Origin of the sequence: Methanobacterium sp. (genome assembly GCA_030017655.1) — an archaeon.
Classification (GTDB): Archaea; Methanobacteriota; Methanobacteria; order Methanobacteriales; family Methanobacteriaceae; genus Methanobacterium_D.
Window position 1 is genome coordinate 1 of sequence record JASEIM010000013.1, and the last position, 57,086, is coordinate 57,086.

Annotated in this window: 65 protein-coding genes, 3 tRNA genes and 1 other RNA gene; 41 read left to right on the forward strand and 28 right to left on the reverse strand. The window is 34.2% G+C overall.

Annotated elements, in window-relative coordinates; genetic code table 11:
• From QMD61_06895 to QMD61_06905, 3 genes are all read right to left on the reverse strand, one after another.
• Window positions 1–430, reverse strand: a 430-nt coding sequence (locus QMD61_06895; protein MDI6724359.1) for an ion channel, incomplete at its 3' end; no start/stop codon positions are given.
• Window positions 431–470: 40 nt separating this feature from the next.
• Window positions 471–803, reverse strand: a complete 333-nt coding sequence (locus QMD61_06900; GenBank protein ID MDI6724360.1) for a hypothetical protein — start codon at window positions 801–803, stop codon at window positions 471–473.
• Window positions 804–982: 179 nt separating this feature from the next.
• Complete coding sequence (locus QMD61_06905; GenBank protein ID MDI6724361.1) at window positions 983–3,745, reverse strand: cation-transporting P-type ATPase; 2,763 nt, start codon at window positions 3,743–3,745, stop codon at window positions 983–985.
• A 126-nt stretch (window positions 3,746–3,871) separates the two neighbouring features.
• Here QMD61_06905 and QMD61_06910 point away from each other — a divergent pair, with 126 nt between their 5' ends.
• From QMD61_06910 to QMD61_06920, 3 genes are read left to right on the forward strand one after another with little or no spacing between them, the layout of a single operon-like run.
• Complete coding sequence (locus tag QMD61_06910; protein ID MDI6724362.1) at window positions 3,872–5,257, forward strand: NAD(P)/FAD-dependent oxidoreductase; 1,386 nt, start codon at window positions 3,872–3,874, stop codon at window positions 5,255–5,257.
• A 14-nt stretch (window positions 5,258–5,271) separates the two neighbouring features.
• Window positions 5,272–5,604 (forward strand): hypothetical protein, encoded by a 333-nt coding sequence (locus tag QMD61_06915; GenBank protein ID MDI6724363.1) that lies wholly within the window; start codon window positions 5,272–5,274, stop codon window positions 5,602–5,604.
• A 1-nt stretch (window position 5,605) separates the two neighbouring features.
• Complete coding sequence (locus QMD61_06920) at window positions 5,606–6,037, forward strand: hypothetical protein (protein ID MDI6724364.1); 432 nt, start codon at window positions 5,606–5,608, stop codon at window positions 6,035–6,037.
• A 98-nt stretch (window positions 6,038–6,135) separates the two neighbouring features.
• Here QMD61_06920 and QMD61_06925 read toward each other — a convergent pair whose 3' ends face one another.
• On the reverse strand, window positions 6,136–6,558 hold the full coding sequence (locus QMD61_06925) for a heavy metal-binding domain-containing protein (GenBank protein ID MDI6724365.1): 423 nt from the start codon (window positions 6,556–6,558) through the stop codon (window positions 6,136–6,138).
• A gap of 36 nt (window positions 6,559–6,594) precedes the next feature.
• Window positions 6,595–7,782, reverse strand: a complete 1,188-nt coding sequence (locus QMD61_06930; GenBank protein MDI6724366.1) for a redox-regulated ATPase YchF — start codon at window positions 7,780–7,782, stop codon at window positions 6,595–6,597.
• Between the two features lie 203 nt (window positions 7,783–7,985).
• On the opposite strand from QMD61_06930, the gene cbiE reads away from it, so the two are divergent.
• Window positions 7,986–8,606, forward strand: coding sequence for a precorrin-6y C5,15-methyltransferase (decarboxylating) subunit CbiE (gene cbiE, locus QMD61_06935; GenBank protein MDI6724367.1), 621 nt, complete (start codon window positions 7,986–7,988; stop codon window positions 8,604–8,606).
• A 79-nt stretch (window positions 8,607–8,685) separates the two neighbouring features.
• Here cbiE and QMD61_06940 read toward each other — a convergent pair whose 3' ends face one another.
• The 11 genes from QMD61_06940 to QMD61_06990 form a co-directional block, all read right to left on the reverse strand.
• Window positions 8,686–9,894, reverse strand: a complete 1,209-nt coding sequence (locus QMD61_06940; protein MDI6724368.1) for a chitobiase/beta-hexosaminidase C-terminal domain-containing protein — start codon at window positions 9,892–9,894, stop codon at window positions 8,686–8,688.
• Between the two features lie 371 nt (window positions 9,895–10,265).
• Window positions 10,266–10,637, reverse strand: a complete 372-nt coding sequence (locus QMD61_06945; GenBank protein MDI6724369.1) for a cupin domain-containing protein — start codon at window positions 10,635–10,637, stop codon at window positions 10,266–10,268.
• Window positions 10,638–10,804: 167 nt separating this feature from the next.
• Entirely contained in the window at window positions 10,805–11,398 is a 594-nt protein-coding gene (locus QMD61_06950; GenBank protein ID MDI6724370.1) for a class I SAM-dependent methyltransferase, read from the reverse strand.
• A 218-nt stretch (window positions 11,399–11,616) separates the two neighbouring features.
• On the reverse strand, window positions 11,617–11,922 hold the full coding sequence (locus QMD61_06955) for a hypothetical protein (protein MDI6724371.1): 306 nt from the start codon (window positions 11,920–11,922) through the stop codon (window positions 11,617–11,619).
• Window positions 11,923–11,979: 57 nt separating this feature from the next.
• Window positions 11,980–12,291, reverse strand: a complete 312-nt coding sequence (locus QMD61_06960; GenBank protein MDI6724372.1) for a carboxymuconolactone decarboxylase family protein — start codon at window positions 12,289–12,291, stop codon at window positions 11,980–11,982.
• A 38-nt stretch (window positions 12,292–12,329) separates the two neighbouring features.
• The gene (gene rsmA / locus QMD61_06965) at window positions 12,330–13,160 is read right to left on the reverse strand and encodes a 16S rRNA (adenine(1518)-N(6)/adenine(1519)-N(6))-dimethyltransferase RsmA (protein MDI6724373.1); all 831 of its coding nucleotides are present in this window, start codon (window positions 13,158–13,160) and stop codon (window positions 12,330–12,332) included.
• 85 nt (window positions 13,161–13,245) lie between these two features.
• Window positions 13,246–13,824, reverse strand: coding sequence for a DUF655 domain-containing protein (locus QMD61_06970; protein MDI6724374.1), 579 nt, complete (start codon window positions 13,822–13,824; stop codon window positions 13,246–13,248).
• A 124-nt stretch (window positions 13,825–13,948) separates the two neighbouring features.
• A complete protein-coding gene (locus QMD61_06975; GenBank protein ID MDI6724375.1) occupies window positions 13,949–14,278 on the reverse strand; it encodes an RNA polymerase Rpb4 family protein in 330 nt (109 codons plus the stop codon).
• Between the two features lie 5 nt (window positions 14,279–14,283).
• On the reverse strand, window positions 14,284–14,577 hold the full coding sequence (locus QMD61_06980; GenBank protein ID MDI6724376.1) for a 50S ribosomal protein L21e: 294 nt from the start codon (window positions 14,575–14,577) through the stop codon (window positions 14,284–14,286).
• Window positions 14,578–14,864: 287 nt separating this feature from the next.
• The gene (locus tag QMD61_06985; GenBank protein ID MDI6724377.1) at window positions 14,865–16,091 is read right to left on the reverse strand and encodes a tRNA pseudouridine(54/55) synthase Pus10; all 1,227 of its coding nucleotides are present in this window, start codon (window positions 16,089–16,091) and stop codon (window positions 14,865–14,867) included.
• Between the two features lie 68 nt (window positions 16,092–16,159).
• Complete coding sequence (locus QMD61_06990) at window positions 16,160–17,491, reverse strand: signal recognition particle protein Srp54 (protein ID MDI6724378.1); 1,332 nt, start codon at window positions 17,489–17,491, stop codon at window positions 16,160–16,162.
• Window positions 17,492–17,663: 172 nt separating this feature from the next.
• On the opposite strand from QMD61_06990, the gene hpt reads away from it, so the two are divergent.
• From hpt to QMD61_07100, 22 genes are all read left to right on the forward strand, one after another.
• Complete coding sequence (gene hpt, locus QMD61_06995; GenBank protein MDI6724379.1) at window positions 17,664–18,230, forward strand: hypoxanthine/guanine phosphoribosyltransferase; 567 nt, start codon at window positions 17,664–17,666, stop codon at window positions 18,228–18,230.
• Between the two features lie 24 nt (window positions 18,231–18,254).
• Window positions 18,255–19,259 (forward strand): diphthamide biosynthesis enzyme Dph2, encoded by a 1,005-nt coding sequence (gene dph2, locus QMD61_07000; GenBank protein MDI6724380.1) that lies wholly within the window; start codon window positions 18,255–18,257, stop codon window positions 19,257–19,259.
• A gap of 97 nt (window positions 19,260–19,356) precedes the next feature.
• Window positions 19,357–19,926: an exosome complex RNA-binding protein Csl4 gene (locus QMD61_07005; GenBank protein ID MDI6724381.1), complete on the forward strand. Its 570-nt coding sequence runs from the start codon at window positions 19,357–19,359 to the stop codon at window positions 19,924–19,926.
• An 818-nt stretch (window positions 19,927–20,744) separates the two neighbouring features.
• Window positions 20,745–23,276 (forward strand): hypothetical protein, encoded by a 2,532-nt coding sequence (locus QMD61_07010; protein MDI6724382.1) that lies wholly within the window; start codon window positions 20,745–20,747, stop codon window positions 23,274–23,276.
• A gap of 155 nt (window positions 23,277–23,431) precedes the next feature.
• Window positions 23,432–23,782: a VOC family protein gene (locus QMD61_07015; protein MDI6724383.1), complete on the forward strand. Its 351-nt coding sequence runs from the start codon at window positions 23,432–23,434 to the stop codon at window positions 23,780–23,782.
• Between the two features lie 484 nt (window positions 23,783–24,266).
• Window positions 24,267–24,530 carry a DNA-directed RNA polymerase subunit L gene (locus QMD61_07020; protein MDI6724384.1) on the forward strand — a complete coding sequence of 88 codons (264 nt, stop codon included), beginning with the start codon at window positions 24,267–24,269 and terminating at the stop codon, window positions 24,528–24,530.
• Window positions 24,531–24,558: 28 nt separating this feature from the next.
• Window positions 24,559–25,155: a DUF99 family protein gene (locus QMD61_07025; GenBank protein MDI6724385.1), complete on the forward strand. Its 597-nt coding sequence runs from the start codon at window positions 24,559–24,561 to the stop codon at window positions 25,153–25,155.
• 29 nt (window positions 25,156–25,184) lie between these two features.
• Window positions 25,185–25,613 (forward strand): NUDIX hydrolase, encoded by a 429-nt coding sequence (locus tag QMD61_07030; GenBank protein ID MDI6724386.1) that lies wholly within the window; start codon window positions 25,185–25,187, stop codon window positions 25,611–25,613.
• Window positions 25,614–25,760: 147 nt separating this feature from the next.
• Window positions 25,761–26,075 (forward strand): transcription factor S, encoded by a 315-nt coding sequence (locus tag QMD61_07035; GenBank protein MDI6724387.1) that lies wholly within the window; start codon window positions 25,761–25,763, stop codon window positions 26,073–26,075.
• 31 nt (window positions 26,076–26,106) lie between these two features.
• Window positions 26,107–26,622 (forward strand): hypothetical protein, encoded by a 516-nt coding sequence (locus QMD61_07040; protein MDI6724388.1) that lies wholly within the window; start codon window positions 26,107–26,109, stop codon window positions 26,620–26,622.
• Between the two features lie 68 nt (window positions 26,623–26,690).
• Window positions 26,691–27,425 carry a proliferating cell nuclear antigen (pcna) gene (pcn, locus tag QMD61_07045; protein MDI6724389.1) on the forward strand — a complete coding sequence of 245 codons (735 nt, stop codon included), beginning with the start codon at window positions 26,691–26,693 and terminating at the stop codon, window positions 27,423–27,425.
• Between the two features lie 71 nt (window positions 27,426–27,496).
• Entirely contained in the window at window positions 27,497–28,309 is an 813-nt protein-coding gene (locus QMD61_07050) for a hypothetical protein (GenBank protein ID MDI6724390.1), read from the forward strand.
• Between the two features lie 383 nt (window positions 28,310–28,692).
• On the forward strand, window positions 28,693–28,971 hold the full coding sequence (locus tag QMD61_07055) for a 50S ribosomal protein L44e (protein ID MDI6724391.1): 279 nt from the start codon (window positions 28,693–28,695) through the stop codon (window positions 28,969–28,971).
• A 9-nt stretch (window positions 28,972–28,980) separates the two neighbouring features.
• A complete protein-coding gene (locus QMD61_07060; GenBank protein ID MDI6724392.1) occupies window positions 28,981–29,166 on the forward strand; it encodes a 30S ribosomal protein S27e in 186 nt (61 codons plus the stop codon).
• A 26-nt stretch (window positions 29,167–29,192) separates the two neighbouring features.
• Window positions 29,193–29,978, forward strand: a complete 786-nt coding sequence (locus tag QMD61_07065; GenBank protein ID MDI6724393.1) for a translation initiation factor IF-2 subunit alpha — start codon at window positions 29,193–29,195, stop codon at window positions 29,976–29,978.
• Between the two features lie 19 nt (window positions 29,979–29,997).
• Window positions 29,998–30,174, forward strand: coding sequence for an RNA-protein complex protein Nop10 (locus tag QMD61_07070; protein ID MDI6724394.1), 177 nt, complete (start codon window positions 29,998–30,000; stop codon window positions 30,172–30,174).
• Between the two features lie 4 nt (window positions 30,175–30,178).
• Window positions 30,179–30,946 carry a proteasome assembly chaperone family protein gene (locus QMD61_07075; GenBank protein MDI6724395.1) on the forward strand — a complete coding sequence of 256 codons (768 nt, stop codon included), beginning with the start codon at window positions 30,179–30,181 and terminating at the stop codon, window positions 30,944–30,946.
• A 50-nt stretch (window positions 30,947–30,996) separates the two neighbouring features.
• Window positions 30,997–32,199 (forward strand): TIGR00375 family protein, encoded by a 1,203-nt coding sequence (locus QMD61_07080; GenBank protein MDI6724396.1) that lies wholly within the window; start codon window positions 30,997–30,999, stop codon window positions 32,197–32,199.
• 10 nt (window positions 32,200–32,209) lie between these two features.
• Window positions 32,210–33,064 carry a MoxR family ATPase gene (locus QMD61_07085; protein MDI6724397.1) on the forward strand — a complete coding sequence of 285 codons (855 nt, stop codon included), beginning with the start codon at window positions 32,210–32,212 and terminating at the stop codon, window positions 33,062–33,064.
• An 11-nt stretch (window positions 33,065–33,075) separates the two neighbouring features.
• On the forward strand, window positions 33,076–34,221 hold the full coding sequence (locus tag QMD61_07090; GenBank protein ID MDI6724398.1) for a VWA domain-containing protein: 1,146 nt from the start codon (window positions 33,076–33,078) through the stop codon (window positions 34,219–34,221).
• A gap of 25 nt (window positions 34,222–34,246) precedes the next feature.
• On the forward strand, window positions 34,247–34,510 hold the full coding sequence (locus QMD61_07095) for a hypothetical protein (protein MDI6724399.1): 264 nt from the start codon (window positions 34,247–34,249) through the stop codon (window positions 34,508–34,510).
• Window positions 34,511–34,792: 282 nt separating this feature from the next.
• On the forward strand, window positions 34,793–35,890 hold the full coding sequence (locus QMD61_07100; GenBank protein ID MDI6724400.1) for a hypothetical protein: 1,098 nt from the start codon (window positions 34,793–34,795) through the stop codon (window positions 35,888–35,890).
• A gap of 143 nt (window positions 35,891–36,033) precedes the next feature.
• Here the strand turns inward: QMD61_07100 and QMD61_07105 are convergent.
• From QMD61_07105 to QMD61_07120, 4 genes are all read right to left on the reverse strand, one after another.
• A tRNA-Arg gene (locus tag QMD61_07105) sits at window positions 36,034–36,108 on the reverse strand.
• Between the two features lie 229 nt (window positions 36,109–36,337).
• A tRNA-Arg gene (locus QMD61_07110) sits at window positions 36,338–36,411 on the reverse strand.
• 101 nt (window positions 36,412–36,512) lie between these two features.
• Entirely contained in the window at window positions 36,513–37,232 is a 720-nt protein-coding gene (locus QMD61_07115; GenBank protein MDI6724401.1) for a proteasome assembly chaperone family protein, read from the reverse strand.
• Window positions 37,233–37,670 carry a PepSY domain-containing protein gene (locus tag QMD61_07120; protein MDI6724402.1) on the reverse strand — a complete coding sequence of 146 codons (438 nt, stop codon included), beginning with the start codon at window positions 37,668–37,670 and terminating at the stop codon, window positions 37,233–37,235.
• Between the two features lie 330 nt (window positions 37,671–38,000).
• On the opposite strand from QMD61_07120, the gene frhA reads away from it, so the two are divergent.
• The 6 genes from frhA to QMD61_07150 all read left to right on the forward strand — a co-directional run bounded on the left by frhA (window position 38,001) and on the right by QMD61_07150 (window position 42,718).
• Complete coding sequence (frhA, locus tag QMD61_07125; GenBank protein MDI6724403.1) at window positions 38,001–39,224, forward strand: coenzyme F420 hydrogenase subunit alpha; 1,224 nt, start codon at window positions 38,001–38,003, stop codon at window positions 39,222–39,224.
• Between the two features lie 13 nt (window positions 39,225–39,237).
• Entirely contained in the window at window positions 39,238–39,708 is a 471-nt protein-coding gene (frhD, locus tag QMD61_07130) for a coenzyme F420-reducing hydrogenase, FrhD protein (GenBank protein ID MDI6724404.1), read from the forward strand.
• A 3-nt stretch (window positions 39,709–39,711) separates the two neighbouring features.
• Window positions 39,712–40,521 carry a coenzyme F420 hydrogenase subunit gamma gene (gene frhG, locus QMD61_07135; protein MDI6724405.1) on the forward strand — a complete coding sequence of 270 codons (810 nt, stop codon included), beginning with the start codon at window positions 39,712–39,714 and terminating at the stop codon, window positions 40,519–40,521.
• A gap of 11 nt (window positions 40,522–40,532) precedes the next feature.
• Entirely contained in the window at window positions 40,533–41,417 is an 885-nt protein-coding gene (gene frhB / locus QMD61_07140; GenBank protein ID MDI6724406.1) for a coenzyme F420 hydrogenase subunit beta, read from the forward strand.
• A gap of 94 nt (window positions 41,418–41,511) precedes the next feature.
• Window positions 41,512–41,886 carry a tetratricopeptide repeat protein gene (locus tag QMD61_07145; protein MDI6724407.1) on the forward strand — a complete coding sequence of 125 codons (375 nt, stop codon included), beginning with the start codon at window positions 41,512–41,514 and terminating at the stop codon, window positions 41,884–41,886.
• 40 nt (window positions 41,887–41,926) lie between these two features.
• A complete protein-coding gene (locus QMD61_07150; GenBank protein ID MDI6724408.1) occupies window positions 41,927–42,718 on the forward strand; it encodes a hypothetical protein in 792 nt (263 codons plus the stop codon).
• Here the strand turns inward: QMD61_07150 and map are convergent, their stop codons facing one another.
• Window positions 42,719–43,618, reverse strand: coding sequence for a type II methionyl aminopeptidase (gene map, locus QMD61_07155; protein ID MDI6724409.1), 900 nt, complete (start codon window positions 43,616–43,618; stop codon window positions 42,719–42,721).
• A gap of 299 nt (window positions 43,619–43,917) precedes the next feature.
• Between map and QMD61_07160 the strand changes: the two genes are divergently transcribed.
• The 6 genes from QMD61_07160 to rnpB all read left to right on the forward strand — a co-directional run bounded on the left by QMD61_07160 (window position 43,918) and on the right by rnpB (window position 46,568).
• A complete protein-coding gene (locus tag QMD61_07160; protein ID MDI6724410.1) occupies window positions 43,918–44,247 on the forward strand; it encodes a hypothetical protein in 330 nt (109 codons plus the stop codon).
• A 226-nt stretch (window positions 44,248–44,473) separates the two neighbouring features.
• On the forward strand, window positions 44,474–44,896 hold the full coding sequence (locus QMD61_07165; GenBank protein MDI6724411.1) for a hypothetical protein: 423 nt from the start codon (window positions 44,474–44,476) through the stop codon (window positions 44,894–44,896).
• Window positions 44,897–44,911: 15 nt separating this feature from the next.
• A complete protein-coding gene (locus QMD61_07170; protein ID MDI6724412.1) occupies window positions 44,912–45,457 on the forward strand; it encodes a hypothetical protein in 546 nt (181 codons plus the stop codon).
• 42 nt (window positions 45,458–45,499) lie between these two features.
• Window positions 45,500–45,829, forward strand: coding sequence for a DUF1622 domain-containing protein (locus tag QMD61_07175; protein ID MDI6724413.1), 330 nt, complete (start codon window positions 45,500–45,502; stop codon window positions 45,827–45,829).
• Window positions 45,830–45,979: 150 nt separating this feature from the next.
• Window positions 45,980–46,054 (forward strand) — tRNA-Met (locus QMD61_07180).
• 214 nt (window positions 46,055–46,268) lie between these two features.
• Window positions 46,269–46,568, forward strand: an RNA gene (gene rnpB / locus QMD61_07185) — RNase P RNA component.
• 114 nt (window positions 46,569–46,682) lie between these two features.
• Here the strand turns inward: rnpB and QMD61_07190 are convergent.
• Both QMD61_07190 and QMD61_07195 read right to left on the reverse strand, forming a co-directional pair.
• Window positions 46,683–46,958: a carboxymuconolactone decarboxylase family protein gene (locus QMD61_07190; protein MDI6724414.1), complete on the reverse strand. Its 276-nt coding sequence runs from the start codon at window positions 46,956–46,958 to the stop codon at window positions 46,683–46,685.
• A gap of 693 nt (window positions 46,959–47,651) precedes the next feature.
• Complete coding sequence (locus QMD61_07195) at window positions 47,652–48,992, reverse strand: PQQ-dependent sugar dehydrogenase (protein ID MDI6724415.1); 1,341 nt, start codon at window positions 48,990–48,992, stop codon at window positions 47,652–47,654.
• Between the two features lie 584 nt (window positions 48,993–49,576).
• Between QMD61_07195 and QMD61_07200 the strand changes: the two genes are divergently transcribed.
• A complete protein-coding gene (locus tag QMD61_07200) occupies window positions 49,577–50,551 on the forward strand; it encodes a TIGR03557 family F420-dependent LLM class oxidoreductase (GenBank protein ID MDI6724416.1) in 975 nt (324 codons plus the stop codon).
• Window positions 50,552–50,581: 30 nt separating this feature from the next.
• Here the strand turns inward: QMD61_07200 and QMD61_07205 are convergent, their stop codons facing one another.
• The 4 genes from QMD61_07205 to grpE all read right to left on the reverse strand — a co-directional run bounded on the left by QMD61_07205 (window position 50,582) and on the right by grpE (window position 55,027).
• Window positions 50,582–51,208: a VTT domain-containing protein gene (locus tag QMD61_07205; GenBank protein MDI6724417.1), complete on the reverse strand. Its 627-nt coding sequence runs from the start codon at window positions 51,206–51,208 to the stop codon at window positions 50,582–50,584.
• Window positions 51,209–51,335: 127 nt separating this feature from the next.
• Complete coding sequence (gene dnaJ / locus QMD61_07210) at window positions 51,336–52,478, reverse strand: molecular chaperone DnaJ (GenBank protein ID MDI6724418.1); 1,143 nt, start codon at window positions 52,476–52,478, stop codon at window positions 51,336–51,338.
• 110 nt (window positions 52,479–52,588) lie between these two features.
• Window positions 52,589–54,466, reverse strand: coding sequence for a molecular chaperone DnaK (dnaK, locus tag QMD61_07215; GenBank protein MDI6724419.1), 1,878 nt, complete (start codon window positions 54,464–54,466; stop codon window positions 52,589–52,591).
• Window positions 54,467–54,511: 45 nt separating this feature from the next.
• Entirely contained in the window at window positions 54,512–55,027 is a 516-nt protein-coding gene (gene grpE / locus QMD61_07220; GenBank protein ID MDI6724420.1) for a nucleotide exchange factor GrpE, read from the reverse strand.
• 151 nt (window positions 55,028–55,178) lie between these two features.
• Here grpE and QMD61_07225 point away from each other — a divergent pair, with 151 nt between their 5' ends.
• Window positions 55,179–55,607, forward strand: a complete 429-nt coding sequence (locus tag QMD61_07225; protein ID MDI6724421.1) for an ArsR family transcriptional regulator — start codon at window positions 55,179–55,181, stop codon at window positions 55,605–55,607.
• 298 nt (window positions 55,608–55,905) lie between these two features.
• Window positions 55,906–56,217 carry a hypothetical protein gene (locus QMD61_07230; protein MDI6724422.1) on the forward strand — a complete coding sequence of 104 codons (312 nt, stop codon included), beginning with the start codon at window positions 55,906–55,908 and terminating at the stop codon, window positions 56,215–56,217.
• 83 nt (window positions 56,218–56,300) lie between these two features.
• On the opposite strand, the gene QMD61_07235 is transcribed toward QMD61_07230, so the two are convergent.
• Window positions 56,301–57,086, reverse strand: a 786-nt coding sequence (locus QMD61_07235) for a carbamoyltransferase HypF (GenBank protein ID MDI6724423.1), incomplete at its 5' end; no start/stop codon positions are given.

Genomic DNA, 57,086 nt, shown 5'->3' on the forward strand with positions numbered 1-57,086 from the left:
CAATCACAAAAATCTCATTTCCCTTCCCAATTTCTTTTATACATTCCTCTGTGCTTTCAGTCCAGCCACATATCACCACATGTTCTGTTTTTTTCACATTAATCAACCCCATTAATCGCATTTGCTGTCTTTGTACTAAAAATTCAACTATTGACTCAATAGCAATTGCAAAACTACCAATACCTAAAATTATCAATGAAATTGTAAAAAACATTCCAATATTTGTTTCAGGACTGTAATCACCATACCCTACTGTTCCAATAGTAACAAATGTCCAGTAAAATGATACAATCCATGGCTGCCCTTCAATTAGATGAAATCCAATGGTTCCATAAGCAATAACTCCAAAAATTAAAATAAAAATACGTGTCATTCGTTCATGGATTATTTTAGGTAAGCGTTCTCTTAATAATCTGAATATTACAAACATAAAAATTACCCTTTAAAATATTTAAAAAAAAGGAAATGGATTATTTCCTTAAAAATAGGTACCATACAGCGATAATTGCTATTATTATAACAATTATAATTATAGCTATCCACCATGAACCACCATCGCCACTGGCATCATCATCATCGCCATCACTCAGCTTTTTAACGGTTTTACTGATACCGCTTGAACTTCCACCGCGGCTGCCGCCTTTAACTGCAGGAGTTAAGGCATTTAAATGCGTAGCAGCTAAACTACTCTCCAAAACAGCATCAGATGGTGAAACCTGATATTCCTGTGCAGAAATACAATTTGGAACTCCAAGAAGTCCAATAACTAAAAAAGTCATTATAATTACTGTTTTAAGCTTCATACTTTACCTCCCTAAATTCTCTAATTAAATATTATCAATCGTTATAAAAATATTTGCATTTAACAAGTATATTAAAAACCTTAAATCATAGCTTCAAAACATCAAATTGGGTGTAAACACTCTTTACTTTTGTAAAAGAGAATTAAAACTAAATTATAGAAAAATTTTTAATAAAAGCTTTAACCACGAGTTCTTACAATGTATTTTCTTAATTCATCTGCAAAAAACATTATAGGAGCAAATGTGATTAAATAAAGCCATTCATTTAGTCCGAGGGCAGTTGTATTGAATATATCTTGGAGATAGGGAATATATATTATGGAGAAAATTACAATGGCCATAAAAGCAATTCCTATAGGTATCCACCTATTTTTAAAAAGCCCTATTTTAAAAACAGATGTTCTTGAGCTTTGACACCCTAAAAGGTTACCCATCTGCGCTGTTACGATACCTGCAAACACCATGGTAGTTGCTTTTATATAAAGTGGATCTGAAAAGGATAGTTCTTGCCCAAATTGCCATCCACCATTATATAAAACCCAAAAGTATCCTGACATTACTAAAGTTGTTTTGATTAACCCAAGGTAGATATATCCTCTAAATAGTACTTCACGATTTAATAGGCGTTCTTTACGAGAACGGGGAGGTATATCCATTACATCGGCTTCTGAAGGCCCAACACCAAGAGCAAGTGCAGGAACAGTATCAGTCCCTAGGTCAATCGCAAGTATCTGCATCACTGTAATCGGAAGAGGAATCCCAAATAATACCGTAAGGACAAATGGGATAATTTCTGCGGTTTCGTGAGAAAAAATGTATATAATAAACTTTCTGATATTTTCAAAAATGTTTCTACCTTGTTTAATGGCAGCTACAATTGAAGCGAAGTTATCATCAGTTAAAACCATATCAGAAGCTTCTTTTGCAACATCTGTACCTGTTATTCCCATAGCAATTCCAATATCTGCTTTTCTAAGTGCTGGAGCATCATTAACACCATCCCCTGTCATTGCCACTATTTCATCTTCATCTTCAAGTATGCTGGCAATTCTAAGTTTATGTTCTGGAATGGCTCTTGCAAATATCACATCGCATCCAGACTTGAGCAATTGCCCAACTTCATCATCAGACATTTCAGTTAGTTCTTTACCTTTAACAATCTCACATGGCCCGCTAATAATCCCTATTTCTTCAGCTATAGCTCTTGCTGTAAGGCCATAGTCTCCTGTTATCATTATAATTCGAATTCCGGCCTTATGGCACTGTTCTACGGCATCATGAACCTCTGGACGAGGAGGATCCTGCATGGCCATCATGCCCAAAAAAATCATGTCTTTTTCAACAGTTTCCGGTGTGTAATCAGTGAAATCATCTGGTAAATTTCTATATGCCATTGCAAGAATTCTAAGCCCCTGACTTGCAAGTTCATCATGCTTTTTAATTATTTTCTCTTTCTCTTCATCTCTAAATGGCCTGATTTTTCCATTTTGGGAGATATGGCTACTAAGTGAAATAATTTTTTTTGGAGCTCCTTTAATATAAGCTACTTTTTTATCTTCTTTCTGGTGAATTGAGCTCATAGATTTCCTTTTAGAATCAAATGGAAGCTCAATTATCCTGGGAATTCTTTGAATTTCCTCTTCTAAATTAAAACCGCTTTTTGCTGCTGCAACAAGTAATGATGCTTCTGTTGGGTCTCCTAATATTTTCCATATCCCTCCTTCTTTTTTTGGAGGTATGAGTTTGGCATCATTACAAAATGCTGAGGTTCTCATAAGCAATTTAAGCTCTTTCATCTCATCATAGCCAATTTCATGGCCTTTATGTAAAAATTCACCTTCAGGCGTATACCCTGCTCCTGTAACTTCAATTATTTCGCAGGGAATCCATATTTTACGCACAGTCATCTCATTTTTAGTAAGTGTACCTGTTTTATCGGTGCAGATTATGGTTGTTGAGCCTAAGGTTTCAACGCCGGATAGTTTTTTTATGAGGGCATTTTTTGAAACCATTTTTTTAGCTGAAGCAGCAAGTGCAAGGGTAACAGTAGGTAATAGTCCCTCCGGCACGTTTGCAACGGTTAATCCTATGGCAAAAATGAATGCCAATTCAAGAGGAAAATCTATTACAAAAACATTAACCATAAACAATGTAAATCCCATTAAAATAGCTATAGCTGCAATCATTCTAGCTAATTTACTAATTTCTTTTTGTAAAGGACTTTGTACTTCTTTTACGGACTGAGTAAGCGTTGCAATCTTGTTAAACTCAGTTTTAGTTCCAGTTGCAAAAACTACAGCTTTCCCAGAACCAGCAGCAACACTGGTACCAGCAAAAACAAGATTATGCATCTCGACAAAGGAATGATTCTCACCACTCATACCTTCAGATTCTTTACGCACTGGCCTAGATTCTCCAGTAAGTGTTGAATTATCAACTTTGAGCTGAAATGCTTCCACAAGCCGTGAATCAGCAGAAATATTGTCTCCTTCCTCAAGTACAATAATATCGCCAGGAACGAGTGACGAAGCAAGGATTTTACTTTCTTTTCCTTCTCTTATCACCTTTGCAGTAGATGGAAGAATTTTTTTCAGGGCTTCAGTCGCTTTTTCTGCTTCATATTCCTGCCAAAAACTGAAAAGAGCATTAATAACAATTACACCAATAATAGCAAATCCTAATTGGAATATTCCAGCAATAAAAGCTAAAACGCTTGCAGCCCATAAAAGAAGGGCAAGTATATTATAAAAATTTTCTAAAAATTTAAAAATTAATGGTTTTTGTTTGAATTCTTCTATCTGATTAGGTCCATATATTTCAAGTCTTTTTTCAGCTTCAGCTTCACTTATTCCCTCTTTGGAAGTACCAAGATTAGAATAAACTTCTTCAGGAGATAATTTAAAAATATCTAACTCTTCGGAGGATGGGCTGTTTTGATCCATGCTTACACTTGAGTTTGATTTTAGGAGAAAAATTTAATTTTACACTTGAAATTGACCTCTTGTAATAATTAAAAGGCTTACGTTATTTTTTATAGTCTTTAAGATATAAATAATAACGGGATTAGCATGGAATGCGATGTCGTAATAATTGGTGCAGGCCCGGCAGGTCTATTAGCCGCATCCAGATTAGCGGATAAACTTAAAGTAATAATAATTGATAAGGGAAAAGGAATAGAAGAAAGGAAATGCATTTCTCTTGGAAAAGGGACCTGTATGCAATGTTCACCATGTAATATAACGGGAGGTCTTGGAGGCGCTGGCGGGCTTTCAGATGGTAAACTGAATTTAAGACCAGACATTGGAGGCAACCTTGAAGAATTTGTAAGCAGCGATGAAGCATGGGATATAATAAAGGAAATAGATGAATTTTTTTTAAAGCACGGGGCACCTGATGAAATTTATGCACCTTCTGAGGATGATATATCTGGAATTTTAAGGAAATCCGCAGCTGCAGGAATTAAATTCATTCCAATAGTTCAAAGACACATCGGGTCTGATAAAACGCCTCAGGTTATTAATTCCATAAGAAAAGAAATTGAAGAAATGGGGGCAAAATTCTTACTTGAAACAGAAGTCCTGAATATAATTGCTGATAAAAATGTAAAAGGAGTTTCAATCAGAGAAAAAGATGGAAATGAGTTTGAAATAAAATGTAATTACATAGTAGCTGCCCCTGGACGTGTTGGGGCCTACTGGCTTTCAGATCAGCTTAAAAAACTTAAAATTTCTATAAGATATAATCCTGTGGATATTGGAGTTAGAATTGAAGTTCCCCACATAGTAATGGATTCAATAACCAGTATAAACTGGGATCCAAAATTCCATATAACAACAAAAACTTATGATGACTTTGTAAGAACATTCTGCACATGTCCTAAAGGTTTTATTGTAGAAGAAGTATATGAAGGTTTTGTAGGTGTAAATGGACATTCAATGCGTGGAAAAATGTCTTTAAATACTAATTTTGCATTTTTGGTTAGGGTGGAACTTACTAAACCTACCGAAAACACATCTGCATATGCATTTTCAATTGCAAGTATTGCCAATATTCTTGGAAGTGGAAAACCAATAATTCAGAGGCTTGGAGATCTTAAAAGAGGAAGAAGATCAACATGGAAACGCATCGAAAAGAGCAATGTATCTCCAACATTTAAAAATGTAATTCCCGGAGATATTGCGATGGCATTTCCAAACAGACTCGTTATTGATATTATAGAAGGGCTTGAAGCATTAAATCAGGTTATTCCAGGAGTTGCAACTGACTCAACACTTCTTTATGCTCCGGAGATAAAACTTTATGCAATGAGGGCAGAAGTAAATCGCGGTCTTGAAACTCCTGTAAGGGGACTTTATGTGGCTGGAGATGGCGCTGGTGTTTCAAGGGGAATTGTTGGCGCAGCAGCAACTGGCATAATAGCAGCCAATAATATTTTAAAGGGACTGGGCCTATAGTAATGCGGGGACATATGAAAATTCAAAGCAGAGATTTAAAAATTGCAAAGATATTAACAGTTATCTTTATTATAACTGTAATTGCAGAGGCTTCTCTAATTTATGTTTATAATCCTTATGAAGGGGTTAAATGCCCTAATTGTAATTCTACAAATACTGAATACTGGATGGATGACGGCCCGGACATTATTTATCAGTGCTACAACTGTGGTGCTTATTTCTTTAAAGACGGTTACATTGCCATGTACAATGAAGAAATAAATAAAAAATACAATGAGAGCCTTAAAAACAGGAGTGAATCAGTTAAAAACAGTTCAATATTAAATAATTCCATTATGGAGAATTAGAATGGAGAAAATAGATCCTTACCTGAAATATTTAAACATTATCCTTGCAGTGACTATTATATCTACAATAGCTATTTTATATGTATTTTTAAGTGGAATAAATGTATTTTATGCTCCTAATTATGAAGTTTTACTGCTGATTTTGCCCTGTGTTTTTGGGGGGATAGCAACAGCCTTAATAACTCAAGGAATACGTGGTGTCGTATGGGCAGTAACTGTAGGGGCCTTATCTTTTTGTATATGGTCAAGTATTTACATGATATTTCTAACAATTATAGCCAGTGCAGATTTAGGAAGTTTTATATTGCTTTTAATCTGGATTCCTGCCACATTGGTTTTTGGCGGAATATTAGGAGGAATTGGAGGATTTATAGGATTAATTATAAAAAAAGCATCTGATCTGTTATCAAAGCGCCAGATTAGCCCAGAATAGTATAACTGGATACAAATATGAGTTTAAAAAAAGAGTTTTAAGAAATTTAAATGCAGTATGAAAGCTAATTTTGAAAAATAAATATGGAATGGAAATCTTTATTTTGGCGCAGCAACAACTGCTGTTCCGTAGGCTAAAATTTCCTGCATTACATTTGATACTTCATTTGAGTCATAACGAACGCTTATTATGGCATTTGCGCCCATTTGCCTGGCATGGTCAATCATCCGATAAAGGGACTGATCTCTTGACTCTTCCATCATTCTAACGTATTCCTTTATTTCTCCACCAACGAGAGATCTTAATCCTGCACCAATCTGTCCTCCAACACCTCTGCTTCGGACAGTAAGCCCATAACAGAACCCGCGGGTCTCAATAATCTCATATCCTGGAATGTAATTGGAACTTACAATGATAATATCCTCTAAAATTTCGTTTATTTCAAAATCAGTAGATGTTTCTTCTGAAATTCCTTCTCTTCTTGCTTCAAGTCTTCTCTGTATTTCTTCATTTGATACCATCAAACCACCAGTAAATCTTTTAATAAGCAATGATTTTTATCTGCAAACAATACTTATAATATCTCCGCTTTTTAGCTCATAGTCACTACTCACTCTTCTGCAGCTACGGGCATCCATAGCATGCATAAAGCTCTCACCAATATCAGTATGAATTACAAATGCTAAATCACGCGGCTTTGCCCCTGATTTTATTAGGATTGCATCTGGAAGAATATTTCCTTTACTATCACACATTTTATGCTCGTCTTCAACCGGGAAAACAACGATCATATCTAATAAATCGAAAATTGCTCTATTTAAAGCTTCCTGAACTCCGGTACTGCCATATTTTTTAAGAACATGTTCTTTAATGTAATTAAGGGCCTTTATCTGGGCTTCACTTAATTTTGATTCATCCAAAATCTCAAAATCATCATCACCAGAGGTGTATTTTATCAAACCTGCTTCTGATGCCCTTACAAGAGCTAATTCTGATTCTGCAGATGCTGGAATAACATTTTCATATTTTTCCTGCAATCTTTTAATGTTTTCTTCAGCTGTAGGGAGATCTGCCTTATTTGCAACTATAAGCATTGGTTTGGCTATGCGGAGTAAAACACTTAAAAATTTCTGAATATCTTCATCTTCCCATGTGTGGTATTCTGATGGAACTTCTCTTTTTGCCTCAATAATATCTTCCAATGATATTCCGATTCCACTGAACTGTTCATGTATTATTTTAGAGAAATCAAGCTTTTCTGAGAGGTATTTTCGTATTAATTTGCTCCAGTTTTTCTTCAATATTCCGAAGAGCCACATGGTTATTTCATGCTCTAAAAATTCAACATCATCAAGCGGATCATGTGATCCTGCCTCAACAGGTCTTCCCTCCTCGTCAGTAGAGCCTGAAGCATCAATAATATGTATTAAAACTCTTGATTGCCGTAATTCATCTAAAAATTTATTTCCAAGCCCTCTTCCTTCATGAGCTCCTGGAACCAGCCCTGCAACGTCAATGAGTTCAACAGGAATCATTCTTTTTCCCTGAACACATTTTGAATTCTGCGGATTGCATGTGAGTTCCAGTTCTGTGCACGGGCACTTTGATATTACATAGGCAACTGCTTTATTTGCATCAATTGTTGTAAATGGATAACTTGCAACTTCAACTCCGGATAAAGTCGCTGAATTAAAAAATGATGATTTTCCTACGTTTGGTTTTCCTGTCACGCCTATTTCGAGCATTTTATCACATCGAATTCTTCTTTTTCAATATTATGGTATTTAAGACATGGTTCATAATGTTTTTGAATCATATGGAAACTTCACTCTAAAATGCAAATCAAGAAAATGATATTCTAAAACTATTTAAATCAAATTAAAGAAGTTCCTATAATAAAGTATGTTTAGCGATGATTATTAAGTAGTCTTATTAAACGAGGTTTTCAATGTCAAAGCTGTATATAGTGGGGATAGGGCCAGGATCAAAAGAATATTTGACACAAATCGCGGTTAGCACTGTTTCATCTGTTGATGTGGTTATTGGAAGTAAAAGAGCGCTTGATCTCTTTGATATTGAAGTTCAGAAATTTGAACTGAACGCAAAAAACATGAAGGACATGATGAAACGGTCAATCACAATGGTACAGGATGGAAAAAAAGTTGCGATACTTTCAACTGGAGATCCCGGGTTTTCAGGTATTTTAAAGCCAATTCTAGGTTTAAATCCAGATATTGATATTGAAGTTATTCCAGGAATCAGTTCTGTCCAGTTATGCGCTGCAAAACTTAAAATACCATGGGATGAGTCAGATATAGTCACAATGCATGGAAAAGGTATTAATAAAGGAATAATGGATCTTATTGATAATGGTAAACCAACAATAATTCTTCCAAACTTTAAACCCTCAGAACTCGCTGATTTTTTAATTGAAAACGGCGTTAATGAAGGAAGAAAAGTCGCGATTTGTGAGAAACTCAGTTATGATGATGAAAAAATAGTTGAAATGTCTTTAAAGGATATTTTATCTGAAGATTTCAGTTATATGTGTGTTATGGTTGTTTATTAATTTAATTTTAAGAATTTACTTTTTTGGTTAAGATTATATTAGATATCTGTTATTGAGAATAAAAAAAGAAAAGAATTTTTTAATATTTCCCTGTTTTGAATTTAAAAACATATGATGTAGCAAGGTTATTGCCAGCATTGTCTTTTACTGCTGATGCTGGAATGTATACTGTATAATACGAATACCTGGTTCTTTTATAGGTTTTTATGTAAAGTGTGTTTCCTGAAACCCATTTACTTCTGGAAACTGTTCGTCCAAACCTGTTTTTAATTACTACTTTAGACCAGTTGATACTTGTTTTAACATTTTCACTGAATTTAATGGAAATAGTGCCAGTTCTTGAAACCTTTATAGCGCCATTTTTTGGATTTGTTGAAATCAATGTTGGAACAGTTCTATCGATGGTGTAAGTTTGCGTGTAAATAGGAGATTCTTTGCCCTCATCATCCACTCCAATAAATTTCAATGTAGTTGTAGATGATATTGAGATTGGATCTGTATATTCATTACTTTCATTGGTAGGGGTAGTTCCATCTGTAGTGTAATAAATAGTACCATTTTTACTTATTGTTAAAGTAACGATCTTTGGAGTGTTAAATAAGCCTCCAGATGGATTAGATTTAACTGTCGGTATATTAATAACTTTTTTATCTAATGCATCAATAAGGGCGTTTGCATCGGATGTTTTCTTAGCTGCTGAATCTGATATGTAAGTTTCATAAATTATGGTGGGTATTCCTTTATTTGCAATAGGTACAGTTACATATTTTGTACTTGTTGGATTTGGAGGATAGTAAACTGGTAATGGCATTGCACTAATTATTTGATTTGTATATATTTTTGTTATTTCAGTGTTAGAGATTGGATAAAAAAATCTGTAATAGGTGTATCCACTGTTTGAGCCATGATTTTCATGATTATCTACAACTAACATTGGTTTTTCACTTGAAACATCAGGAACTACGAATTGTTGAGCTAATAATTGTCCATTCATCCTACCTGCACTGTAATCATTGGCATTTTGGGTTACATGAACTTTATAAATAACATATCTTTTAGAGAGGTTTTCGGACTTTCCTGCCAAAGCATTAGCAATAGCAGTATGTATTCCATTTTCCTGTGGATGCACGCCGACTATAAGCACTATGGTCTGGTTAGAATTCAGATTTCCGTAAATCTCTTTTTCCACATAGCCATAAGAAGTTCCCCCTAAATAGGTAGCGAAACTGACATTTATTAATGAAAATACCATTAACAGGAATAAAGTCATTCCTAATATCTTTTTCATTTTTTTCCCCTTTTTAGATTTAATAATCAATATTATTTGTTTTCTATTCTATACAGTTTATGATTATCTAAAATACTTAAGTATTTTGATTTCGGGAATTAAAAAATAAATATTATATTTCATGGGTAAACATGATTTTAAATGCTTAAGCTTTATCCTGTTAAACAAAGGCTATATGATTATTTGTTAAAAATGTGTATTCTGAATTATTTTAAATGATTAGTTAAAAATTAACATAACTTAAAATTGAGCATAGATAACTAATTAATCATATAATAATTATATTTTAGAGTTAAAAGAATTTAAATTAGCATGATGAATATAATAAATCAAATAGGACATAATTAAACTATTTAACTGGATTGAAATTTTCATTTTATAAGTTCTTCGTCTTCCTCGTTCCACATTGGATAAACGATACATAGAAATTTTAATTCTTTATTTCCAACATTTTCAATGTATTGTTTTGAATCTGGAGGGATATATATCACCTGGCCTGGCCGAACTTCTTCCTCTTCATCATTTATATGCATAATGCCCTTACCTTCAAGAATGTAGTACACTTCAACTGAATTTTTAAGTTTATGGATAAGTGAAGATTCTCCCACCTTTAAAATCGCATGGGCGATACTGTAATCTATTTCTAAACATCCATTTTCATTTTTAGGATGTAATAACTCACATATGGTAGTTTTATCCAGAGATTTAAAATAATTGCATTTCTTAATGTCTCTTATAATCATATAATCATCCATAATGCCTGTAGTTTATTATAGGAAACATATGGCTTATAAATCTTTCTTATGATAACAATAACTCACTTTATAGTTCAATTGGCAATTATTAAAGAATATTTAAGAAAAAATAGTCTTTTTAATGATTTAAAAAGAAATAATAGAATTAAAATTGTTTATTTTAACTTCCCGGTAATAACCACAATCTCTTCAAAAAAGCATTTCTCACTGGCCGTAATCTCAGCATCAAAACCAAGTTCTTCTAATTTAGCAAGTGTCTTTTCATTATCTGATAGAGAAGACTGAACAAGCTGAACACGGCCATTTGGTTTTAGATGGGCTTTTAATTCATTAAGGAATTGATCTATGGTGTCTCTTCCCCCTGATCCTCCATCCCATGCAGCATTAAGTTCTTCATCAAGCTTTTCATCTTCTCCGGTAGGAAGGTATGGAGTGTTAAATAAAATTAAATCGAATTTTTCATCTTTAACTGGTTCAAAGAGACTTCCTTTCCTTAATTCTACATTGTATGTTCGGTTGGTAATGGTGTTTTTCACAGCACATTGAAGTGCATAATCATTAATATCTGTTGCAACCACGTTTCTTGATCTTTGAGCTGCATAAACTGCTACAAGCCCAGTACCTGTTCCTATCTCGAGTACATCATCGCTTCTTTTGATATCTAAGTTTTCTACAAGTAAAAAAGTGTCTTCAGCAGGTTCATATACCTTCGGATGTTTGTAAATGACCAGTCCTTTGTATTCAAGCATTTTATTTCACCATCTTTGATAATTATTTAATCTTCATTTTTTAAGAATTTAGCTCTTATTTAATTGGCTCGTTATTTTTTAATTATATAATAACAGAATATTAAGTGTATACTCATTCATTAAAAATAATTAATGTAAAATTTTTAAGTTGTATTTAGCAGAATTTCCATTGTCCTTTGTTATTTCAATTTTATCTCCAGCTTCCAATCCTTCCCACCTTATAAAATAATGTTCATGGGCTGATTAGGACCTCTACAAGTGCATGGATAGGATTCTACTTTTACTTCTCTGGAGGAATTCCCATCCTTAAGCTCAAATATGTTCTCTAAATCAGGAAATAATGATAATTTATTTTTAAAACCCTCGAACATGGAATGTTCGGGGCATGTAAAAAATCTCCGATTTTTTACTGTTGCAAAACTGAAGGTTTTGCAAACACCAAACACTGTCAAAAACAAAGTTTTTGACGCAGCAAAAATTGAAAATTTTTGCATGCTTCGTGTTTGAGTGTAAAATAAAATCATTTCCTGCTTCTTTCTTAGATATTTTCCTTGAATAAATAGTTGCCATAGTATCTCCAGTTAAAATTTACCTTCAAAACCATCAATTGCAGCGGGTAGGCATTCAATTACTGATGCAAGTCCTGAATGGTGCAAATTCAAAACTACTGCACCTATAACTTCTTCATGGGTTGCACCTTCTTTTTTAGCCATCATGGCATGCATCTGCACACCTCTTTGATTTCTATTCGCCGTCTGAATGGCAATATTGATTAACTGCTTTGTTTTAGCATCAAGACCTTCTAATGATTTTTGAGCTTCTATAAGGTCATTAAAGCGTGCTGCAACTTCTGGACACTCTTTTTGAAATAATTCATAGGGATTTTGATTCATTTTTTTATCTCCTGATTAAAATTAACAGATCAATTTATTTATTTTTTCACTAATAATTTCAATTCCTCAGAAATTAATATAACATCTTCAGGATCCAGCTTCACAACCCTCTCACTCAATAAATGAGGATCCAATTTTGAAACTATTTCTTTAGCTTCTTTTTTATCCACATCAGCAATTTCATGGAACGAATCCAGTAAAGCATTTCTAACTTTTTTCTTTTTATGCTGGAAAAGCGCCCTTGAAGTCTTGATAAAGAATTCATCAACTTCTGCTTTTTTATTCGGAACTAATTTAATAACAGCAGATGATATTTTTGGTTGGGGAAAAAAACAATGCTTTGAAACTTCAAAAAGGAGTTCAACATCTCCACAAAAGTGTAACATCAGTGATAATCGTGAATAATTAGAATCACCTGGCTTTGCGATCATTCTTTGGGCAAATTCAAGTTGGTACATAAGTATTGCATAATCAAAGTCATATTTCAGCAGTTTAAAAGTAATTGGCGATGAAATTTTGTAGGGCAGATTGGATACAACCTTGTTAAATTCTGGAAAGTCAATTTTAGTCGCATCAGCAGCTAACACAGCTACATTCGAGATATCAAGGTTTTCAAGCCTTTTTTCTAAAATAGCAGCAATTTTCTGGTCCTGCTCTATGGCTATCACTTTCTTTGCTTTCTTAGAAAGTGGAATTGTAAGAGTCCCAATACCTGCCCCAATCTCCAGTATAACATCATCAGGAGATATCTCTGAGTATTCAATGATTTTGGCGAGTATATTAGAATCTACCAAGTAATTTTGCCCTTTTCGTTTATCTAGTCTTATATTATTCTCTTTCAGTATTTTTAGGGTTTCTCTACTTAACATCAGATTACCTGAAAGAATTTTAGTTTTTAGACATATAAAAAAAATAGTAGTTTATAAAATAAAGAAATAATGTGGAAATTGGAGATTAATACCTCTTTGCAGGAGGCCTTGTAAATAATACATACTTCCGTTTTCCTTTTTTATCCTTTGCCGCGTCAAGTTCCAGTAGTATTCTCTTTGAAATGAGTTTTACAGGGTCAGCAAGCATAGGGACCCGTTTTTTAACATCTTCATAATTTTCAAAGGGCTTTTCTTTCCTTGCCTTTATAATGTCCCACATGTGCTTTTTACCAATTCCAGGAAGGAGTTCAAGCTGATGTAATCTGGTTGAAATAGGGCCGGCTTCATTGAAAAACTCGATAAACTTATCCTCTTTTGCTTTAATAATTTCTTCTATGACATAGTTTAATTCAACCTTAGCGGTAGCTGTGAGATCATCATATTTAAGTCTTCTATTTACCCGGGATATTTCCTCCCGCTTTCCTGAACCTATATAAACTTTCTGATGAATATCCAGCGACACATTCTCTTTTGGAATAAGTTCAAGTAGAGTAAATTCTTCTTTACCTATTGCCTGCGCTACAGGCTTTCTTTTATATGTGGGTATACCTTCTTTAACATATCCTAAAGGAAGATAATCCAAAATGATTGCATATTCTTCCATTTAATCACATCTATGATGTTATTATTTTAATATTTTATTATTTCTCTTCAATGAAGATTTATATTAATAAACCTGATTAAAATCAGATTATAAATATTGCATGAATCCCTATTTCCAGTATATTTTATCTGTATCTGTTCACTATTTCTAGTATCTTCTCCAAATCTTCAGTTTTATATGAGCCCCTTTCTTTTGCAAATAGAAGCCTTAGATCTGCAAGATCTTCAGGCATTACATCTGCAATTTTAATAGCTTGAGTTTTTTTGACTAATTCTTCAAGTTCTTCAACCAGTTTTTTTGCATCATCTGCATCCAGCTTTGAAAACTTTACTACATGATCGAGAGCTAGGTTTTGCTCATAAGTGAGTTCATGAGTTTCTGCAAGGTCTTCGAGCATCTTTTTAACTTCTGCAGTGGTGATAGGGTCAGTATCAATAACTTTTTTCCCAATCATTATCATCACTCTTGCATTTTAAGATGTTCAGGCCTTATAATTAATTTTTTAGCTTTATTACCATCATTTATTTCTACGATATATGCCCTACCTCTTTTATCCGCAACTCTACCTGTTTTACCATGGAAACGAGGATGTGGCTGACCTTTCTGAACACTAGGGTCAATTATAATATGAACGAGAGCGTTTTCATCAAAAGTCTGTATTTTTTTTGTTATTGGATTTGCTCTGCTTACTCTTAAGCTCTTTTTAAGTTTATAGCGTGTCTTACTTCTATAACCTCTTGATCTTGTTACCATTCTTAAACCTCCATAATAATATTATCTAATTAAAATGACCGTTAAGTCAAATTTTATGATTTTAAAATATTTAGCATAGTTGCTACTTTTTATTATTTGATTCAAAGAAAGCATTGTAAAATTCGATTATGAAATTAAGTCTTTAAATCTGATCATGTTGAATAATATGCTACTATGTAAATATATGCTAAAACCCTATTTATACTAAACTTTTCTATTTTAGGTTTTATTAAATTTAAACCTTATGAATTAATATGTTGTTCAACTTTTAAATATTAATCTCTAATTTAGATATTAACCTCTAAAACATCAAGCTGTACACATAACGCTTTTTTACCTAAAATTTCAGCTACACTTGGGCTTGTTCTTCCCTCATCACTACTTATGAGTTCTTTAATATATAATCCGCCTTCACATTCAACTATCATCTCGAATCTGGAAGGATTAATTATTTTAGTTCTTATCTCTCTGACTTTACGTGTCCTTATTTTATCTGCACGCCTATGGGACACTCTTATAGGTGTACGTTGATTAATAATGTCTAAAAAGCTTAATTTATCTAATTCTTCTTCTTTAATCTGATCTTCAGTTTCTACAATAGCTCTATAAACTTTGTATGTATCTGTAGATGAGTTTTTTATCATACCCTTCCTTTTTCTTCCAGTGGGTTTCAGATCTGTGACTTCTACTTTTCCATGGGCATGTTCATTAATTTTACTCTGGAGATTTTTTAGATCAAAATTTCTAATTCTGGGCTCTTTTATCTCAAGTACAAATGGCCTTCCATTTCCAAGCATTTTAACGTCTATATCCTCCCGTCCCGCTCCATGGAATTTTGAATCATTTCCTCTAAATAACTGGAGGGGAATAGCTGAAATCAGCTCTTCAACTGATTCAGGATACATTTTACCAGTATAATCACAACCTGGACATCCTTTACCTCTACACTTCTTACAGGGCCATTTTGTCTGAGGTATTCCCCTAATAAGCTTTCTATAGCGCCCTTCTATGAAGATAGGATTTATTTGAATGGCTATTTTATCTTTTACAAGGTCAACCATTATCACTATATCTGGATAATCAAAATCCACTTCCTTTTGGAGTTCCAGTGATAATATTTTCCCTATTTCTCTGTTTATCTCTTTTTTAATGCTTTCAACATCTAATTCCAGGGATTTTTGAATTTCTTCTTCTTTAACCAGTATTTCAGGTAAAACACGACACCCAATAAGGAATGTTTCAAATTCAATTTCTTCTTCCTTTAATTTGCTTATTATCTTTTCTATAACTCCATTTTTAACGTCATCAAATATATTTCCACATATATAACATGAATCCGTATTTAGAGCGCTGTAATTCTCATCAGATAGAATTTGCCTTACGTATTCGCCCCTGTATTTGTTATCTTCACCTTCCACTATTTTAGAGAATTTTCTGCCTAAACAATGATTGCAAAGTTTCCAGTCTGTAATTTCCATAAGTTTAAGTGCTTTTTCAGTAATTTGAGATTCCATCTATATCATCCTTAAAAATGTAAAAAATTGATTGTTTTTAGTTAAAAAAAGAGAGGTAATAATTAATTTTACCGCATCATCTGTCTCATCATCTGTCCCAGTGGACCGCCCATTTTCCGTTTACCAAAACCTTTCATGGCTTTTTTGGTAACATTATAGTATTTGAGCAGCTCTTTGACATCCTCATTCCGCATACCTGATCCCTTTGCAATCCTTTTTACCCGGGATTGCTTTATAACTTCGGGATGTGTGAGCTCATATTCTGTCATGGAGTCCATCATGATTTTATATCTGCCCAGTTTCTCTTCTGTCACCTGAGAAGCGTTTTTAGGGAGTTTTCCACCCATTCCCGGAATCATATTCATAACCTGCTGCATCGGCCCCATTTTATTCATCATTTCAAATTGAGAATACATTTCTTTAAGGGTAAATTTACCACTTAACATGGCTTCCATTGCATCTGCATCTACATCCTCTTCTGCAATCTCTTCTGCCTTTTCAATAAGAGATTTAATGTCACCCATTCCAAGGAGTCTTGAAATAAACCTTTCAGGATCAAACGCCTCAAAATCATCGACTCTTTCACCGGTACCAATGAACTTGATGGGAGCACCAATTTCTGAAACAGCAGATAATGCTCCACCACCTTTTGCAGAACCATCAAGCTTTGTTATAATAATAGAACCCACATCAGTTGCTTTATTAAATGCCTGGGCCTGATCTTTCGCCTGCTGACCTATAGTACCATCAATAACCAGTATAACTTCATTAGGCTCTACAATCGAAGATATTTGTTCCATCTCATCAAGAAGGTCCTTCTCCTCTTTGTGACGTCCAGCAGTATCTATAATTATTAAATCCTGCTTTTTAAACTCTGCAAGACCTTTTCTTGCAAGATCAAGGGCATCCTTATTTTCTGGATCACCGTATAAAGGTACATTCATACCTTCAGTTAACTGCCTGAGCTGTTCATACGCGGCAGGCCTCCAGGTGTCTGTGCTAATAACAGCAGGGTTGAAACCTTTTTTCTGGAGATATTTTGCAAGTTTACCAATAGTAGTAGTTTTACCGCTACCCTGTAGACCTACAAACAGTATTTTATAAGGTTTAGTGTCAATTTCAACCTCTTCGGCTTTTTTACCTATAAGATTTACCAGTTCTTCATAAACTATGGTTATAATATATTCTCTGGGTGTAATTCCTTTAGGGGGTTCTTCTTTAAGTGCCCTCTCTTCTATTGTTTTTGATAAATTTAAAACAAGCTTAATATTAACATCTGATTGGATTAAAGCCCTTTGTATATCCTTTATAACCTCTTTAACTACTTCTTCATCGATTATGGGCATACCGGCTAATTTTTTCATTGTTTTAGTCAAGTTTTTACCTAAGTTGCCTAACATGATCTGCCTCGATAAATTTTATAAAAATAATTTGAAAATCAATATCAAATACTATTATTAAATATACTTCTTGTTATAAAAATATCTTTGTATCATTTATGATTTTAGTTGAAGATGGATCCATTTTTAAGTTAAAATATGTTTTTATATCAAATTTTAAGGGAATGATAAAATGCTGGACATACTTAAAAAAACACTAATAGAATCGCCTGTAGTAAAAAAAGGCGAATACGACTATTTTATACATCCAATAACTGATGGCATTATGCTTGTTGAGCCTGATCTTTTAAGGGAAGTATCTAATGCCATTAAAGAGGTTGCAGATTTAAAAGTTGATAAAATTGTCTGTATGGAAGCCATGGGAATCCATATCGCTACTGCACTCTCCCTTGAAACAAATATTCCATTTGTAGTTGTCAGAAAACGCTGTTATGGTCTGAATAATGAAGTTGCAGTTCACCAAGTTACAGGGTACAGTGAATGCGAACTCTATATCAACGGGATTAGAAAAGGAGACAGAATACTGGTAGTTGATGATGTTGTAAGTACAGGTGGAACTATGATGGCAGTTCTAAATGCTTTAGAGAGCTCTGGAGTTGAAATTGCAGATATCGTCGCCGTTGTGGAAAAGGGAGATGGAAAAGCCAGGATTAAAAAAGAAACAGGACACGAAGTTAAAACCCTCATAAAAGTGGATGTAGTGGACGGAAAAGTGGTTATAAAAGATAGCGTGCTCTAATTAAAAAATAGATAGTGTGTGATAATGCTTAATTATGATTTCAGGCTTGATGAAGTTATTGGAAAAATAAAGGAAATGAATGCGAAAGCTGTTGGAATACAGTTTCCTGAAGGTCTTAAAATTCATGCAACCAATGTTGCAGAAAAAATAGAAAATGAAACTGATGCATTGGTGCTTATTGCAGGAGATCCCTGTTATGGTGCATGCGACGTTTCAGATACTCATATGGAAGGTCTTGTTGATTTAATAGTGCATTTTGGGCATATTGAATTTCCAATCCATTATAAAGTACCTGTTCTTTTTATTGAGGCATACTCAAAAATTGATGTAATGAATGCAGTTAAAAATAGTCTTGAATTACTTAAAGACTATAAAAAAATTGGCCTTGTAACTACAATTCAGCATTTAAACCTCATTACCCAGATAAAAGATTTATTAATTGAAAATGAAAAAGAAGTGCTAATGAAGGAAGGCGCAGGGACAAAAGAAGGCCAGGTACTTGGCTGCAACTTCTCAGCAATAAAAGATATCGATGCAGATGCATTTTTATATGTTGGAAGCGGAAATTTCCATGCCCTTGGAATAACACTTTTTACAGAAAAGCCCGTTTTTATAGCAGACCCCTATATTAACGAGGTAAGGACTATCGATGAATTTAAGGATAAAATACTTAGGACACGGTTTGCAAAGATAATAAAAGCTGAAGAAGCAAACAAATTCGGCATTGTTGTATCATCAAAAAGAGGTCAATTCAGATTAGACCTTGCCAGGAAAATAAAGGACATGTTAGAAGAAGAAAATAAGGAAGCATTCATAATAATGCTCGATAACATTTCTCCAGATCTATTACTTCCATATATGGATTTAGATGCATTTGTTATAACCGCATGTCCGCGTGTAGCCATAGATGATGCTAATATGTATAAAAAGCCCCTTCTGACTCCAAAAGAACTGGAAATTGTTCTGGGTAAAAGGAAATGGGAAGATTATAAAATAGATGAAATTCAACATATAAATGAAAACTATTAATATAACATAACATTGATATTTGTTCATTAAATATAATTTTCAAAAAACAAACAAAGGAAAATAAAGAATTTTTACTTGTTTTAAATGAGGTGAATTAATGAAAGCTAAATCAGGAGATTTTGTTTTACCTGGCGACGTTTTAGGGGTCACTGAAGAATTTGTTCCATCAGAATGGACCTATGAAGAGGAAGGGAAGATAAAATCACTGGTCGTTGGAACAGTTTCCATTGACGAAAGGAATAAAAAAATAGCCATAGTCCCTAAAACAGGCACTCCACCACTTTTAGAGGTTGGAAAGCTCATAGTTGGGGAAGTAACAGATGTAAGAGGCCAGAGAGTTTCAGTAAAAATAAATAAGATTAAAGGAGAAGAGAGAGACCTTGTAACATCATTTGTTGGAGGTATACATATCTCACAGGCACAAAAAGGTTACCTGGCTAAATTAAGCGAGGCCTTTAGAATAGGAGATATAGTCCAGGGAAAGGTTACAAAAATTATAGGACTCGATAACGTTGATCTTACAACTGCAGATGAGGATATGGGTGTTTTAAAGGCAATGTGCACAAATTGCAGGCACTATATGGTAAAAATAGGTAAGAATGAAGTGCAATGCCTGAACTGCGGTAGAAAAGAAAAAAGAAAACTTTCTGAAAATTATGAGGGTTAAATCCCTTAATTTCTTTTTATTTTAACTCTTTTTTTGCTATTCACGGGTTTGGATTAGATTTTACATAGATAATGATTGGAAAAAATCCATCTTCTAACAAATATTAATAATACTATCAAAATTAACACTAATACTATAAATTTTTACTTTATAATTTAAAATCACTGTTTTTGTATATTAATATCTTTATTATAATTGCTTTCTACTTTATTTACCTATATTTTATTGTTTATTTAGAAAAGGAGTATTAGGGATATGCTCTATTTATATTTTATAATATTTTGGATGGCGTTCATAATTGAAATGATTATAGGATTCTTTTATGATAAAAAAACATCCTGAAAAGAATTTATTAAAAAATTGCATTTAATTGATTTATTAGCAATTTTATCTATGCTTATGAGCATAATGGAGCATATGAGCATATATTAACTATTTTTTTAGTTTATAATTTATTTTATGCATATATTAACAAATATTATAGAAATTTATAATTTTTTGTTTTATTATCCTGTAATTTAATGTTTAAAGTTATTTATATTTCATAATAAAATATAATACTAAATCTTAACTGTATTATTTTAGTAAAATATTAATATAAGTTATAAATAACAATTTTTTTATATAATAAGTAATACTATAGAATAATTTAGATAATATAGGTTTAATTTAATCTAAATTAACTTTTAGAGGTGTATAATAAACTTAAATTTCAAATAATATTCAGAAATTAAATTAATAAATTTAAAGGAGGTGAAAAAATAAGAAAACAGAAGATTACCAGTAAAATCAAGTTTTTTATTCCCATAATGCTTATAATGTCAGTTTTATTTTTTTGTATGGGTACTATCTCTGCTAATGAAGTTTATGTAAATATTACTGGAAACGATGATACTGGAGATGGTAGTGCAGGGAATCCATATTTCACCATACAGAAAGGTATAAGTTCAATTCAAGATAATGGAACACTAAAAATTGGTAACGGAATATATGGCGGAGTAAACAACACTAACATAACTATCGATAGGAACATGAGCATTATTGGTGAAAGCCAGGCTGGAACCATTTTAGACGGGGAAAATCTTAGCAGAATATTTTTTATTCAATCTGGAGTGAATGTCAGTATATGTAATTTAACATTCATTAATGGAAACAACACCGGTGGTGGAGCCATTCAAAATAATGGTACTTTAACTGTAAATAACTGTAAATTCACTAGCAATACTGCAGGTTGGAATGGTACAAATACAAATTTTGGTGGAGCTATTAATAATCAAGGAACTTTAACTGTGAATAACAGCATGTTCAATAACAACGATGCACGTGTAGGGGGAGCTATTTATAATTCTCCAGATGCTACCTTGAACGTGAATAACAGCGTATTCACCAATAATGCGGGGAAACTAGGGGGGGCTATTTATAATCATGGTACCTCATTTGTAAAAAGCAGCACTTTCACAAATAACACTGCACAGAGGGGCGGCGCCATCTTCAACTTAAATTACGATCAATTGTTAAATATTGATAACTGCGTATTCACCGACAACAACGCCACATATAATTATGGCGGAGCAATTTACAACAACGAAGGTAATGTGACTGTAACCGGCAGTAATTTCACAAACAACAGTGCACCTGAAAGGGGTGGAGCAGTCTACAACATGGATATTTTGAATGTGATGGGCTGTACATTCATAAATAACACTGCAAATAACGGCGGTGCTATCTATAGCCGTCTGGGTACATTAACTGTTACAAACAGCACTTTCACTGATAACAGCGCCATTTCTGGCGGTGCTATCTACAATACTCGTACATTAACTGTTACAAACAGCACTTTCACAACTAACTCGGCAGAGGAAGGCGGTTCTATCTACAATACTGGTGATTTGGCCATTTCAGGAAGCACATTTACAGGTAACACTGCAGATTATGGTGGGGCCATCCTGAATGATGGTACTCTGAATATATCCAGTAACAGCATATTCAACAACAACATTGCACAGTGGTATGGTGGGGCCATCTGCAATGGTGGTACTTTAAATATTTCAGATAGTACATTCACAGGCAATTCCGTACAAATTTTAAATTGGAGTGCAGGTGGAGCTATCTACAATTACGGTAGTTTAATCATATCTGGCAGTAAGTTCACAGACAACACTTCACAGGGTGCCGGTGGGGCCATCTGCAATCAGGGTAATGGTTTGGCCATTTCAGGAATCATGTTTACAGGTAACAATGCACGTGGTGATGGTGGAGCTATCTACAACTATGATAGTATTTTAATAGTGACTAACTCTACATTCATAAATAACACTGCACAGGCGGGTGGAGCCATCTGGAATTATGGCGGTGATATTACTTCAAGGATCATTAAATTCAACCGTATTATTGGAAACAACCCAGATAACAGTGAAATTTACTGTGAATATGGAACAATGGATGCCACACTCAACTGGTGGGGTTCAAATTCAAGTCCTGCCGGAAAAATATCAACCGGAACTCGAGGAATTGTGCTTTTTGATCCATGGATTGTACTAACCATCACTGCAAACCCTACAACTATCAATAACGGCGGCATTTCACAAATTACAGCAGATTTACTGCATGATTCAGACGGTATTTACCATAACCCTTCAGATGGACACGTACCAGACATACCAGTAACATTGACCATACTCTGGGGAAGTTTTGAAAATCCTGCAATCAATCATTCAATCACATTAAACACCATAGGAGGCATTATTACAGCTATTTTCTATGCAAATGAAGGAGCAGTTAATCCATTATTCAATCCGGTTAGAATCAATGCCACTGCCGATGGTTATACAACAAATAATGCCGAATCTGCTTATATTACAATCAACAAAGCTGCAGACCTGTACATCAAAATAACAAGCGATAAAAAGAACCCTAAAGTAGGCGAAACATTCACAATAACCTACAAGCTCGGAAACAAAGGACCTGATGCAGCAGAGAATGTTACAATAACAATACCATTACCACAAAGCTTTGAATTAATCAGTATTAGCGGTGATGGTAACTGGACTTACAATGCAGCAACAAGAACAATAACATGGACTCTAGAAAATGTTCCAAAAGGAGATCCATACCTTTACATCTCAGGTAAGTTAATCAGGGCTGGAACTTATATATTTAGTTCATCTATCTCTTCAGAGACTTACAATATTAACAGTCAAGGTGTAACTCCGTTAACAATCAATGCAGCATCAGAAGCTAAAGCAGCGACTGAAACAGTAAGAATGCAGGAAACAGGATTACCAGTAAGCTATTTAACACTGGCTATTTTAAGTTTGTTCAGCGGATTTTTAGTATCAAAAAGAAAATAAATCCTCTTATTTTATTTTTTTTAGAATTATCTCCAATTCCTTTGATATTCGATATGCTAATTCTAATACCAGTATAAACATCTAATGTGTAATGCTGGAAAATTACCAATGCAACATTAATAATTAATGAAAAACAGTATTCATATGGTGATAATATGAAAGTTAAATACGCTACCATGATAGTTAAGGATATGGATGAGTCAATTAAATTCTATAGGGATGTTATGGGGTTTGAAATAGACAGTCAATACGATCTCGGACCAGCAGGAGAAATCACATTACTTAAAGGTGAAGGAGAAACTATGGTAGAAATCATTAAAAATCCAGTTGATGAACCGGGGCTATTTTCAATAGGAATGGATGTTGAAAACATAAACGATACAATCAAAGAACTTAAAGCAAAAGGTGCTAAAGTCACAATGGAACCCACACAGATAACAGTTGGACATCTTGCATTTATAGAAGACCCAAATGGAGTCCGAATAGCGTTAATTCAACACAATTAATCCTTACTGCATATCCACTGTAAAAATAAGCTCTTTTTTAATTATACCAGCACCCCTCATATATCACTAATTTCAGACCAATTTGAACTCCTTTTTCCTCAAATTTATTATTTTTAAATGTTTGTTAGAGAATCATTATGCTTATATGTCTATTATTTTGATCATATTGCAGGAATAGGCCGATAATTACGCTAAAAATGAATATAAAAGGTTATACTGGGTATAGGAGATTATTTGCCTAAATAGATATCGATATATTTAATGGGTAAATTATTTTGTAAAAATAATTAAAGGTATAAAAAATAAGTGCTTGATGTAAAATTTTCTTAATATAAATCTAAACCTTAATATATGATTTCATATTATACTTACTAAATGATATAAAAAGTGGAGTATAATATACTATTTTTAACATGATATTTACGAACTTATCAGTAAAAAAGCTAGGTAAAATGAAAGATTTTAACACTTTATGAGGGATAAAATGAAGATTTTAAAGAATACTAAGACTGAACTTGAAATTGAGATTACAGGCGAAACTCATTCATTATGCAACGCATTAAGAAAAACAATAATGGAAGATAAAAGCGTGGAATCAGCCGCATACGTGATAGACCATCCAATTGTAGGGGAGCCTGTATTGTATATTAAGGGTAAAAACCCAAAAAAATCGCTTCAAAAAGCTGCAGAAACATTAATGTCACAATGTAATGAATTTAAAGGCCTAATAGAGGCTTCAGAAAAATAATTAATATTTTTGCCCATTAATTTTTAAGATGAAAAATAAAAAATTCAGGAAAATCAAGCAGGAAATAAGGATTTTAGGCATTGACGATGCCCCATTCCCTCCACATACTCAGAATAAGGTAATGCTGATTGGCACTGTTTTTAGGGGAGGAACATGGCTTGATGGAGTCCTCAGGACTTATATTTCAGGCGATGGGAACGATTCAACTGCAGAAATCATCAATATGGTAAATAACACCAGACATAAAGACCAGATCGGAGTCATCATGCTTGATGGGATTACTTTTGGTGGATTTAACGTTGCTAATGTAAGGGAAATCTTTGAAAAAACAGAAATTCCGGTCATCGTTATTATGAGGAAATTCCCCGACTTCGATAAAATTAAAAGAGCTCTTTTGAGGTTTGAAGACTATGAAAAGAGATGGAATTACATTCTAAACGCAGGTAAAGTTTATAAAATCCAGAATAAAGAACCGATATATATCCAGATATGTGGAATCGATTTAGAAGATGCAGAAGAAATTGTGAGCCTTTCCACAACAAGGAGCGCGATACCTGAGCCAATAAGGGCCGCTCATTTAATAGCCGCAGGGGTGGAGACTGGAGAATCTAAAGGAAGCGCTTAATTTATTTTAATGAACCAGGAGAGTTTAAATTGCATGAAAATCCTTCTTTAACCGTAGATGCAGTAATAATCTGTGAAAATAACGAAATAGCACTGATTAAACGAAAAAATGATCCCTACAAGGATTCATGGGCATTACCCGGAGGATTTGTTGAATACGGCGAAACTGTAGAATCAGCAGTTTTAAGAGAGGTAAAAGAAGAAACCGGCCTTGAAGTTGACTTGGTAACAATGGTGGGTGTTTACTCTGATCCAGATCGAGATCCAAGAGGGCACACAGTTACAATATGTTATCTTGCAAAAAAAGTTGGAGGAAACTTGAAAGCAGATACAGATGCTTCCAAAGCAAACTGTTTCAAAAAGGATGAAATTTCAGGGTTAAAACTTGCATTTGACCATGATTTTATTTTAAAAGATGCATTTAAACTCTTAGAAAACGAAAATGAAGTTTTAATTTAAAATGAAATTTTTGAATTAATGACTGCCAAATCAGACAAAATTTATAAGTATTAAGAAACAATTTTTTTAAAATTACAATTAATTATCATTATTTATCAAATAGATAACTCAACTCACTATTATCAATATAGATCAGGGAGGATTTTAATGGAATTCTGTCCAAAATGTGGAACTGTTATGTTTCCCAAAAATAACCGTTTTAAGTGCAAATGCGGATATGAAAAGGAAATAACCAAAGAAGAAAAAAGTAAGTATGAGGTCTCTGAAAAGGTATCAGCAAAAGAAAATATAATAATTAGAGGAGAAAATGTAAAAACATTGCCAACAACTCGTGCTATATGTCCCAAGTGTAAGAATAAAGAAGCTTTCTGGTGGCTTCAGCAGACAAGAAGGGCTGATGAATCTGAAACAAGATTTTTAAGATGTACAAAATGCGGACATACATGGCGTGAATATGATTAGTCTATTAAATCCTTTATAAGGAGAATATAGCATGAAAGATGTTTCAAATAATAAAAAATCAGATGAAAAAGTAGAAAAGAAAGGTTCTACAATTTCATCTACCAAAAATTTCATTAAAAAATTGGATTTTAGTCAGGGTCTTGAATCTGAAAAAAAGGATTCAGAAAAACCTGGGGATTCTGAAGCAGAAACTAAGGATTCTAAGCATGAATCCGCATTACCTGCTGTTGAGGATATTTTAAAACTTTTGAAAGTTAAGGATATTGAATCTGGAAAAAATAAATTAAAAATTATAATTGGTATTGCTGCTGGTTCAATACTCATATTGGGCGGCATATTTTTTATGATGGGCTCTGTTGAAACTGTTGCTGATAATGTTATCTTTGGTGAAAAGGCCGTATTTTCAGTATTTTTGATTTTACTTGGTATTCTTATAATTGCGAGTGTTTTGGCGCAGAAATTTCTTAATAAATCATTTTTTAAGGGAATAAATAAGGAAATTGAGTCGGATAAGGAAGCGTCTTCTAATCCAAATAAAAAGAATTAGAAGATAATAGTATAAATAGAAATAATATAATAAGATTATTAGGATAGTCTTTTTGAAGGAGGATGAAAATGTTTAAAGCAGTTCTAAGCGATTCGAATATCTTAAAAACCAGTTTTGATGCAATATCTTCTATTGTGGATGAAGTGCAGATGCAGGCAGATAGCGAAGGTCTAAGACTTGACGCACTTGATAGATCTCACATCACATTTGTCCATCTTGAACTCAAACCAGGATTATTTGATGAATTTACCATAGATGAGCCTTTAAAAATTAATGTGGATACAGAAGAGCTTATGAAGGTCTTAAAAAGGGCAAAAAGTGATGATATTGTTGAACTTTCAGTGGATGAAGGAAATCTTATTATCGTATTTGAAGGAGAAGCACGCCGTAGATTCAAAATACGACTTATAGACATTGAATATGAAGCGCCAAGCCCACCAGATCTTGAATATCCAACTGAATTTGAAGTTCCTTTTATCCTCCTTAAAAATTCCATTCAGGACATCGAGATAGTATCAGATAAGATAGTGTTAATGGTGGATTCAGATAAATTCATTGCAGAGGCAGAAGGTGAGTTTGGAGATGCAAAAATTGAGTACCTCCATGGGGAGAAAATAGATACCAATGCAAAATCCATATTTTCACTTGAAAAGATCAAAGAGATGCTTAAGGCAGATAAATTCTCAGATATCATCGTTTTAAAGCTTGGAAACGACATGCCTCTAAATCTATCATTAAAGATGGTTTCTGATGAAGGAGAGCTCAGTTTCTTATTAGCGCCACGTATAGAAAGCGAAGAATAGATGGAATTCATTCAAAAAGTGGATTAACAATAAAAAACAAAATATAATATAGTAATTTTTAAAGTGAGGAATTGAGGTTGGATGAGTTTTTCCAGAGATTAAGGGAAATCCAAAAAAAAGAGCGTAATATAAGCGGGTTAGCTAATGTTGGAGATAATTTTTATAAGGATGTTTATAATTATTTAGACAGACTTATGCTGAAAGTAGGTAATAATCCCTTTTCTTTAGACTCATATCTTCTTCGTGATGCTCGCAGAATAGCGGCAGAGATATGTGAAAGACGGGAACATAAAATAGCAAACAGTGCAATTTTAAATATTCAAAGAACAAACGGACTGTTTAATGATAACTCAGAAAAAAATGGATTGAACGCTCCGACCGCTCCACCAGAAAACCTAACTCCCGAGGAGGAAAATCTTTACTATTCAATAACTAAATCTCTTATTAAATATAGAAATGAGATGATTCCTCAATTAAAATCTCTTAAAAATAAAGAAGATAAAGTTACTAACATAGAAAAGCAGCAGAAGTCCAGTTTATCATTATCTAAAGGGAAAAATAAAGGCAATGCAAAAAAATCATTATCCATTGGAATTGAACATGATATAGAAAGTTTTCAGGCATATGAACAACCCGAACCACTTATTGAAGATATTCAAAGTCCTGAAAAAGAAGTTCCATCTGCCAGTAAAGATAAAAAAGATCACTTAAGAACAGTCATGGCTCTTGAATCACTTCCATCTATAATGGGAGTGGATAATAAAATTTACGGTCCTTTATCTCCTCAAGATGTAATAACAATGCCCGAACCAAATGCAATGATATTAATAAATAATAATAAGGGTAGGTTTATTGAAAAATATAAAAAAATTTCATATAAATAGATATAATAATATTTATTATGGCTTTTATGGAAATAAGACCACAATACGGCTTTTAAATGTCTTAATTTTATTCTTTAAAGAATCAGTGGTACTATACAAATATATAAATAGAGAATTGAAAATAAATATTCAAGATATTTATTAAATATTAAACTTGTGAAGATCTTTGATTTTCAATGTTTGTGAAACTTTGTTTCACAACTGTAAAAAATCTTTGATTTTCACATGCCGCAGAATTTCTCAAAATCTATGATTTTGGAGCACAAAAAACCATAGGTTTTTTGTATGTTTCAATTTTGCTGGCTTTTTATTTGAATCTAGTTCAATATCCATAATTCTAATGAATTAATTTATTCATTTTTATAACTAAGAGGTGATTATCAATGAAAATTCCAAAAGAAAGAAAAACATACTGTCCAAGTTGTAAAAAACATACCGCTCATGAAGTACTCGAATCTAAAAGAAGAAAGGCAAGCGAACTGAAATGGGGACAACGCCAATTCAGACGAGTTACAAGTGGATACAGGGGTTATCCAAGACCTCTTCCATCTGGAAATAAGCCAGTTAAAAAACTGGATCTCAGATATAAATGTAAAGAATGTGGAAAGTCCCACATAAAAAGATCCTCATTTAGAGCAGGAAAAGTTGAATTTGTAAGTTAGGTGATGTTAATGGCAGTTATTGGGACTCATAGAAGTAATTTTTTAAGGGTAAAATGTTTAGACTGTGGAAATCAACAAACAGTATTTGATCATGCTGCATCAAATGTCCAGTGTATCATATGTGGAAAAACACTGGTAAAGCCAAAGGGCGGTAAATCTAAGATCGTGGCTCAAATTATAGAAGTCCTTGATTAAATTATTAAGGCAGTTCAGGTGTTCTAATGGTAAGAATGAGAAAAGAATGGCCAGACGAAGGAGATCTTGTAGTAGGAACCGTACATAAAGTTTTAGGTTACGGTGCATTCGCTGCTCTTGAAGAATATGAAGGAAAAGAAGCATTTATTCATATTTCTGAAGTCTCTTCTGGATGGGTAAAAAATATTCGAGATTATGTAAGGGAAAATCAGAAGATAGTTGCAAGAGTACTGCGGGTGAATCCGAAAAAAGGTCATGTCGACGTTTCAATGAAAAGAATAAGGGAAGATCAGAGGACAAGGAAAATTCAACAGTGGAAAATAGAGCAAAAAGCCGAAAAATTGCTTGAAATATCTGCTGAAGCAATTGGAAAAGACCTTGATACTGCATATGATGAAATAGGCTATAAGATTATAGATGAGTTTGGTGATCTTTACGAGGCGTTTGAAACAGCAGCAGAAGAAGGTGAAGAAGCCCTTATAAGTAGAGATATAGATGGAGAGTGGGCTAAAACAATTACAGAAGTAGCTCAAAAGAATATTTCTCCTCCTGAGGTTCAAATAACAGGATATATAGATTTAAAATCATATGCACCAAACGGTGTTGAAGTGATAAAGAAAGCATTAGGGTCTGTTGAAGAAGAAAATATACAGGTGCAGTGCGTTGGGGCACCAAGATACAGATTAATAGTCAAATCCTCTGATTACATAACTGCTGAAAGCTTACTTAAAGAAGCAGCAGAAAATTGTATTAAAGTTGTTCTGGAAGAAGGTGGGGAAGGAAATTTCCAGCGTGAACTGGAAAAAACATAAATAGACTGCAGGTCTTCTAATGAAGATGAAAATGAAAAGATGCAGATCCTGCGGGGAATACACCCTTAAAAATAAATGTCCCTACTGTGATGGGGAAGTAGGAGTAATATATCCTGCTAAGTATTCTCCTGAGGATAAATATGGAAAATATAGAAGAATCCTTAAAAAACAACAGCTTAAAAATAAAGAGGAGTGATTAGATGGATAAAACTTATATTAATATAATTAAAGAAGTGGATCTTAAAGAACCCGCATTTATTGAGGCACTTCCTGGAATTGGGCATGTTGGAAAACTTGTTGCAGAACATATAATCCATGAACTTGAAGCAGAGAAGTTTGCAGAACTATACTCGCCATCATTCCCTCCACAAGTATTTGTTAATGAAGATGGAACCATAGAGCCCATGAAAAACGAATTTTATGCTCTTAAAGGCAATAATGGACAGGATTATATAATCCTTGTAGGAAATACTCAGGGATTAAGTCCAGAAGGCCAATATGAAGTATGTGGAATGATCCTTGATTTTGTCGAAAAATACGGCGTAAAACAGATGTACACCCTTGGGGGCCTTGGAACTGGACAACCAATAGAAAAATCAAAGGTTTTCGGAGCAGCAACAACAACAGAACTCGCCGAAATACTAAAAGAAAATGATGTAACTCTTAGATCTGCCGACGGTGGAATAATAGGAGCTTCAGGCCTTCTTTTAGGAATGGGAATGCTTCGAGGAATGAAAGGAGTCTGCCTCATGGGGGAAACACCAGGATACTTCATAGATGCTGAAGCATCAAAAGCGGTTTTAAAAGTTCTGCTTGATCTTTTGGGCATGGAAGTAGATGTGGCAAAATTAGAAGAAAGAGCAGAAGAAACCCGGAAAATGATATCCAAAGCCCAGCAAATGGAGCGAGAAATGGCTGAAAGAATGCATATAGCTCCTGGCGAAGAAGATTTAAGATATATCGGGTAAATGGCTTATTTTTTTAACCCGATTATACATTTATTTTTTATGGGTTTATCATGATAATAAGATCAGATCTTCATATTCACAGTCTTTATTCCATGGCTACATCAAAAAACATGGATATAAATACAATTGCATCCCAATCAAAGTTAAAAGGACTTGATTTAGTTGGAACAGGAGATGCTTTTCATCCAGGATGGCTTCAAATTATAGAAAATAGTACCAATCCTTCAGATAATGGAATATATTCAGTTAAAGACTGCGATGATAGTTCTCAAACACGCTTGGTTAAAAGTGTGGAAACTCCAGAAACTGAAGCAAAACACTGTAAATTTATTTTAACTGCAGAAGTAGAGGATAAAAACAGGATTCACCAGCTCATAGTTCTACCTTCCATTGAATCTGCTTATGAAATAAGAGAGAAGCTACCTTCTAAAAATATCGATAAAGAGGGAAGGCCAAGGGTTGAAATGGACGGTACGGAATTAATGAATTTAATTAGAGATCATAATGGATTGATTGGGCCATCACATGCATTCACTCCATGGACAAGTATCTACAAAGAATTTGACAGCATTTATGGCTGTTATGATGATGCTCCTGATTTTTTAGAGCTGGGTTTATCTGCAGATACAGATATGGCCGATAGAATAGAAGAGCTTCATGATATTCCATTCCTATCAAATTCAGATGCACACTCTCCATGGCCACACAGACTTGGAAGAGAATTTAACGAAATTGAAATTAAGAAAATGACCTTTGATGCATTTAAAGGTGCAATAAATTCAAAAAAAGTCGTGGGAAACTATGGATTCGATCCCCGTCTTGGTAAATATCATGAAACTGGATGTGTAAGATGTTATAAAACATATTCCATTGAAGAAGCACGAGAACTTAAAATGAGATGTCCATGCGGCGGGCTTATAAAAATAGGCGTTAAAGATAGGATATCTGATATTGCAGAATGGGATAAACCACGTCACCCCCAGTTCAGACCACAATATACTCATATTCTTCCTCTTGCAGAAATAATAAGTCTTGTTTATGGAAAAGGAATAACTACAGTTTTTGTACAGAAAATATGGAAAGAGCTGGTGCAGAACTTTGGAAGCGAAATTGGATGTTTAATTTATGCACCAATTGAAGAGGTTAAAAGAACAGATTCAAAATTAGCCGATGTTATAAAACAATTTAGAGAAAACAACTTAAAAATCCAGCCGGGTGCTGGTGGAATGTACGGTAAAATAATATTGGATTAGGAAGAAGATAATGGAAACAGATAAATTAAATATGGTGCAAATTGAAGATGCATTAAATGAAAATAAATACGTTCCTGACGATAATATAGTTACAGTCATTTTTTTAGCTTTATCACTTAAAAAACCAATTTTAATTGAAGGGCCGCCAGGAACAGGTAAAACTGAGCTTTCAAAAACAGTTTCAAATGCATTTAAAAGGGATTTTTTTAGAATACAGTGTTATGAGGGAATTACATTCGAGCAGATCGTTGGTGAATGGAACTACCAAAAACAGCTTTTAAGCCTTGAAATGTCCAAAACAAATAAAATCGAAGAAGACGTTTTTAGAGAAGAATTTTTCATAAAAAGGCCGCTTTTATCTGTATTCATGAATAAAAAGCCTTCCATAGTTTTGATTGATGAAATTGATAAAGCTGATGAAGAAGTTGAAAGTTTTCTGCTTCAGGCGCTTGGAGAAAAACAGATCACCGTAAATGATCTGGGTACATTTGAACTTAAAAATGATTTGATGTTTATTATGACTTCAAATTCCCAGAGACAGCTTCTTGATGAAACAAAGGACCGTTGCCTTTATTTATACATTGATTATCCTTCTTTTGAGCGTGAAGTTGAAATAGTAAAATCGCATGCACCTGATGCATCACTAAAGTTAATTAAAAGCGTTGTTAAGGTAATACAGAAAATGAGGAAGTTGAATCTCACTAAAAACCCTTCTATTCGAGCTACTGTAGATTGGGTTAGAAGTTTAATTATTCTTGATAAAGAAGTTTTAGATGATAATTCTTTTAAAAAGACCCTTAATGTGGTTATAAAGAGTGAAGAAGATAAAAAAAAGGTTTTATCAAATTTTAAAATCAAGAATTAACCAGGATCCTTATGATAAATGAAATAGTTAAATTTTCAAGTGTTTTAAGGGAAAATGGAATTCCCGCAAGTATTAGGAGCACAAAAATGGCATGTGAAGCTGCTCCTCTAATTAAAAGTGATAATGGAAACCTGAAAGAAGCTTTAGCATGCATTTACCTTAAGGATCAGCGTCAGAGAAAGAAATTCAACGAATTATTCGAATTATTCTTTGATAAAAAAGGAAAAGAAGAGGAAAGAAAACCATCTGGCCTGGGAGATAAATCTAAGTTCTTAAAAAAATACAATGTGTCAATTAGCACCAAAAGGGTTTCTGATTTTGATTCTGGAGATAAAGCTCAACAATATAAAATTGATTATATTAAAAACACATTAAATGACATAAACGATAATGCCAACAGAGAGGGCAATTCTGAACTACTAAAAAGTGATATAAAGACCTTAAACACATTACAACCGGAATTAATAGACCTTTGCCAGAAACTCGGCCGAAAAATTGCCATAAAAAGGGTGCAGAGATATAAACAGGCCAAAAAGCAAAGGCCAGATATTAGAAGAAGCATCAGAAAAAACATGAAACATGGCGGTACCCTTCTGGAGCTTGTAAAAAGCAAACCCAAAATAAAAAAGCAGAACCACTATTTTTTAAGCGATGTAAGCGTTTCATGCGACTGGATAAGTATCTGGTTCTTCTGCATGGTTTATGCAGCCCAAAATTCGTTTAGCAGGGCAAGGGCATTTGAATTTGATAATAAAACTGCTGAAACAACATCTGCCCTATTTGAACCGGATTTAGTTGATGCATTTCTTAAAGTTTTAGAGATCAGGCAGAATAATTCCATGATCCGCGGTAAATCAAACATGTTTACAGCATTTGAAAGCTTTTTAAAGAAGGCCAACTTAAATAGCAAATCATATGTCCTCATTTTAAGTGATTGTAGGGATTGGGCAGGACCCAAGGAGGATGGCATACCACGCAGCGCATATCTAATTGAAAACATGGTTAAGAAATCTAAAAGAGTTTTAATCTTGAATCCTGAGGAAAAAAAGAAATGGAATGCTGCAGATAGCTGTGTTTCATATTATGAAGATGCTGGGGCTGAAGTGTTTGAGGTGGGGAATTTAGATCAGCTCGCTGACTTAATAAGTGAGATTTAATTGAATTAATTTTCAGGTGATAGAAATGATAGAATATTTAGCTCAAGATGAAGGACCTGTTACTCACCAATTAATTTTTAAAGACACTGGAATTTCCGAAAAGACTTATAAACATTTAGAAAAGCGTATAAAGAAATATGATGAAAATTTGGTTTTAACGCACGTTCCGGTTGCTGATGAAGTAATAATCATTGTAAATAAGAAATGTGAAAATGATGAGTGCCGTGTAAATGAAGCAGAACGATTTTTAAAGTATTATGATGTGGTTTTGAGTAAAATAAACCTCTGAAATTTTTCTTATTCAGAAATGTTTTTGAAATCTTATGATAAAATGATATAAATAATCAGCTACAGAAGATTTTTAGAAAAAAGAGTTATTATGGATATCCTGACACACTAACACCCTAAATTCATGTAACATTTTTATTTATAGTTAATCATAACATGCAAAATATTAAATATTAATCATATAAAAATGAAGATTAATGATTACACGTATTTAATTAGTTATTATAGGATTTTCATATTTAAAGGGCAGAATTCAGCAAAAATTTGGATAAAGGGTTTTTTTATGAAAGATAAGATATTTTTGGTAAAAGAAGACGATGAACTAATTGAAATGGAAGAAACTGAATATGAAAGAGAAATCGTTCTACAAGAGTTACTAGAAAAATATCCGAGTTTATTAGTTGGAGAACAAATGTACTCTAATTCCCCTAGAAGATGGCTGTTAGTAAGCAGAGAGATGGGAATAGCTTTTGAAGAAGATGGTGCAAGAATCCTCCCAGTTGATCATCTATTTTTAGATCAAGAAGGTATTCCAACTCTTATTGAAGTAAAAAGAAGGAGTGATACTCGTATCCGGCGAGAAGTAGTTGGTCAAATGCTAGATTATGCTGCAAATGCTGTACGTCACCTTAAAATTGAAGAAATTATGGCTGAAATTAATGAAAATGATTTGAATAAATTTTTATCTGAAGATTCTGACTTAAGCATTGAACCTGAGAGATTTTGGCAAAAAGTTAAGATTAATCTGCAAGCAGGTAAAATTAGAATGGTTTTTGTTGCAGATATTATTCCAAAGGAATTAAAAACAATAGTAGAATTTTTAAATGAACAAATGGACCCTGCAGATGTCTTGGCCGTGGAAATTAAACAATTTATTGGTAAATATAATGGTCAAGAATTGAAAACACTTGTACCTAGAGTCATTGGCCAGACAATGGAAGCCCAAATAAGAAAATCAGTTTCTAATAGAAAGAAAATATCCGAGGATGAATTTTTAAAGTCTTTAGATCCATCTAAAAAAGAATTCTTTGAAGATCTTATATATTTTGCTAACAAAAATGATTTAAAAATTAATTGGGGTACAGTTGGCTTTTCAATGAATGTTAATTTGGATGAAAACTTAGTTAGCCTATTTGAAGGTTATTTACCAGAAAGTAAATTTAAGAATACAATAATTGTTAAATATACTAGTATTTTAGGTAAAGTTAAGGATGGAGAATCTATTATAAACTTATATTCAGATTTGAAAGATTTTGCTAAAGAAGGTACAAACGGTTTAATATGGCGTTTGGAAAATGATAATGATAGAGAACATTTAGAAGAATTCAAAAAAGTTCTATCTCTTGTTATTAATAAAATCAAAGAAAATGGATTAAAATGATAGAATTCTGCATTTTAGAAATTCTTTATTTGAAACTGTTTGAGAACATTTTTTAATAATTGAGTTTGATTGGGGTTTATTCTTACCGCAGCGAAGCGAGGATTTTTTTGATCCATCCTTTTTTCTCTGAAAAAAGGTGGAAGCGGACCCGCCGGGATTTGAACCCGGGACCCTCAGATTAGGAGTCTGATGCCCTATCCTGGCTAGGCTACGGGCCCACTTATGATAGACAATTGATTAATATAATTTATAAATTTACTCTTTTAGAATTATCATTAGGTTTGTTTTAGAATTAAAATAAATAGTTCGCGCTTGGAATTTCTTTCTTTCCGAGCGAAGCGAGGTTTAATTTTCATATTTTATTTTTGATTAAACTTTTTTTCAAAAGCCCTCGGAAATCATTGATTTCCGGGGCGCCAAAAAATCTTCGATTTTTTGAGCGTTTAGCGGACCCGCCGGGATTTGAACCCGGGACCTTCGGATTAGAAGTCCGACGCCCTATCCAACTAGGCTACGGGCCCTTGTGATACTGTTTAAAATTGGTAATTAGTAGATTGTTTATTCTGGTATATAAAGCACACTGTTAATACAATTTGAAAAAAATTGTAAGAAGAATCCCTTATTACATGTAAGCTGGGGATTCTGGTTCTCCTCGCACTGTTTGAGCCAGTTCTTTAAGCCTCGCCTCTATATCTTCAGCCTCTTTTATGAGGGGTTCTGCATTAACGTTTGTGCCTAACATTTTGTTTAGAGCATCTATTACGATAGCGGCTGCTCTTGGATCTGGATATGGGCTTAATACTTCTGCAAAGAGGCAGGATCCAGGTATGCCTTTTTGCATGCTTCTGGTAAGCAGGGTTCCTGATAATCCAGATATGTTTCCAAATGGTAATATTGGTATTTCTAGTTTACCAAGTCTTTCTAATGATTCATCGGAGTTTGCTGCTCCTGCAATTCCTGTAGTTTTTTCTCTTACAACTATGCTGTTTAATGTAATTATTTCCTTACTGTTATTTCTATCCATCCAATCTACTATGGCATTGGTCATGTCATAGGTCACTTCTGGTGGAACTATGAAATCTGAAAGGAACATTACTATTCCCTCAGTTGCATATATCCTGAATGGGTGGATTGCCTTCCCTTTATAAAGTACTGCAAGGGGAGGGAAATATTTGGAGTCTATATATCCTATTTCCTCCATATTAAGCTCTTCTACTAGAAGCCAGCCAATTATATTTCCTATTAAACCTAATTCAGGTGATCCTTCTAAAACTACTGCATCTTTAACATCTTTAGAAATTATTTTACAGCATTCAACTTCGGTTTCAACCATTTCAACCATCTATGGTGCACCTCCAGCACCTCCAATTACTTCACCTGTTTGTGCGTCTATCCAGATCTCTCCAGTTCTATCACCGGTTTTTTCATCTATAACTGGAACGACGTAAACTTGTTCTCCGTTCATTGTTGTTAGTTTTGGAGTGCCTGCTTTAACACCGGCTTGTTCAATAGAGTTTTGTGCTATTGATTTGGCTTTTGTTATTGATATTTTCACTTTATCGCCTCCAGCTCCATTTTGACCACTTACTGATGATGTTCCGTCTTGAACTCCGCTCTGAACTTGCTCGGACTGAGTATTCTGACTTTGATCAGTTGTGGTGTCCTGGGGAGTTGTAAATGACCATAAACTTGGAGAATTTGAAGTCATTTGAACACTTGCCGCTGCAATACCTATGATTAGTACAATGGCAACTGACAGTAGAATCTTTGTATTTACCATTAGCTCACCTCTTGTTGAATTTTTCTGGTTTTAAAAATTGGAGTTATTACTCAAATAATATTTACTAATATAGTTTCTTGGATTATATAGTTTTGTACATCTTCATATAATATTAAATTTATTGGCTATTATAATTTCTTTATTTTTGATTTAGAACTAAATAAAACCTTTATTTCATAAATGATTTTTTTGTAAAATAATTATAAAATACATTATCTGTTTTTAATAATATATACATTTTTCATTTTTTTTTTCAAAGAAAAGCTTATACTATTCTGTTAATAATGAAATAATGATGTTCATTAAATATAAAAACAAGAGGTGATACATTTGAGCGAAACTAAAGTAATTTCGCCAACATCACGGCAAGAAGGACACGCAGAATTGGTCATGGAAGTCGATGATGAAGGAATTGTAACTAAGGGGCGATACTTAAGTATTACTCCGGTTAGAGGGCTTGAAAAAATCGTTACCGGTAAAGCTCCGGAAACAGCACCAGTAATTTGCCAAAGAATTTGTGGAGTATGTCCTATACCTCACACCCTCGCTTCAGTAGAAGCTATGGATGATTCTTTAGGAATAGAGCCACCAAAAGCAGGAAAACAATTAAGAGAGCTAACTTTAATGGCTCACCATGTAAACAGTCATGCTATACACCACTTTTTAGTAGCACCTGACATTGTTCCAGAAGACTTAATGGTAACAGCCATAAACTCAGTCTCTGAAATAAGAAAGAATGCACAATATGTGGTTGATATGGTTGCTGGGGAAGGTATACACCCATCAGATATTAGAATTGGTGGAATGGCCAGAAACATAAGTGAATTAGCAAGAAAAAGGCTTTACACAAGATTAAAAGCACTTCAACCAAAAGTGGATGCACACGTAGAACTCATTGCAGGTCTAGTTTTAGACGCAGACTTCCCTGCAGGTTTAGGTGTTCACAACCAGCCAACCATAGCTTCTGATAATCTTTACGGTAACCGTGAATTCTTTGACCTTGACAGATTCACTGAAGTAATGCCTGAAAGATGGTATGATGACCCAGAAATCGGTAAAAAAGCATGTTCAACCATCCCATTATATGATGGTGTAAATGTAGAAGTAGGTCCAAGAGCAAGAGCCGTAGAATACCGAGGGTTTAAAGAAAAAGGTGTAGTTGCTCAGCACTTAGCAAGGGCTTTAGAGATGAAATCCGCTCTTTCAAGAGCAATAGCTATACTGGATGAACTTAACACATCAGCACCTGCTAACGTCGGTAACTTCGATGTTAGAGGTACCGGTAAACTTGGAATAGGTGCAATTGAAGGACCAAGAGGAATGGATGTTCACATGGCTCAGGTAGGTGAAAACGGTAAAACTGAATTCTACAGCGCTTTAGTCCCAACAACATGGAACATACCAACCATGGGACCAGCAACTGAAGGATTCCATCACGAATACGGGCCACACGTAATAAGAGCATACGACCCATGTCTATCCTGTGCAACCCACGTGATCGTAATAGATGACGACGACAGGAGCATCTTAAAAGAAGATATGGTCAGATTATAAAGGGAATATTAAAATGCCATACGATGCGGAGATTTTAATAGTTGGCTGCGGAAATGTCCTTTTCCAAGATGATGGATTTGGACCGGCAGTTATAAAGGCTTTACAGGATTATTTCAAAGATCATGAACTTCCAGAAAATACAATGCTTATAGATGCAGGAACCAGCGCACCACACTTCATCTTTTCTCTGCCACATGAATCATGGAAGAAACTCATAGTGGTGGATATAGTTGATTCAGGCGCTGAACCTGGAACAGTTCGAAGATTCGAGGTAACAGAGATTCCAAGGGGAACATATACAGATGCTCATTCATGGTCAGTAGAAGAACCTTTGCATGAGCTAAGTAAACAATGCGAAGTTTTCGTAGTTGGATGCCAACCAGAATCTGTCTCTGCCCCTGATGTGGTAATGGGTCTAACCAAGAGCGTTGAAGACGCTATTCCCAAGGCCATTAAAATAATTTTAAAAGAAATGGGAGATTAGCTCATGTTAGCCCGAATAAAAGATTTTTTAGGAATGGAAACAAAGCCAGAGGCAAAAAAGCCAGAAACAAAAGAAGTAGCTTCAGAAGAGGAGGTTGAAAAAGTGGCTGAAGAAAAACCGAAACCAAGGATAGGGTACATTCACTTAAGCGGATGTACTGGGGATGTTATGTCGCTAAGTGAAAACTACGACATTTTAGCACCTTTACTCACCGAAATGGTGGATATAGTTTACGGACAAACACTGGTAGACCGATGGGACATACCAGAAATGGATATAGCATTAATAGAAGGATCTGTCTGTTTACAGGACGAACATAGTATAAAAGAATTAAAAGAAGTTAGGGAAAAAGCAGGATTAGTTGTTGCATTTGGTTCATGTGCTGCAACAGGCTGTTTCACCAGATACTCCAGAGGTGGACAGCAAGCACAACCAGCTCACGAATCATTTGTACCAGTTGCTGATGTTGTAAAAGTGGATTTAGCAATGCCAGGATGCCCACCATCACCAGAAATAATTGCTAAAACTGTAGTTGCAGCAATAAATGGAGATATGGATTACTTACAACCAATGATGGATCTTGTAGGTTACACAGAAGCATGTGGATGCGATCTTCAATTAAAAGTCGTAAACCAGGCATTATGTATCGGATGTGGAACATGTGCAATGGCATGCCAGACACGTGCATTGGATATGACTGGCGGAAGACCAGAATTAAACAGTGACAGATGTGTAAAATGCGGTATTTGTTACACCCAGTGTCCAAGAAGCTGGTGGCCAATGGAAAGAATTAAAAAGGATACCGGATTATAGGAGGCTTGAAAATGGTATTAGGAACATATAAAGAAGCACTATCTGCAAGATCAACCGATAAACAGATCCAGAAGATTTCACAGGACGGAGGAATAGTAACAGCCCTTCTATCTTTTGCTCTTGATGAAAAAATTATTGACGGTGCAGTTGTAGCAGGACCTGGAAAAGACATGTGGAAACCGGTTCCACAAGTTGCAATGACTTCTGATGAAATTTTAGCTGCAGCAGGTACTAAATACACACTTTCCCCAAATGTATGGACATTGAAAGAAGCTGCAAGGCAATATGGTCTTGAAAAAATAGGAACAGTAGCTATTCCATGTCAAACCATGGGTATAAGAAAAATGCAGTCATATCCATTTGGTGTGAGATTTGTTGCAGACAAAATTGCACTTATACTAGGTATTTACTGTATGGAAAACTTCCCATTCGAATCCCTGAGAACATTCATCTCAGAGAAAATGGGAGTTAGCCCAGAACTGGTTGAAAAAATGGACATAGGTAAAGGTAAATTCTGGGTACACACAGCAGATGATACTTTAAGCATACCACTTAAAGAAACACATGGATACGAACAAAATGGATGTAATGTCTGCCTAGACTACGTTGCAGAGCTAGCAGACCTTTCAACAGGTTCTGTAGGTTCACCAGACGGCTGGTCAACAGTACTCACCAGAACAGATGCTGGTGACAGTTTATTCAAACAGGCTGTTGATGCAGGTCTAATTGAAACCAAACCAATGGCAGATGTAAAACCAGGTTTAGGTCTTCTCGAAAAACTCGCCAAAGAGAAGAAAGAGAAAAACCAGAAAACCATCGACGACAGGATAGCAATGGGACTGCCAGTTCCATACAAGGCAAGTACAGAAAAAGAAGACCCGCTAGCAAACTACTAGGTTCGATGTAGGATTAATTTCCTACAAATTTTTTATTTTTTAAAAAGTTAATATTTTTAAAATTATTTATTGATAAGTTTCATTGTTGATTAAAATGGATTTGATTACAGTTTTAGGGGCAATGGCCCTTGCTTATGGAGCAATGCTGGTGATTTATTATCGGTCACGTTCAACTGAAAAACACCAGAAGACATCAGATTTAATGTTAAAAGGAATAAGGAGTATGCGTCATGGTAATTTAGATAAAGCTTTGATTTATTTTAACAAAGCGTATGAATACTGTATGGAAACTGATAATATTGAAGAAACAGCAGAAGCTCTATACAACATTGGACTTATATATAAAGAAAAAGATGATATTGAAAATGCAATAAAATATCTGAAGTCTGCAGATGAAATATATTATCAATTAAGGGATAGGGATGGCAAACAAAAAGTAAAATCAGCTATAATATCCATAAGAAGTTAAAACTGAATTATTTTAATAACCGTTTAGAGGTTTAAAAGAAATGGAGTCTTTGGATCTAACTCCTGCTGAATCTTTAATAATTATTTCTCCTAAATCTTCTGGAAATGAAATGATAAAAATTACATTGATGGATCTTATTTTAAGAAGAGTTTTAAAGGTAAATATTGAAGAAAATGAATCTAAATTCTTAAAGGAAGATTATAAAGTTGTTATTATAAGTAAAGGAGATTTTTTCAGCACCAATCTTAAACCTCATGAAAAGATATTAAACGATTTAGTTTTGGATCATTCTCAATTGGAATTAAAAGAATTTACAAAAATGCTGCATAATAAAGTTAATTCTGTATTATATAAGGATAAATGCTTAAGAAATAATTTGGTGTGTAGAGGTTATCTTAAAAGACAGAGAAAGATGCTTCTTTCTTTAATTCCTCATACAAGCTATGTATTAACAAATAAAGGATTAGAAGTAAGAGATAAGATAGTGGAATTATTTGATGAAGCTAAATATCTTGAAAAATGGATAAAAGAAGATTTAGGAAGAGCAAAAGCCTATTTATCTGTTACTGGAACCCATATCCTTCTTTCAGATGTCTATAACTTAGAAGATATTAAAAAATTTAACAGAATACTGTCTCAGATCAAGCCGGAATCTAAAGTGAGTGATTATTATAGTTATTATTTATATGCAGTACCTCTTGGCTATCTGGATGAATACGGAAATTTGGATAGTCTCGATTTTTTGGATATATCTGTTCTGGATTATTTTGGTTTATTTGATGATTTTTATAGTGATTTTGATGCCGGATCAGGTGATGGAGGCGTGGAATAATTACTCGGTTATAACTTGGCAACCGTCGCTTTCTACAATTACAGTATGTTCAGATTGTGCTACAACCGCATTGCTCTTCTCTTTGAGCACATGATAAGGGTATATTGCCCTTGAGGAAATAAGCATTCTCATTGCATTGTTCAAATGGTGTTCGCTGAATTGTCCCTGAAGCCATCTTTGAGCAAAAGGAAGGTTTTTATAATTACTTTTAATTTTGTTTAGAGCTCTTTTTGCGTGTATCAATCTCATAGGCCGATCTCTCAGGAATCTGAATATATGAGCTTCATTCATATCTGTAACCCTTCCAATCCCATCAGTTGCAAAGGGTTCTATGGCTAAAATATCTCCTTCTTCCAGTTTATGGGGATTATTTTCCTTAATGTTTGGAACTGAAACGCCTGAATGAAGTATCCACCTATCCATGCTGTGACCGGTTAAATTTGAAACTGATTTAAATCCTTTATTATTAATGGTGTTTTCTATAGCTTCTCCAACTTTTCCAATTTCTACACCTGCTTTCACAGTACTAATTCCACTTTCAAGAGCCTCATAAGATGTATCTATCATTTTAAGATGATAATCATGGTTATCTGAGTCATCACCAATGAGCACGCTTATTGCAGTATCTGCAATATATCCCTCAACATGAGCCCCTAAATCAATTTTAACCAGATCTCCTGACTTTATAGTTTTTTCATCTCCGATAGGTGAAGTATAATGTGCAGTTATTTCATTTATTGAAACATTACATGGAAATGCTGGTTTTCCTCCAAGTTCTACTATTTTATTTTCAACAAATTCAACCAGCTCTATAATTTTTATATCTTCCTTAACGTAGTCTACAGCATCTTTCCTAACTTCTGAAACTATTTTTCCGGCTTTTTTGTACATATCAATCATATAATCACGTATAATTCTAATTTTTGAGTAATAAATTATGGGTTTGTATGTATTAGACAATTAATTATATATTTTTTTAATTTTAATATTGGCCCTTTATTTGTTAAAATTATTGTTCATTAAACTTAAATCTACTGAAAATGATAAAAGGGTCTCTTTGTGACCTAATCTATTTATATCTTCGTTAAATTAAGTTGTTTATATTTTGTGTTATATTATTAAGTTCAATTGATTATAGAATAATTAATATAATTAAACCTATAAATCAAATTAAGGAGTGGAGTTACTCTGGAAACTAATTGGATGGGGGGCCAATAATTCAAAATAAAATAAATAAAGACACTTTTTACATATCGGGATTTCCATTTTTGACTATTTTGCCAGGATTAGACATATTTAAGCTTTTTATAATAATTTTATCAGTCATATTTGTAGCATGGGGTATTTCTACTTTCAAAAAGAGAAGAAGCACCGCTAAAAAGGTTGATAGGAGAATTTCAAGCTTGAAAACGCAATTTAACAATATAAAAGAGGAATCATATAATAATAATGGAGGTAGTTGGATACAAAAAGAATTAAATGGAGATAGTAATGAATATGATGATCTAATGTCCTTAAAAAGGAAATAAAATTACATTATGGCTTTTAAGAAACATTTAGTTTAATTATGGGTAAAAATTTAAATTTAAATGGTTAAAAATTGTAAACAATAATTTATGTTTATTCTGGGATTATAACTTCAATTGATATATATTGGAGTTTCCATATACATTATTTAGAATTAATTAAAAGCCACTTTAAATGATTAAGCATAAATATATGCTTAAACAGATTAATAATAAAAAGGTGAAAATTATGGCTGATATTGCTACTCAAATTTCACAGAATATTGTTTTGATAATTATGGGCATTGTGGCAGCAATCGTTATCATAATTGTTGTTACTCAATGGAAAAGGGTCAGAGAAACTCAAAATAATGTGGCGCTTGTAGAAAAGCAGGTGGAGCTTAAAAAGATCTCTTTAGTTGAAAAAGACCTTGAATCTAAGCGCCTTCTGGAAAATGCTTTGCCATTACCAAAAGAACAGCAAGAAAGACTGGCAAGCATCAGAAGAGACACTTCAGAAATCATGAATAAAGTGGGATTCCTACACGGTGAATTAAGCGAAAGAATGGCGCGCCTTGAAGCTCAAGCAGAATACGGAAAACTCCAAAAATTGATGAAAGACCTTGAAAATAAAGAAAAAGAACTGGATAAAAAGATTGAAAAGGAAAGGTAAAGGAGGAAGTGAAATATGACCCCACTTGAGTTGTTTGCAATTCTGATTTTAGCAGGAGCAATTATTGTACTATTATATTATTACATTCAGGAAATGAATAGAACAGGTAGTGCAGGTTTCGATACCGTAAAATCAAGTGTTTCTAGTATGGGTAAAGGAGTTTCGGATGCAGGGACACGCTTTTCGGAAGGGATTTCCCAACAATACAGCAGCCGCAATGTTGAAGGGGAAGGTAGAATGTCAGGAGTAAGCGAAAGAGTATCTGAAATGGGGGAAAAGCTAAAAGGAAGAGTGAAGGATGTTCCTATAAGCACAGATGTTTTATCTGGTAGAATAGACGAATTCTTACATGAACAGAGTGATCAACTTATAAAAGATTGGGCACTGGCCACAAAATCAGACCTGAATGAACTCGAAAAAAGGTACAGTAAAGTATCTCGTGATGTAGATGACCTTGCTAAACGATTTGATGAATTCAGAGGACATGCAAATAAAAAATTTGATCACATTGAGGAAAGATTAAAGGCACTGGAGGAAGAAGAACCAGAAATATCTGAATAACTGTACATTTTAGTTTTTCATTTATAAATGTTGAATGATAAAATGGTCGAAGTTTTGGATATAATTAATATATTAGTTATTTTTCTTTCTTATTTTGGGGCAATAATTATTTTTTACGGTGGTATAAGAGCCGCAGTTAAGGTCCTTGCAATTGAGATTTTAAGTAGAGGAAATGATTATAGTAATATAAGGCGTGATTTTACCTATAAAATAGTGCTTGGATTAGAGTTTTTCATAGTTGCAGATCTTATAAAATCAGTTCTTGAACCCACATTTGATCAGTTAATCACTCTGGCAATAATTGTGGCCATAAGGACTGTTGTAGGATACTCTTTAACTCATGAAATTAAAGAATTAGAAAACAGGGATTAGTTATTAATAAAAGAATACTTTTCAGTCCAATTTTATTTAAAATCACATTCAAATAATTATTTTTTCAATATAAACTAAAATAAAAAATAATTCATTAAATTCAACTAAAAGAAACCTTTATATACTCCAAAGTACAAACCATGATACTACAGCGGGGTGGGGTAGTCTGGTGATCCCGCGGGGCTCATAACCCCGAGAGCCCTAGTTCAAATCTAGGCCCCGCTACTCATTATTATATTTTCTTAAATTCCTAAAAATTTCAATTGAGGTTTCCTTTATTCTTGGGACACAAATTTTAGAAAAATTTTAAAGTTATCATTGAAATAATAATTTTAAAGTGGGTGAAGCCCGCTTGTTTTTAATCAACCGCTCAAAAATTGAAAGATTTTTGGCGCCCTAAACACTTGTGTTTTTGGGCTTTTTATTAAAAAAGTTGGGGGTAAGCCGAAGAGCAGCTAACGGTTTATTGCTTTAATGCAATTTAAACTGAGGAAACTCCATCCATCATACAGAACCGCGGTGTCATGAGGCACATGTTTAGATGCATAACTCTGGAGCAGAAACGAAACGTCTTTTGATAGATGAAAATGATGCACAAGCTGAAGATATCAAAAGGAACGGTGAAACGGCCATTTCGCGGGATGCAAGGGCAAATGCTGTCGATGAATCCTGTATGAGGCAGAGGTAGCCCGCATAGATGAATGCTGCTGAAACAGAAGGTGGGTTACTCTCGGCATACCCCATCTTTAAAAAAAAGATGGGCCAAAATAAAATGCGCGTTCTAAAATAAAGCATACCTCAAAGAAATCTGATTATTGTCCAAAAAGAAATCCAAAAGCGAACTATTTTTATATTATCCTATTTTATCTTCATAAACCCTTAAAGACTTGGAAAGCGCTGCAGTTTCACTGATGGATGCACCAATTAAAATTGCAAGCAATATTTCTTCTTCTTTAGCTCCAAATTCAGTGGCAACTTCGATATGGGTGTTAAGACAATGTTCTGACCCTGCAGCAACTGCAGCTCCTATTGATATAAATTCCTTTGTTAGAATTGGTAAAGTATCATTTTTCATTAGTTTTTCAACTTTATCAAAATAAGCCTTTAATAGTTCTGGATTTTTGGATATGACCTCAAAAAATTATTTATTTTTTGTGGCCCTCGAAAAATTGTTTTCGGGCGTGTGAAAATTTCAATTTTCGCGGCCACAAAACTGAATGTTTTGTGAGCATATAAAATCAAAGATTTTCTAATGTTCAGAAAATACGTAGTATTTTCATCAATTTGAATTATTTTAGGTACAAATCCAAAAAATCCCCAATTTTAGTTAATATCCATGTAACATCTACATCTTCTCGCATTAAATCATCCCAGATTTCATTAACTTACTTTAAATTCAATACAGCTATTAATATAATAGATTTTTTAAATTACATATATTTATTATTAAGCCATTTTTCAATTTAAATCATTAAAAAATTAATCAAAAATTAAATGAAATTAAATAAGTAATTTATTTATTTTAAATTTTCACTTGCAACATTTTTTTCTGTCGCTGCTCCTTTTTCACAGTAAAAAAGCTATTTAATCGATATTCAATTTCGTTTGGGCAATGGGGGCACAAACATCCTCTTTTTTGAAGATCACATCCTGAACTTCCTATTGAACAAAAAAGTCGTTCATTGTTTTTTCCCATGCATTCATTATATACGGGACATTGCGGGCAACGGCATCTTTCCGCGTTTTCTTTTGTATCTGGAACAATAAGATTTATTTCAGCCAAATAATCACCTTAATCGCGTTTATTGGCATTAAAATTATATTACTTTTTAGCAGCACCTTCAGCACAGTAATAGAACTCTGTTAATCCATAATCTCCCTGAATTGGGCATTGGCCACATAAACAACCCATTTTCTCAAGTTCACATTCAGTTTTTCCTTGAGAGCAGAAAAGGCGCTGATTTCTATTTCGCATGCATTCGTTACGAGTTGGACATCCAGGACAGAGACATCTGCCCGCATTTTCCTTAGTATATGGGACAATTATCTCTCCTTCTGCTTTTATTATGGAACTTACACGGAATATATTTCCGCTTGCAGCACGCATCTGGCCATTTTTTTCGCCATGCAGATCGGTAAAGTATAATCCTCCAGGACCAAAAGCTAAACCGCAGGGGCTTGCAGCATGTTCTCCCGTATATCTTACAAATATATCGAATGATTTAATTGCTGAACCATCTTCATTTAATTTCATTTTTACTATTTTTTTTCCTTTTATAGCTGGCCCAGTTTCATATGAACCTCCGAAAAAGGCAACAAAAAGCTCATCTTCAAATTCATATGGGAATTCTCCATTCTGCATAAAATCAAGAGCAGTTATGCCCTGGCTTAAATTAGACCAGAATAATGAATTCTGGCGCATGTTCATGGGCCAGCCGTAGTTTTTGCCAGCTTCCACTTTAGCAATTCGATCATCATAGGCGGGTCCGTTATCAGTTATATATAGTGATTTATCACTTTTACGCCATCTGGCGCCGAAAGGATTCCTGAAACCTTTAGCAAAAATAGGACTATCGGGATCTGGATTATCTTCAGGAATAGAGCCATCTAAATTTATTCTTAAAACTTTACCTCGAAGTTCATTATCATCCTGAGCTACTTCGGGATTTACCATCCCTTCCCCAAGGTTCACATACAATTTGCCGTCAAATCCTATGGTAATGGCCTGCATCTGGTGTGCAGCTTTAATTGAAGGTATATCTTCAAGTATGGTCTCCATTGAGTCCATTTTCAGGCCATCTTTACTTTTAAGCCTTACTAATTTATTTTTTACATCTTCATTATCTTCATAGATCATTGAAACAAATATGTCGCCGCTTTCAGGCTCAACACAGATTCCAGTTAATCCAGATTCTCCTGTACCTGGGAATTCATAGTTAGGCTCATAATTTAGAAGATTTTCAGCGTATGTATGTACTTTCCAGTCATTGGTAATTACTTTAACTTTTCCATATAATTCTGTGACATATAAAAGGGGGTCATCATGGTTTTCAGTTGGTTCCGGGACAAATGCAAGGTTTACAGGTAATTCTAATCCAGTAACCATTTTTTCTATCTTAAACCGGGGAAATGTCCACCATATTTTATCAATTTCTTCATTCATAAACCATCACCATTAATACTTTATATTATATTATTAATAATATATAAAAATAGATTCCACACTCTATTGATCCAATATCGCTCCTTGGATATTTGATCATGAAATCAAAAAAATTCATTAAGATGAAAGTTTTAGGGGATTGAAGAAAAATCAAAAGATTTTTCTGAACTTTGGAAATCTAAGTCTGCAAAAACTAGGTTTTTTGCGCTATCGAAACTTTTAGTTTCGATGCATCAAACATGAAATGTTTGAATGCCCAAAAAATCATAGTTAGCAAATATTCGATTTGTGCTATCGAAAGCAAACTTTCGATGTACCAAACACTTCGTGTTTGATTGCTCCAAAAATTTATAAAATTTTTGAGAGATTTTTGAGAGATTTCCAATGTTTGCAAATCTAGATTTGCAACCGTAAAAAATCATAGATTTTTTACATGCTCACAAAACTGGAAGTTTTGTGGCCGCGAAAATGAAATTTTCGCATGCCGGTGGAAACTATGTTTCCGCGCTCCCAAATGCATTGCATTCGGAGGCCCGAACATTCGTGTTCGGCGGCCCCAAATCAAAGATTTGGAGGTATCAATTATGGTAGAAATTGGTTTTAAGCTTGCAAGCGAGTTATTTGGACCTCAAGAACTAATAAGTTACGCTAAACATGCTGAAGAAGCAGGGTTTGACTTTGCAGCAATATCTGATCATTATCATCCTTGGTTAAGCCAGCAGGGTAACAGTCCATTTGTCTGGAGTACCCTTGGAGCCATATCGCAGGTAACGGAGGATTTAAATTTAATGACAGGAGTAACATGCCCGACAATCAGGCAACATCCAGCTTTAGTGGCTCAAGCTGTGGCTACAGTAGCAACAATGATGCCGGGAAGGTTTATCTTAGGAGTAGGTTCTGGTGAAAACTTAAATGAACATATATATGGAGATCACTGGCCATCAGCACCTATACGGATTGAAATGCTTGCAGAAGCAGTAGATGTTATCAGAACTCTCTGGCAGGGAGGGATGCAGGATTATAATGGATATTATTATCACGTTGAAAATGCACAGATATATACTCTCCCTGAAGAGCTTCCACCTATATACATGGCTGCAGACGGGCCAATAGCGGCTACTACTGCAGCAAATAACGGAGATGGGCTGATTGTAAGTGGTGGGAAGAAAGAAATTTTAGATATATTTAATCAGACTGGAGGAAAAGGTAAACCCTCATATTCTGAAACTTCACTTAGCTGGGCAGAAACTGATGAAAAAGCAGTGGACATGGTATATAAATACTGGCCTTTAATGGCCATTAAGGGAAATATAAGCTGGGATATTCCCACACAAACGCATTTTGAAGAACTGGCAAAGAATGTTAAAAAAGAAGATATACCAGAAAAGATACCTTGCAGTTCTGATCCACAAGTACATATTGATAAGATAAAGTCAAATATTGATGCAGGGTTTGATAAGGTATGTATTCAGCAGATAGGTAATAATCAGCATGAATTCATTGATTTCTATAAAGAGGAGGTACTTCCAGAATTCCAGTCCGGGCAAAAACGATTATAAGAAGTTTGGTGAAGCTCTTAATTTTAATGGTTAGCTTTTTAATTTCAAAATAGTCATTGTAATGGTGGGTAAAATAACTGCTCCGGCAAATGCCAGTAAAAAGGAATTAATGTGTGCAGAATAATCCCCAATAGCAGCATATACTAATGAAATGCCTAAATTTGACAGTAAAATTAATAAAATAAACCGGTTCAGGGGCATACCTCCAATACCTGCAACAATAACTGAAGCTTCAGCTAAAACAGGAACAGCCCGTGATATAATAATAATCCAGTCACCATATTTTTTTTGAAGTTTTTCAAGCTTTGAAAGTTCTTTAGGGCCTACTAATCGCTCTGAAATAGGGGTTCCAAATTTTTTACCTAACCAGTAGCCAATAATGCAGCTAACTGTCATTCCAGCTAATGAAATCAGAGTTCCTGAAATAAAACCTAAAAAATAACCTCCAGCTGTACTTACCACACTTGATGGAACGGGAGCTAAAATATCAATGGATAAAAGCCCTCCAATAGCTATTCCAACTAATAATTTAGGTGGAGAAGAATTAAAAAAGTAATCAATCCAGGTTTCTACAGAGTCATTAAAAAGGAAAAAGGGTATTAAAATTATCAGCAGAATTACAATAGCTAATAATGCCCATTTAAATCTGCTTTTCATCATGATACTCCCTTAAAAATGAGAATCATATCTTATTTATAGGAATCATAATTTAAATAATTTAAGTAATAAAAATCTTTAATAAATAAAGTAAAAAAAAGAAGTTTATAAAGCTTAAAAAGTAGGGTCAGTGTTTAATAGCGTCTTTAACTTTATCAAAGAAACCCTTATCTTCAACATAGATTTCTTTTCCGCTTATATCTGCAAATTCCTTTAAAAGTTCTTTTTGCTTGGGACTTAATTTTTTAGGTATTATTACCTTGGCTTTGACATAAAGGTTACCTTTACCGTTCCAGCGTAAATGAGGCATTCCTTTACCTTTTATACGGAAAGATGTGCCTGGTTGAGTCCCTTGAGGGATTTTAAGACTTACAATTTCTTCACCAAGGGTTGGGACATCTATTTCATCACCAAGTGACGCCTGCACAAAGCTTATTGGCATTTCATAAACCAGATCTGCCCCATGACGTTCAAATAATTTGTGAGGTTTAATTGTAATTAAAACGTAGAGATCTCCAGGAGGTCCTCCTCTTTTACCCACGTCTCCTTCTCCAGGTACTCTAAGGCGGGACCCATCCTCTACACCTGGCGGAACTTTAATATGGATTGTGCTTTTTTCTCTTACAATTCCAGTTCCGCGGCATTCATGACAGGGGTTTTCAATAATTACTCCTTCTCCTCTACACTGAGAACATGGAGCTATATTAACAAATTGACCAAAAGGAGTTCGATTAACCTGCTGTACCTGTCCTGTACCTCCGCAACGCTCACATTGGTGGGTATTTGATCCCGGTTCTGCCTTTGACCCTTCGCAGGTGGGGCAAACTTTTTTATGGAATACCTCTATGTCTTTTTCAAGTCCAAAAGCGGCATCTTCTAGGGTTATGGTGAGATCATGATAAACATCAGCTCCGCGTTCGGTGCGGCTTCTTCTTCGACCTCCACCAAAACCAAACATGTCGAATATATCTCCGAAATCAAATCCAAAGCCTCTAAATATATCATCAAAGTTTACATTTCTGAATATATCTTCGTTAGAGTATCCACCCATTCCTGCATGTCCGAACTGGTCATATGTATTTCTCTTCTCTTCATCTGAAAGAACAGCATAAGCTTCGCTTATTTCTTTGAATTTTTCAGCAGATTCTGGATCGTCATTTACATCAGGGTGATATTTCATTGCTAATTTACGATAAGCCTTTTTAATCTCTTTTTTATCTGCGCCTCGTTCTACTCCAAGGACTTCATAGTAATCGCGCTTTTCTGCCATTTAATCGTACCCTCACTTTAAATCAAAAATTAGATTAAATAAAAAGTAATAATGTGTAGAGGAGGTTCCCCTACAATTTGTGTTTATTTTATAATAGGAGTTTTTGCTATTTATTTTTTAACTTCATAGTCTGCATCTATGGTGTCATCATTGTTGGCTTGTTGGCTTCCCTGAGCACCCTGTGCATTTTGCTCTGCTTGCTGTTGAGCTTGTTGGGCTTGCTGAGCTTCCTGGTAGATTTTAGCACCAACTTCCTGAACAACTTTGGTCAGTTCTTCGGTTTTAGATTTAATTGCAGCTACATCATCGCCGCCAACTAACTCTCTGAGTTCTTTAACCAGGGCTTCTATCTTTTCTTTTTGATCTTTATCTACTTTATCGCCAAGCTCTTCAAGAGTTTTTTCAGAGGTGTAAATCATTGAATCAGCTTCATTCCTGATTTGAATTTCTTCCTGTCTCTTTTTATCTTCTTCAGCGTGCATTTCAGCTTCCCTGATTTTCTGGTCGATTTCTTCCTGTGATAATTTAGTTGAAGCAGTTATTGTAATTGCTTGCTCTTTTCCAGTTCCCATATCTTTAGCTGAAACATTCATGATACCATTTGCGTCAATATCGAATGTAACTTCAATTTGAGGGATTCCCCTTGGCGCTGGTGGTATTCCCACTAACTGGAACCTTCCAAGGGTGGTGTTATCATGTGCCATTGGCCTTTCACCCTGCAATACATGAATATCTACAGAGGTTTGGTTATCTGCTGCTGTTGAAAATATCTGGCTCTTTTTGGTCGGGATTGTAGTATTTCTCTCGATTAGTTTGGTAAATACACTACCAAGGGTTTCTATTCCGAGAGATAATGGTGTAACGTCGAGTAATACCAGGTCTTTAATTTCTCCAGCCAGTACTCCTCCCTGGATTGCAGCACCCATAGCTACACATTCCATAGGGTCTATTCCTCTCTCAATTGGTTTACCAATGAAGTTTTCAACGAATTTCTGTACTACGGGCATTCTTGTTGGGCCACCGACTAATATAATCTTGTCAATATCGGATTTAGTCATTTTAGCGTCAGATAACGCCTGTTCCATTGGTCCACTGCATCTTTTTATAATTGGGTCAACCAGTTCTTCGAGTTTAGCCCTTGTTAGGGTCGTTGTTAAGTGTTTAGGTCCTTCTGCAGTTGCAGTTATGAATGGGAGATTTATGTCGGTTGTTAAGGTAGTCGAAAGTTCTATTTTTGCTTTTTCTGCAGCCTCTCGAAGTCTCTGGACGGCCTGATCATCAACCATGAGATCTACGCCAGTATCTTTTTTGAATTCGCTTGCAAGGTAGTTCATGATAGCGTTATCCATGTCAGTTCCGCCCAGTTTAGTATCTCCACTGGTAGATTTTACTTCAAATACGCCTCCACCAAATTCCATGATGGTTACATCAAGTGTTCCACCACCGAAATCAAAAACCATGATTTCTAATTCTTCTTCCTCTTCTTTATCAATACCATAAGCAAGACTTGCTGCGGTTGGTTCGTTTACGAGCCTTACGACTTCTAATCCCGCAATTGTACCTGCATCTTTTGTAGCGGTCCTCTGATTATCGTTAAAGTATGCTGGAACTGTAATTACGGCTTTATGTACTTCTTCTCCAAGGAAAGCTTCAGCATCTTTCTTAATTTTTTGTAAAATAAAAGCTGAGATTTCCTGGGGGCTGTACTGTTTTCCCATTACATTTACTTTGTAATCTGTTCCCATACTTCTTTTTATGGCACTTATGGTGTTTTCAGGGTTGGTTACTGCCTGTCTCCTCGCTGGTTCTCCAACTAACCTTTGTCCGTCAGGAGTAAATGCAACATAACTTGGAAATGCTTTACCATATTGTGTAGCTCCTTCTGCACTTGGTATGATGGTAGGTTTTCCACCAACCAGTACTGCTGCTGCGGAGTTACTTGTTCCAAGATCTATACCTATGATTTTTTCTTTTTTATTATTAGCCATTGATATCACCTTGTTTTACTATTATCATATAAATATAAGTTATTTTTATTTTTTACAGACTTTTACCATTGCATATTTAATTACTTTATCATTAAGGGTGTATCCCTTTGCGAGTTCTTCTGTAATTACTCCACTTTCGTAGTCTTCATGGTTTTCAGTCATTAAAGCTTCATGCTTGAAGGGATCGAATTTTTCTCCTTCTGCAGGGATTTCAGAAAGCCCTTGCTTTTCAAGTAAATCTTTAAGGTTTTTATATATTAATTCAACGCCTTCTCTGACGTTTTCACTTTTTTCGTCTGATTTAAGTGCTCTTTCAAGGTCTTCATAGATGTCTATTATTTTAAGAATTAAACCTTCATTAGCATATTTTATGTGTTCGCTCATGCTTTTTTCAGTTCTTTTCTTGTAATTTTCAAAATCAGCCTGAAGGCGCTGTATTTGAGAGTAATAATCATCAATTTTCTGATCTTTTTCCTCAATCTGCTTTTTTAGATCCTCAATTGATTCTTCCTTCTCTTTCAGATCGTTTTTTAAGGTTTTCAGCTCATCTTTATCAGTCATTAATTCACCTTTTGAAGTGATAAAAACAATAGTAATCTTTAATAGGTTATAGTAACAAAAGGTTATATAAATCTTTCGCACTAAACTAATATGATCAAAACTAGAATTGGTGAAAATCACTTTTGTCAATCATTTAATATAAAGGGATAACATGGATCTGGAAGCAATACTTGATGTTATGGGGTGTAAAACAAGGAGAGATATTTTAAATCTTTTAACAGAAGAACCCCGCTTTGTCAGTGAGATTTCTAAAGAGCTTGAAATCGGACAGAAAGCAATTATTGAGCATCTTAGAGCAATGGAAGAGCTTGGAATGCTCACATCATCCTTCAAAAAGATAGAAAGGGGTAGGCCCCGTAAATATTACGGAATAACTCAGGATATAGAGATTAAGATATTTATAGGTCCTGATTCTATTAAGATGAATGTAATAGGTGAAGAATTTTCTGAACTTCGTGCAGTTGAAGAGAAATTGCAGATGGGTCAAGAGGGAGCTGTTGATGAGCTCAAATTATTAATTGAAAAATATGATAGGGCTAAAAAATATGCTGAAAGTCTATTAAACCGAATAGAAGGTTAATAAACATATTTACCTATTTTTATCTGAAATTTTTAAGTTATATGGTATTCAAAAGGTTATGGGTATTTTATAAATATTGTATAATACTTATTTTTTAAATATTAGTAACTTATTTATAATCTAAGTTACAAATAAAAAGACTAACTAAAATTAATATTTAATTATTTTAAGAGGGCACATTGCTCATAATAATTAAATATCAATACTAATACTTTTTATTCTTCTTCTAACATTAATTGTGCCTTTAAGAATATTTTAGGTTGATATTAAAGATTAAATGGCTGAGGTGAAATAATGAATGAAGAAGAAAGAAAGAATGATGGAAGAAAAAAGAAGAAGAATGACTCAAGAGACTTCTGAAGAACGAAGAATGGAAACCGATGTATTAGAAGAAGAAAGGAAAAGGGAAGTTTGGACTGAAGCAGATAAAGTTACAACAAGCTTAAATGTTGAAAAAGAATATGAAAGGGGCAGAACGCCAAGGGTAGATTCTGATTTACCTACATTTAAAGGCGAAATACATGTAAATGAAGGATTGGAAGGCCGAGGTAAAAATCTACTTGGTGATAAACAATCCGGAGGATATTCCTGGACAAAGGGAAATGAATAAGTCCTAAAGAAATGTCAAGAAGAATAGGAAAAGGACAGTAAAAAACAAGATAAATACTCTTTTTTTATTTTTATTTAAATAACTTAACTTGATTTACAGTGCATAGCTGCTATTGCGGCCTGTCCAAGAGATACAGAACCATCTCCAGCACATGAATTGGTGTGCTGGATAAATTCAAAACCATTTTCTAATACAACATCTTTTATTGTTTTACTGATGGCTTCATTATAAAATACCCCGCCTGAACCTCCTATAATGTTAACTCCAGTTTTATCTGCAGCTTTTATTCCCAATTCTGCAAGTCCTGAGGCAACAGCATATTGAGCAGAACATGCAATGTCCTTTATGGACTTTCCTGCTTCTTTATTTTCTAAAACTGAAATCAGGATTGATGATGTATCTACCACATCCATACCTCTGTAATTTTTAATTTTAACTGGAATGTCTATCTTATTTTGCCCAGAATATGCTATGGATTCGAGTTTCATTGCACATTCTCCTTCATAAGTCCTTTCTCCACATATTCCAAGTAAGGCTGAAATAGCATCAAGAACACGACCAGTACTTGTAGTTTCAGCAACATTAAATCCTCTTTCAAGCTGTTTTAATACTAAATCCACTTCTTTTTCACCATGTTTAAAATAATGGACATATTCCTTTTTCATGAGATCTTTAAGCTCTTCATGGCTGTAATGTTCATACAACATGGATATAACCATCCTTATCGGATATTTTGTGGTTAGATCACCTCCAGCCATCATTTGGGGCATTAAACAGCCTATTCTTTTGTATTTATCACGGGTTGAGTGTAATATTTCTCCGCCCCACGCTGTTCCATCATCACCGTATCCTACCCCGTCTGCAGCGAT

Excerpts from the sequence above, each read along its gene's own strand:
- QMD61_07145 (MDI6724407.1), top strand. The coding sequence starts at position 41,512 with ATGGATTTGATTACAGTTTTAGGGGCAATGGCCCTTGCTTATGGAGCA.
- QMD61_06960 (MDI6724372.1), bottom strand. The coding sequence starts at position 12,291 with ATGAATCAAAATCCCTATGAATTATTTCAAAAAGAGTGTCCAGAAGTT.
- QMD61_06920 (MDI6724364.1), top strand. The coding sequence starts at position 5,606 with ATGGAGAAAATAGATCCTTACCTGAAATATTTAAACATTATCCTTGCA.
- QMD61_07165 (MDI6724411.1), top strand. The coding sequence starts at position 44,474 with ATGGCTGATATTGCTACTCAAATTTCACAGAATATTGTTTTGATAATT.
- QMD61_07230 (MDI6724422.1), top strand. The coding sequence starts at position 55,906 with ATGAAGAAGAAAGAAAGAATGATGGAAGAAAAAAGAAGAAGAATGACT.
- pcn (MDI6724389.1), top strand. The coding sequence starts at position 26,691 with ATGTTTAAAGCAGTTCTAAGCGATTCGAATATCTTAAAAACCAGTTTT.
- QMD61_07075 (MDI6724395.1), top strand. The coding sequence starts at position 30,179 with ATGGATAAAACTTATATTAATATAATTAAAGAAGTGGATCTTAAAGAA.
- map (MDI6724409.1), bottom strand. The coding sequence starts at position 43,618 with ATGATTGATATGTACAAAAAAGCCGGAAAAATAGTTTCAGAAGTTAGG.
- QMD61_07060 (MDI6724392.1), top strand. The coding sequence starts at position 28,981 with ATGGCAGTTATTGGGACTCATAGAAGTAATTTTTTAAGGGTAAAATGT.
- dnaJ (MDI6724418.1), bottom strand. The coding sequence starts at position 52,478 with ATGGCAGAAAAGCGCGATTACTATGAAGTCCTTGGAGTAGAACGAGGC.
- dph2 (MDI6724380.1), top strand. The coding sequence starts at position 18,255 with ATGCTTAATTATGATTTCAGGCTTGATGAAGTTATTGGAAAAATAAAG.
- grpE (MDI6724420.1), bottom strand. The coding sequence starts at position 55,027 with ATGACTGATAAAGATGAGCTGAAAACCTTAAAAAACGATCTGAAAGAG.
- QMD61_06915 (MDI6724363.1), top strand. The coding sequence starts at position 5,272 with ATGAAAATTCAAAGCAGAGATTTAAAAATTGCAAAGATATTAACAGTT.
- QMD61_06950 (MDI6724370.1), bottom strand. The coding sequence starts at position 11,398 with ATGCTTGAATACAAAGGACTGGTCATTTACAAACATCCGAAGGTATAT.
- QMD61_07005 (MDI6724381.1), top strand. The coding sequence starts at position 19,357 with ATGAAAGCTAAATCAGGAGATTTTGTTTTACCTGGCGACGTTTTAGGG.
- QMD61_06945 (MDI6724369.1), bottom strand. The coding sequence starts at position 10,637 with ATGATTATAAGAGACATTAAGAAATGCAATTATTTTAAATCTCTGGAT.
- QMD61_07195 (MDI6724415.1), bottom strand. The coding sequence starts at position 48,992 with ATGAATGAAGAAATTGATAAAATATGGTGGACATTTCCCCGGTTTAAG.
- hpt (MDI6724379.1), top strand. The coding sequence starts at position 17,664 with ATGCTGGACATACTTAAAAAAACACTAATAGAATCGCCTGTAGTAAAA.
- QMD61_07200 (MDI6724416.1), top strand. The coding sequence starts at position 49,577 with ATGGTAGAAATTGGTTTTAAGCTTGCAAGCGAGTTATTTGGACCTCAA.
- QMD61_07055 (MDI6724391.1), top strand. The coding sequence starts at position 28,693 with ATGAAAATTCCAAAAGAAAGAAAAACATACTGTCCAAGTTGTAAAAAA.
- QMD61_06925 (MDI6724365.1), bottom strand. The coding sequence starts at position 6,558 with ATGGTATCAAATGAAGAAATACAGAGAAGACTTGAAGCAAGAAGAGAA.
- QMD61_07015 (MDI6724383.1), top strand. The coding sequence starts at position 23,432 with ATGAAAGTTAAATACGCTACCATGATAGTTAAGGATATGGATGAGTCA.
- QMD61_07035 (MDI6724387.1), top strand. The coding sequence starts at position 25,761 with ATGGAATTCTGTCCAAAATGTGGAACTGTTATGTTTCCCAAAAATAAC.
- QMD61_07065 (MDI6724393.1), top strand. The coding sequence starts at position 29,193 with ATGGTAAGAATGAGAAAAGAATGGCCAGACGAAGGAGATCTTGTAGTA.
- frhG (MDI6724405.1), top strand. The coding sequence starts at position 39,712 with ATGTTAGCCCGAATAAAAGATTTTTTAGGAATGGAAACAAAGCCAGAG.
- QMD61_06910 (MDI6724362.1), top strand. The coding sequence starts at position 3,872 with ATGGAATGCGATGTCGTAATAATTGGTGCAGGCCCGGCAGGTCTATTA.
- QMD61_07025 (MDI6724385.1), top strand. The coding sequence starts at position 24,559 with ATGAAAAATAAAAAATTCAGGAAAATCAAGCAGGAAATAAGGATTTTA.
- QMD61_07115 (MDI6724401.1), bottom strand. The coding sequence starts at position 37,232 with ATGGTTGAAATGGTTGAAACCGAAGTTGAATGCTGTAAAATAATTTCT.
- QMD61_06970 (MDI6724374.1), bottom strand. The coding sequence starts at position 13,824 with ATGGAAGAATATGCAATCATTTTGGATTATCTTCCTTTAGGATATGTT.
- QMD61_07150 (MDI6724408.1), top strand. The coding sequence starts at position 41,927 with ATGGAGTCTTTGGATCTAACTCCTGCTGAATCTTTAATAATTATTTCT.
- QMD61_07085 (MDI6724397.1), top strand. The coding sequence starts at position 32,210 with ATGGAAACAGATAAATTAAATATGGTGCAAATTGAAGATGCATTAAAT.
- QMD61_06905 (MDI6724361.1), bottom strand. The coding sequence starts at position 3,745 with ATGGATCAAAACAGCCCATCCTCCGAAGAGTTAGATATTTTTAAATTA.
- QMD61_07205 (MDI6724417.1), bottom strand. The coding sequence starts at position 51,208 with ATGAAAAGCAGATTTAAATGGGCATTATTAGCTATTGTAATTCTGCTG.
- QMD61_07120 (MDI6724402.1), bottom strand. The coding sequence starts at position 37,670 with ATGGTAAATACAAAGATTCTACTGTCAGTTGCCATTGTACTAATCATA.
- QMD61_07010 (MDI6724382.1), top strand. The coding sequence starts at position 20,745 with ATGTCAGTTTTATTTTTTTGTATGGGTACTATCTCTGCTAATGAAGTT.
- QMD61_06955 (MDI6724371.1), bottom strand. The coding sequence starts at position 11,922 with ATGATTTTATTTTACACTCAAACACGAAGCATGCAAAAATTTTCAATT.
- QMD61_07170 (MDI6724412.1), top strand. The coding sequence starts at position 44,912 with ATGACCCCACTTGAGTTGTTTGCAATTCTGATTTTAGCAGGAGCAATT.
- QMD61_07225 (MDI6724421.1), top strand. The coding sequence starts at position 55,179 with ATGGATCTGGAAGCAATACTTGATGTTATGGGGTGTAAAACAAGGAGA.
- QMD61_06980 (MDI6724376.1), bottom strand. The coding sequence starts at position 14,577 with ATGGTAACAAGATCAAGAGGTTATAGAAGTAAGACACGCTATAAACTT.
- frhB (MDI6724406.1), top strand. The coding sequence starts at position 40,533 with ATGGTATTAGGAACATATAAAGAAGCACTATCTGCAAGATCAACCGAT.
- cbiE (MDI6724367.1), top strand. The coding sequence starts at position 7,986 with ATGTCAAAGCTGTATATAGTGGGGATAGGGCCAGGATCAAAAGAATAT.
- QMD61_07070 (MDI6724394.1), top strand. The coding sequence starts at position 29,998 with ATGAAGATGAAAATGAAAAGATGCAGATCCTGCGGGGAATACACCCTT.
- QMD61_07100 (MDI6724400.1), top strand. The coding sequence starts at position 34,793 with ATGAAAGATAAGATATTTTTGGTAAAAGAAGACGATGAACTAATTGAA.
- frhD (MDI6724404.1), top strand. The coding sequence starts at position 39,238 with ATGCCATACGATGCGGAGATTTTAATAGTTGGCTGCGGAAATGTCCTT.
- QMD61_07175 (MDI6724413.1), top strand. The coding sequence starts at position 45,500 with ATGGTCGAAGTTTTGGATATAATTAATATATTAGTTATTTTTCTTTCT.
- QMD61_06975 (MDI6724375.1), bottom strand. The coding sequence starts at position 14,278 with ATGATTGGGAAAAAAGTTATTGATACTGACCCTATCACCACTGCAGAA.
- QMD61_06940 (MDI6724368.1), bottom strand. The coding sequence starts at position 9,894 with ATGAAAAAGATATTAGGAATGACTTTATTCCTGTTAATGGTATTTTCA.
- QMD61_06900 (MDI6724360.1), bottom strand. The coding sequence starts at position 803 with ATGAAGCTTAAAACAGTAATTATAATGACTTTTTTAGTTATTGGACTT.
- QMD61_06985 (MDI6724377.1), bottom strand. The coding sequence starts at position 16,091 with ATGGAATCTCAAATTACTGAAAAAGCACTTAAACTTATGGAAATTACA.
- QMD61_07095 (MDI6724399.1), top strand. The coding sequence starts at position 34,247 with ATGATAGAATATTTAGCTCAAGATGAAGGACCTGTTACTCACCAATTA.
- dnaK (MDI6724419.1), bottom strand. The coding sequence starts at position 54,466 with ATGGCTAATAATAAAAAAGAAAAAATCATAGGTATAGATCTTGGAACA.
- rsmA (MDI6724373.1), bottom strand. The coding sequence starts at position 13,160 with ATGTTAAGTAGAGAAACCCTAAAAATACTGAAAGAGAATAATATAAGA.
- QMD61_07080 (MDI6724396.1), top strand. The coding sequence starts at position 30,997 with ATGATAATAAGATCAGATCTTCATATTCACAGTCTTTATTCCATGGCT.
- QMD61_06990 (MDI6724378.1), bottom strand. The coding sequence starts at position 17,491 with ATGTTAGGCAACTTAGGTAAAAACTTGACTAAAACAATGAAAAAATTA.
- QMD61_07040 (MDI6724388.1), top strand. The coding sequence starts at position 26,107 with ATGAAAGATGTTTCAAATAATAAAAAATCAGATGAAAAAGTAGAAAAG.
- QMD61_06930 (MDI6724366.1), bottom strand. The coding sequence starts at position 7,782 with ATGCTCGAAATAGGCGTGACAGGAAAACCAAACGTAGGAAAATCATCA.
- QMD61_07020 (MDI6724384.1), top strand. The coding sequence starts at position 24,267 with ATGAAGATTTTAAAGAATACTAAGACTGAACTTGAAATTGAGATTACA.
- QMD61_07090 (MDI6724398.1), top strand. The coding sequence starts at position 33,076 with ATGATAAATGAAATAGTTAAATTTTCAAGTGTTTTAAGGGAAAATGGA.